This is a genomic window from Streptomyces sp. LBL, from assembly GCF_029893585.1.
Lineage (GTDB): Bacteria > Actinomycetota > Actinomycetes > Streptomycetales > Streptomycetaceae > Streptomyces.
Genome location: NZ_JARXYX010000029.1, coordinates 1 through 56,406 on the forward strand (window position 1 = coordinate 1; position 56,406 = coordinate 56,406).

General features: G+C 71.0%; 53 protein-coding genes, 2 pseudogenes and 1 riboswitch. Of the genes and pseudogenes, 32 read left to right on the top strand and 23 right to left on the bottom strand.

The window, feature by feature from the left end; genetic code table 11:
* Positions 1-88: 88 nt before the first annotated feature.
* Positions 89-424, bottom strand: a pseudogene (locus tag M2271_RS30075) (hypothetical protein); the annotation flags it as partial.
* A gap of 362 nt (positions 425-786) precedes the next feature.
* Positions 787-1,254 carry a hypothetical protein gene (locus tag M2271_RS30080; protein ID WP_280890533.1) on the bottom strand — a complete coding sequence of 156 codons (468 nt, stop codon included), beginning with the start codon at positions 1,252-1,254 and terminating at the stop codon, positions 787-789.
* 175 nt (positions 1,255-1,429) lie between these two features.
* Between M2271_RS30080 and M2271_RS30085 the strand changes: the two genes are divergently transcribed.
* Positions 1,430-2,746 carry a hypothetical protein gene (locus M2271_RS30085; protein WP_280890534.1) on the top strand — a complete coding sequence of 439 codons (1,317 nt, stop codon included), beginning with the start codon at positions 1,430-1,432 and terminating at the stop codon, positions 2,744-2,746.
* A 106-nt stretch (positions 2,747-2,852) separates the two neighbouring features.
* Here the strand turns inward: M2271_RS30085 and M2271_RS30090 are convergent, their stop codons facing one another.
* Positions 2,853-3,041: a hypothetical protein gene (locus tag M2271_RS30090; RefSeq protein ID WP_280890536.1), complete on the bottom strand. Its 189-nt coding sequence runs from the start codon at positions 3,039-3,041 to the stop codon at positions 2,853-2,855.
* A 120-nt stretch (positions 3,042-3,161) separates the two neighbouring features.
* Here M2271_RS30090 and M2271_RS30095 point away from each other — a divergent pair, with 120 nt between their 5' ends.
* Positions 3,162-4,505: a helix-turn-helix domain-containing protein gene (locus tag M2271_RS30095; protein WP_280890537.1), complete on the top strand. Its 1,344-nt coding sequence runs from the start codon at positions 3,162-3,164 to the stop codon at positions 4,503-4,505.
* A 42-nt stretch (positions 4,506-4,547) separates the two neighbouring features.
* Here the strand turns inward: M2271_RS30095 and M2271_RS30100 are convergent, their stop codons facing one another.
* Positions 4,548-5,327: a hypothetical protein gene (locus tag M2271_RS30100; protein ID WP_280890538.1), complete on the bottom strand. Its 780-nt coding sequence runs from the start codon at positions 5,325-5,327 to the stop codon at positions 4,548-4,550.
* Positions 5,328-5,717: 390 nt separating this feature from the next.
* On the opposite strand from M2271_RS30100, the gene M2271_RS30105 reads away from it, so the two are divergent.
* The 3 genes and pseudogenes from M2271_RS30105 (at position 5,718) to M2271_RS30115 (ending at position 8,588) form a co-directional block, all read left to right on the top strand.
* Positions 5,718-6,947 (top strand): GNAT family N-acetyltransferase, encoded by a 1,230-nt coding sequence (locus tag M2271_RS30105; protein WP_280890539.1) that lies wholly within the window; start codon positions 5,718-5,720, stop codon positions 6,945-6,947.
* A gap of 155 nt (positions 6,948-7,102) precedes the next feature.
* A pseudogene (locus tag M2271_RS30110) lies at positions 7,103-7,492 on the top strand (hypothetical protein); the annotation flags it as partial.
* Positions 7,493-7,625: 133 nt separating this feature from the next.
* Positions 7,626-8,588 (top strand): nucleoside hydrolase, encoded by a 963-nt coding sequence (locus tag M2271_RS30115; RefSeq protein ID WP_280890540.1) that lies wholly within the window; start codon positions 7,626-7,628, stop codon positions 8,586-8,588.
* A 29-nt stretch (positions 8,589-8,617) separates the two neighbouring features.
* Here M2271_RS30115 and M2271_RS30120 read toward each other — a convergent pair whose 3' ends face one another.
* Entirely contained in the window at positions 8,618-8,863 is a 246-nt protein-coding gene (locus tag M2271_RS30120) for a hypothetical protein (RefSeq protein ID WP_280890541.1), read from the bottom strand.
* Between the two features lie 58 nt (positions 8,864-8,921).
* Between M2271_RS30120 and M2271_RS30125 the strand changes: the two genes are divergently transcribed.
* On the top strand, positions 8,922-9,131 hold the full coding sequence (locus M2271_RS30125; protein ID WP_280890542.1) for a hypothetical protein: 210 nt from the start codon (positions 8,922-8,924) through the stop codon (positions 9,129-9,131).
* Here the strand turns inward: M2271_RS30125 and M2271_RS30130 are convergent.
* Complete coding sequence (locus M2271_RS30130) at positions 9,128-10,285, bottom strand: HoxN/HupN/NixA family nickel/cobalt transporter (protein ID WP_280890544.1); 1,158 nt, start codon at positions 10,283-10,285, stop codon at positions 9,128-9,130. The genes M2271_RS30125 and M2271_RS30130 overlap by 4 nt on opposite strands.
* 27 nt (positions 10,286-10,312) lie before the next feature.
* A riboswitch (cobalamin riboswitch) is annotated at positions 10,313-10,504 on the bottom strand.
* 80 nt (positions 10,505-10,584) lie between these two features.
* Here M2271_RS30130 and M2271_RS30135 point away from each other — a divergent pair.
* Positions 10,585-10,941: a metalloregulator ArsR/SmtB family transcription factor gene (locus M2271_RS30135; protein ID WP_280890545.1), complete on the top strand. Its 357-nt coding sequence runs from the start codon at positions 10,585-10,587 to the stop codon at positions 10,939-10,941.
* Positions 10,942-11,157: 216 nt separating this feature from the next.
* On the opposite strand, the gene M2271_RS30140 is transcribed toward M2271_RS30135, so the two are convergent.
* Entirely contained in the window at positions 11,158-12,138 is a 981-nt protein-coding gene (locus M2271_RS30140; protein WP_280890546.1) for an LAETG motif-containing sortase-dependent surface protein, read from the bottom strand.
* Between the two features lie 246 nt (positions 12,139-12,384).
* Here M2271_RS30140 and M2271_RS30145 point away from each other — a divergent pair, with 246 nt between their 5' ends.
* Entirely contained in the window at positions 12,385-14,049 is a 1,665-nt protein-coding gene (locus M2271_RS30145; RefSeq protein WP_280890547.1) for an alpha-amylase family glycosyl hydrolase, read from the top strand.
* Positions 14,050-14,065: 16 nt separating this feature from the next.
* Here the strand turns inward: M2271_RS30145 and M2271_RS30150 are convergent, their stop codons facing one another.
* Positions 14,066-14,803 carry a DUF4142 domain-containing protein gene (locus M2271_RS30150; RefSeq protein WP_280890548.1) on the bottom strand — a complete coding sequence of 246 codons (738 nt, stop codon included), beginning with the start codon at positions 14,801-14,803 and terminating at the stop codon, positions 14,066-14,068.
* A 413-nt stretch (positions 14,804-15,216) separates the two neighbouring features.
* Between M2271_RS30150 and M2271_RS30155 the strand changes: the two genes are divergently transcribed.
* Positions 15,217-15,750: a hypothetical protein gene (locus M2271_RS30155; protein WP_280890550.1), complete on the top strand. Its 534-nt coding sequence runs from the start codon at positions 15,217-15,219 to the stop codon at positions 15,748-15,750.
* Positions 15,751-15,925: 175 nt separating this feature from the next.
* On the opposite strand, the gene M2271_RS30160 is transcribed toward M2271_RS30155, so the two are convergent.
* A complete protein-coding gene (locus M2271_RS30160; RefSeq protein WP_280890551.1) occupies positions 15,926-16,297 on the bottom strand; it encodes a DUF6479 family protein in 372 nt (123 codons plus the stop codon).
* A gap of 49 nt (positions 16,298-16,346) precedes the next feature.
* Positions 16,347-16,952 (bottom strand): TetR family transcriptional regulator, encoded by a 606-nt coding sequence (locus M2271_RS30165; protein WP_280890552.1) that lies wholly within the window; start codon positions 16,950-16,952, stop codon positions 16,347-16,349.
* A gap of 131 nt (positions 16,953-17,083) precedes the next feature.
* Between M2271_RS30165 and M2271_RS30170 the strand changes: the two genes are divergently transcribed.
* The 7 genes from M2271_RS30170 (at position 17,084) to M2271_RS30200 (ending at position 22,500) form a co-directional block, all read left to right on the top strand.
* Positions 17,084-17,854 carry a dienelactone hydrolase family protein gene (locus M2271_RS30170; protein ID WP_280890553.1) on the top strand — a complete coding sequence of 257 codons (771 nt, stop codon included), beginning with the start codon at positions 17,084-17,086 and terminating at the stop codon, positions 17,852-17,854.
* Between the two features lie 243 nt (positions 17,855-18,097).
* Positions 18,098-18,748 carry a DUF4328 domain-containing protein gene (locus M2271_RS30175; RefSeq protein WP_280890656.1) on the top strand — a complete coding sequence of 217 codons (651 nt, stop codon included), beginning with the start codon at positions 18,098-18,100 and terminating at the stop codon, positions 18,746-18,748.
* Between the two features lie 566 nt (positions 18,749-19,314).
* Complete coding sequence (locus M2271_RS30180; RefSeq protein ID WP_010986199.1) at positions 19,315-19,518, top strand: cold-shock protein; 204 nt, start codon at positions 19,315-19,317, stop codon at positions 19,516-19,518.
* A gap of 105 nt (positions 19,519-19,623) precedes the next feature.
* Complete coding sequence (locus M2271_RS30185) at positions 19,624-19,797, top strand: hypothetical protein (protein WP_280890554.1); 174 nt, start codon at positions 19,624-19,626, stop codon at positions 19,795-19,797.
* Positions 19,798-19,993: 196 nt separating this feature from the next.
* A complete protein-coding gene (locus M2271_RS30190; protein WP_280890555.1) occupies positions 19,994-20,275 on the top strand; it encodes an SCO5918 family protein in 282 nt (93 codons plus the stop codon).
* A 458-nt stretch (positions 20,276-20,733) separates the two neighbouring features.
* Entirely contained in the window at positions 20,734-21,825 is a 1,092-nt protein-coding gene (locus M2271_RS30195) for a substrate-binding domain-containing protein (protein ID WP_280890556.1), read from the top strand.
* Positions 21,826-21,888: 63 nt separating this feature from the next.
* Positions 21,889-22,500, top strand: coding sequence for a phosphoribosylanthranilate isomerase (locus M2271_RS30200; protein ID WP_280890557.1), 612 nt, complete (start codon positions 21,889-21,891; stop codon positions 22,498-22,500).
* 271 nt (positions 22,501-22,771) lie between these two features.
* On the opposite strand, the gene M2271_RS30205 is transcribed toward M2271_RS30200, so the two are convergent.
* The gene (locus M2271_RS30205; RefSeq protein WP_280890558.1) at positions 22,772-23,128 is read right to left on the bottom strand and encodes a MerR family transcriptional regulator; all 357 of its coding nucleotides are present in this window, start codon (positions 23,126-23,128) and stop codon (positions 22,772-22,774) included.
* Between the two features lie 474 nt (positions 23,129-23,602).
* Between M2271_RS30205 and M2271_RS30210 the strand changes: the two genes are divergently transcribed.
* Positions 23,603-23,977: a hypothetical protein gene (locus M2271_RS30210; RefSeq protein WP_280890559.1), complete on the top strand. Its 375-nt coding sequence runs from the start codon at positions 23,603-23,605 to the stop codon at positions 23,975-23,977.
* 61 nt (positions 23,978-24,038) lie between these two features.
* Here M2271_RS30210 and M2271_RS30215 read toward each other — a convergent pair whose 3' ends face one another.
* The 5 genes from M2271_RS30215 to M2271_RS30235 all read right to left on the bottom strand — a co-directional run bounded on the left by M2271_RS30215 (position 24,039) and on the right by M2271_RS30235 (position 27,397).
* On the bottom strand, positions 24,039-24,356 hold the full coding sequence (locus M2271_RS30215) for an SCO5918 family protein (RefSeq protein WP_280890560.1): 318 nt from the start codon (positions 24,354-24,356) through the stop codon (positions 24,039-24,041).
* 51 nt (positions 24,357-24,407) lie between these two features.
* Positions 24,408-26,066 (bottom strand): DEAD/DEAH box helicase, encoded by a 1,659-nt coding sequence (locus M2271_RS30220; RefSeq protein ID WP_280890561.1) that lies wholly within the window; start codon positions 26,064-26,066, stop codon positions 24,408-24,410.
* Between the two features lie 256 nt (positions 26,067-26,322).
* Positions 26,323-26,526 (bottom strand): cold-shock protein, encoded by a 204-nt coding sequence (locus M2271_RS30225; RefSeq protein ID WP_030680625.1) that lies wholly within the window; start codon positions 26,524-26,526, stop codon positions 26,323-26,325.
* Positions 26,527-26,804: 278 nt separating this feature from the next.
* The gene (locus M2271_RS30230; RefSeq protein ID WP_280890661.1) at positions 26,805-26,978 is read right to left on the bottom strand and encodes a hypothetical protein; all 174 of its coding nucleotides are present in this window, start codon (positions 26,976-26,978) and stop codon (positions 26,805-26,807) included.
* A 62-nt stretch (positions 26,979-27,040) separates the two neighbouring features.
* Positions 27,041-27,397: a PRC-barrel domain-containing protein gene (locus tag M2271_RS30235; protein ID WP_280890562.1), complete on the bottom strand. Its 357-nt coding sequence runs from the start codon at positions 27,395-27,397 to the stop codon at positions 27,041-27,043.
* Between the two features lie 307 nt (positions 27,398-27,704).
* On the opposite strand from M2271_RS30235, the gene M2271_RS30240 reads away from it, so the two are divergent.
* A complete protein-coding gene (locus M2271_RS30240) occupies positions 27,705-30,281 on the top strand; it encodes a SpoIIE family protein phosphatase (protein ID WP_280890563.1) in 2,577 nt (858 codons plus the stop codon).
* A gap of 32 nt (positions 30,282-30,313) precedes the next feature.
* Here M2271_RS30240 and M2271_RS30245 read toward each other — a convergent pair whose 3' ends face one another.
* Together M2271_RS30245 and M2271_RS30250 are read right to left on the bottom strand one after the other, a co-directional pair.
* Positions 30,314-30,973 carry a response regulator transcription factor gene (locus tag M2271_RS30245; protein WP_280890657.1) on the bottom strand — a complete coding sequence of 220 codons (660 nt, stop codon included), beginning with the start codon at positions 30,971-30,973 and terminating at the stop codon, positions 30,314-30,316.
* A 163-nt stretch (positions 30,974-31,136) separates the two neighbouring features.
* Positions 31,137-32,420, bottom strand: coding sequence for a sensor histidine kinase (locus M2271_RS30250; protein ID WP_280890564.1), 1,284 nt, complete (start codon positions 32,418-32,420; stop codon positions 31,137-31,139).
* Between the two features lie 182 nt (positions 32,421-32,602).
* Between M2271_RS30250 and M2271_RS30255 the strand changes: the two genes are divergently transcribed.
* Positions 32,603-32,848: a hypothetical protein gene (locus M2271_RS30255; protein WP_280890565.1), complete on the top strand. Its 246-nt coding sequence runs from the start codon at positions 32,603-32,605 to the stop codon at positions 32,846-32,848.
* Positions 32,849-33,044: 196 nt separating this feature from the next.
* Here M2271_RS30255 and M2271_RS30260 read toward each other — a convergent pair whose 3' ends face one another.
* Positions 33,045-35,588, bottom strand: a complete 2,544-nt coding sequence (locus tag M2271_RS30260; protein ID WP_280890566.1) for a SpoIIE family protein phosphatase — start codon at positions 35,586-35,588, stop codon at positions 33,045-33,047.
* A gap of 468 nt (positions 35,589-36,056) precedes the next feature.
* Here M2271_RS30260 and M2271_RS30265 point away from each other — a divergent pair, with 468 nt between their 5' ends.
* From M2271_RS30265 to M2271_RS30310, 10 genes are all read left to right on the top strand, one after another.
* Entirely contained in the window at positions 36,057-36,995 is a 939-nt protein-coding gene (locus M2271_RS30265) for an ATP-binding cassette domain-containing protein (RefSeq protein ID WP_280890568.1), read from the top strand.
* Complete coding sequence (locus M2271_RS30270; RefSeq protein ID WP_280890570.1) at positions 36,992-37,831, top strand: ABC transporter permease; 840 nt, start codon at positions 36,992-36,994, stop codon at positions 37,829-37,831. The genes M2271_RS30265 and M2271_RS30270 overlap by 4 nt, the downstream gene beginning before the upstream one ends.
* Before the next feature lie 213 nt (positions 37,832-38,044).
* Positions 38,045-38,713 carry a response regulator transcription factor gene (locus M2271_RS30275; RefSeq protein ID WP_280890571.1) on the top strand — a complete coding sequence of 223 codons (669 nt, stop codon included), beginning with the start codon at positions 38,045-38,047 and terminating at the stop codon, positions 38,711-38,713.
* Positions 38,714-39,018: 305 nt separating this feature from the next.
* Positions 39,019-40,419 (top strand): phosphatase PAP2 family protein, encoded by a 1,401-nt coding sequence (locus M2271_RS30280; RefSeq protein ID WP_280890572.1) that lies wholly within the window; start codon positions 39,019-39,021, stop codon positions 40,417-40,419.
* A 956-nt stretch (positions 40,420-41,375) separates the two neighbouring features.
* Positions 41,376-41,963, top strand: coding sequence for a hypothetical protein (locus M2271_RS30285; RefSeq protein ID WP_280890573.1), 588 nt, complete (start codon positions 41,376-41,378; stop codon positions 41,961-41,963).
* Between the two features lie 146 nt (positions 41,964-42,109).
* Entirely contained in the window at positions 42,110-42,790 is a 681-nt protein-coding gene (locus M2271_RS30290; protein WP_280890574.1) for a hypothetical protein, read from the top strand.
* 2 nt (positions 42,791-42,792) lie between these two features.
* Complete coding sequence (locus M2271_RS30295) at positions 42,793-43,341, top strand: YkgJ family cysteine cluster protein (RefSeq protein ID WP_280890575.1); 549 nt, start codon at positions 42,793-42,795, stop codon at positions 43,339-43,341.
* Positions 43,341-43,790, top strand: coding sequence for a sugar-binding domain-containing protein (locus M2271_RS30300; RefSeq protein ID WP_280890576.1), 450 nt, complete (start codon positions 43,341-43,343; stop codon positions 43,788-43,790). The genes M2271_RS30295 and M2271_RS30300 overlap by 1 nt, the downstream gene beginning before the upstream one ends.
* A 156-nt stretch (positions 43,791-43,946) precedes the next feature.
* Positions 43,947-47,369 (top strand): hypothetical protein, encoded by a 3,423-nt coding sequence (locus M2271_RS30305; protein WP_280890577.1) that lies wholly within the window; start codon positions 43,947-43,949, stop codon positions 47,367-47,369.
* 139 nt (positions 47,370-47,508) lie between these two features.
* Positions 47,509-48,813 (top strand): hypothetical protein, encoded by a 1,305-nt coding sequence (locus M2271_RS30310; protein ID WP_280890578.1) that lies wholly within the window; start codon positions 47,509-47,511, stop codon positions 48,811-48,813.
* A gap of 65 nt (positions 48,814-48,878) precedes the next feature.
* On the opposite strand, the gene M2271_RS42605 is transcribed toward M2271_RS30310, so the two are convergent.
* From M2271_RS42605 to M2271_RS30325, 4 genes are all read right to left on the bottom strand, one after another.
* Positions 48,879-49,070: a hypothetical protein gene (locus M2271_RS42605; RefSeq protein WP_348539201.1), complete on the bottom strand. Its 192-nt coding sequence runs from the start codon at positions 49,068-49,070 to the stop codon at positions 48,879-48,881.
* The gene (locus tag M2271_RS30315; RefSeq protein WP_280890579.1) at positions 49,040-51,013 is read right to left on the bottom strand and encodes a zinc ribbon domain-containing protein; all 1,974 of its coding nucleotides are present in this window, start codon (positions 51,011-51,013) and stop codon (positions 49,040-49,042) included. The genes M2271_RS42605 and M2271_RS30315 overlap by 31 nt, the downstream gene beginning before the upstream one ends.
* Before the next feature lie 18 nt (positions 51,014-51,031).
* The gene (locus M2271_RS30320) at positions 51,032-51,241 is read right to left on the bottom strand and encodes a hypothetical protein (protein WP_280890580.1); all 210 of its coding nucleotides are present in this window, start codon (positions 51,239-51,241) and stop codon (positions 51,032-51,034) included.
* A gap of 212 nt (positions 51,242-51,453) precedes the next feature.
* Entirely contained in the window at positions 51,454-51,654 is a 201-nt protein-coding gene (locus M2271_RS30325) for a hypothetical protein (RefSeq protein WP_280890581.1), read from the bottom strand.
* A 46-nt stretch (positions 51,655-51,700) separates the two neighbouring features.
* On the opposite strand from M2271_RS30325, the gene M2271_RS30330 reads away from it, so the two are divergent.
* The 3 genes from M2271_RS30330 to M2271_RS30340 all read left to right on the top strand — a co-directional run bounded on the left by M2271_RS30330 (position 51,701) and on the right by M2271_RS30340 (position 56,400).
* Positions 51,701-52,072: a hypothetical protein gene (locus M2271_RS30330; RefSeq protein ID WP_280890582.1), complete on the top strand. Its 372-nt coding sequence runs from the start codon at positions 51,701-51,703 to the stop codon at positions 52,070-52,072.
* Between the two features lie 336 nt (positions 52,073-52,408).
* Entirely contained in the window at positions 52,409-54,487 is a 2,079-nt protein-coding gene (locus tag M2271_RS30335; protein ID WP_280890583.1) for an FAD-dependent oxidoreductase, read from the top strand.
* On the top strand, positions 54,484-56,400 hold the full coding sequence (locus tag M2271_RS30340) for a thiamine pyrophosphate-binding protein (RefSeq protein WP_280890584.1): 1,917 nt from the start codon (positions 54,484-54,486) through the stop codon (positions 56,398-56,400). Before M2271_RS30335 ends, M2271_RS30340 begins: the two co-directional genes overlap by 4 nt.
* The last annotated feature ends 6 nt before the right edge of the window (positions 56,401-56,406 follow it).

Here is a 56,406-nt window from a genome sequence, read left to right on the forward strand (position 1 = left end):
GGGTGGTTTGGGGGGGGGGGGGGGGGGGGGGGGGGGGGGTCCGGGCCGGCGCGCCCCCCCCCCCCCCCCCCCCCCCCCCCCCCCCGCCCCGCACCGCCCGCAACACCGCGTCGTGGACGGCCCGGTTGCCCGCGTCCCAGGCCGTGCGGAACGCCTCGGTACGGGTGAACGAGCGCACCGCGTCGTACACGAAGGGATGCAGGGTCCGGTCCAGGGGGAGCTTCTGCACGATCCCGGCGCCGACCGTGTCCGCGACCGCGTCCCGCACCGCCGGGTCCTCGGCGAGCGGTGCCATCGTGCTCACGTACCGGCTCGTGTCGGCGAGCCCGTACGCCGCCCAGGCCGCCAACGCGCCGAAGGGCACCAGGAGGCAGGCCGAGGCGATCAGCACGGCCGACAGGGCGTTCCGGAGACGTGGGGACACCCTTCCAGGCAAGCCCGGGGGTGCGGGGCCTGCGAGCGGGGGGACTGCATTTGGGCGTACCGCGCGTACCGCGCGTACCGGACGGGCGGTAGGGCGTACCCGCGCGTGCCGGACGGGCACCGGACCGGGGGCTGGGCCTGGGCCTGGGCCTGGGCCCCTGGATCCTTGGCGGAACGGGGAGTCCGCTCTCCGGTGGAGGGTTCACTCTTTGCCCGAACGGGTGTTCGCCTGTTCGCCTGTTCGGGGAAGGATGAGGCCGAGCCCCGGCGGTGAACGCCCGGGGCCCAGGTGTCGCGATCCGTGGACTCGGTCAGCGGAAGGGGTCAGCGGAAGGGGTCAGCGGAAGGGGTCAGCGGCAGCGGTCAGCGGATGCGGTTGCCCTCCGCGTCCTCCCGCGTGTAGTAGCGGTAGAAGAACACGCCGAAGATGCCCGCCGCGACCACCAGGCCAACGGCGGTGGACCGGATCACACTCTCACCGGTCTGGCTGTAGAGGAAGCCGACGGCCGCGCCGGCGAACGCGGACTTCACGCCCGAGTGCAGTTCCCGGTCGAGCAACGGGGCCAGCGTCGCCACGGCGAGGCACAGCACGACGAACGCGATCGCGGTGACGAAGCCGAACAGGACGTTCCAGCCGGTGACGGGACCGCCGTCGCGCCGGTTGGCCGCCGCCCAGTAGCCGTAGACGAGCCCGAGAACGACCGGGATCGCGTATCTGGCGATCCGGTGGACCCGCTCGTCGAAGATGTCGGGCGTGCGGATCGGCCTGACCTGCCGGGCCCTCCTTCGCGCTGCGCGCATTCCGCCGGACGTGGGTGCCGCGTGAGCCATCAGAGCACTCCTCTCTCTCCCCGCCCCGCTTCCAGAGCACACCTGCGGACAGGCGCTGGCAAGTCGACTGACGAGATCCCCCCTAAAGGGATGTTTGCAGACCTGAGGTCCTTCTTTGCAGCCGCAGCGGTTACGGTGCTGACGTACGTGATCGACGGGGGATGGGGAGGGACCGATGCCCGGAACCGTGCTGCTGCTCGCCGCCTCACCGGTGGGCAAGGGCTGTCTGGTGGACGCCGCGTCCGTGCTTCCCGTCCTGGCGGCGGTGGAGCCCGCGGTGTTGTCGGGGACCGACACGGCGAACGTCGTCGAGCTCGCCGACCCGCTGGAACCGCAGGCCGTCCTCACCCGGCTGCGGGCCGCGGCGACGGCTCCCGGCCCGCTGACCGTGTTCATCACCGGCCAACTCGCGCTGGACCGCCGTCAGCACCTGCCCCACCTCGCACTGGCCCGCACCACCCCGTCCACCGTCCGCTACACCGCCTTCCCCTGGCACTGGATCCGCGAGGAATTCCGGCTGCGCGCACCCGGATCGACGACCCTGCTCCTCGACCTGCACGCGGACGCCGAGACCTGGTCGTGGCTGCGGGCCAACCGGTTGGACTCGGGCCGCGGCCACGCGGTGTACGGCAGGATCGCGCCGCCGCCGTCCTCTCGGCGGGCGGTGGCCGTGCCGGCGTACATGAAAACGGTCGCGACCATACTGCGCAGCGGGCAGCGGCCCGACCTCGGGGAGCTGCATCAGCAGGCGTTGGCGCGGCTGGGGAGTGAGGCGTACGGGGACCTTGTGCTGACGGTGCCGGGTCTGACGGTGCCGGGTCTGACGGTGCCCGGGGCGGGGGTGGGCGTCCCCGGGGGCTCCGCCCCCAGAGCCCCGTATCGGCCTGAACTGCCTCGTCCTCAGACTCCCCCTGGCACTCCTCCTCACACTCCCCCGCGAAACGAAGAGGGCACGGACACTGTCCGGCGTACGGTGAGGCTCGCCGCCCCCGACGACCCGCATGCCCACATCACCGCTGCCCCTGCCCCCGAAGACCCTCACGCCTACATCACCGCCGCCACCGCCCTCGACGACCCTCACGCCTACATCACCGCCGCCGTCCATGACGGTCGGCACCCCGACGCCGACGCTCTCGCCGCCGAGCACGAGCAGGCAGCCGTACGGGCGCACGGGGCCGGGTCCGAGCAGGCGCTGCACTGGGCCGAGGTGCGGGCGGATCTGGCGATGTTCGCGGGGGATCCGGTGCGCAGTTGCCGGACGTGGCTGGCGGTGGCCGGGGCGCGGCTGACCGCCGGGCAGGCGCCGGACGCGCCCCCGGTGGAGGCGGCCGTCGACCGGGCCCATCATCAGTGGGGCCAGATCCGGGACGCGACGGCCGCACGGGAACTCGGTACCGCGCTCGCGGAGTTGCGCGGCCGGGTGCCCGGGCGTCGGCAGGGCGCCCTGGAGAACGTGCACCGGCAGCTGCGCCAGCTGCAGACGCAGAGTTAGGCAGCGCCCGCCGTGTCCGCCGCGCCCGCCGTGTCCGCCGCGCCCGCCGTGTCCGCCTCGCCCGCCTCGCCCGCCGCGCTCGCCGTGCCCGCCGTGCCCTGGCGGCCTACGGCGCCCGGGTACCCGAAGCGGCGGTGCCCTCCGTGATCGGAGTGCCGTGCTGTCCCTGGACCGGTGTGGGCTCCTCCGCTCTCGCCGGACCCACGTTCGCCGCCAGCACCAGGCCGGCGACGGCGATCACGGCGGCGGCCAAGCCACGTGTGTAACGCTCGGTGGTGCTGGGGCGTTCAAGCACGGCGACCTCGCAGCAACGACATCTCAGGGAAACTCGGAAACTAATTAAGCTTGCTTAATACGCCGTTTAACCTAGGGGCTTGCGGAGCCGAACGGCAAGAGGCACAAGGGGAGTTGGGCGATGTCGGAGCGCGACGACCCGGTGACGATCGGGCGCAGGGTGCAGCAGCTGCGCGTCGAACGCGGGCTGACCCAGAAACAGTTGGCGGAGCCCGCCTACACAGCGGCGTACATCTCGACTCTGGAGGCCGGCCGTGTCCGCCCCTCCGACGACGCGCTGCGGCACCTGTCCGGCCGGCTCGACGTCGGCTTCGACGAGCTGGCGACCGGTCGCCCGGCCCACCTCGTCACCGACCTGCGTCTCAGGCTCACCGAGGCCCATCGCACCCTCGCCACCGGAGAGGCGGAGGCCGCGACCGAGCAGTACGCCCGCCTGTTCGCCGAGGCGGAGCTGCTCGACCTCACGGAGGTATGCGCGGCGGCCCTGCTGGGCCTGGGCGAATGCGCCCTGGAGACCGGCGAGCTGGAGGAGGGGCGCCGGTTTTTCGAGCGGGCGGAGGAGGCGTTCGGCGACGTCCCGCTGCCGGTCCGTGTCCCCGCGCTGCGCGGTCGTGCCGTCTCCCACTACCTGGCGGGTGAACTCCGGTACTCCGTCTATCTGCTGGAGTCCACGATCGACGAGCTCAACCGCGGCGGCCTGCACGACCCGGACGCCCTGCTCCTCCTCTACGCCAGCATCATCGGCCCGTACATGGACATGGGCGCCCACGCCCGCGCCGCCCAGGCTGCCGAGTTCGCCCTCGCCCTCGCCCCACAGGCCGGGGACCCCGCCCTGGTCGCCCGGATGCACCGCTCCGTCGCCCGTACGCTCATCGCCGAGGGCCGGGTCGCCGAGGCCGACGCCTCGCTGGCCAAGGCGTCCGAGCTGTACCGGCAGCTGCAGCTGCGCACCGAACTCGCCAACTGCCACTGGATGCGCGGCTACGTGTACGCACAGAACGGCCAACTGGAGCGTGCCGAGGACGAGTTGAGGCAGGCCCTCAGCATGCTCTCCGCCACCCGCGCCGCCCTCTACTCCAGCCAGGCCGCCGTCGAGCTCGCCGACGTGCTCCACCGGCGCGGCAAGTCCGACGAGGCCGCCGCCCTGCTGCACGACGTGCTCAGCGACTTCAGCCCCGAACGCGGCGCCCTGCACTCCGCCGCCGCCCACCGCCTTCTCGGCATCATCGCCGACGACGCCCGGGACACCGAGGCCGCCGAGGAGCACTACGTCCGCGCGCTCAGCCTGCTGGAACGCGCGGGCGCCGCCGGCGACCTGGCCGACCTGTGCCGGCTGCTGGGGGACCTGCTGCGCCGTACCGGCCGGGTGGAGGCCGCGCTGGACGCGTACCGGACCGGGCTGGGACACCGTACGGCCCCCGGCACCACCACCCTGGGGCCCGCGCCCGCCCAGCCTCCTTTGTGACCCGCCTCCCCCGGGGCAGTTCGCTTGAACGACGTGGCCTGCTCAGACCTTCACCCGGCCCTGTTTGCGGACCTGTGCCAGGCGCTGCGCTCCCAGTTCCACGGCCATCTGCGTGACGGGCGACGGCACGTCGCCGAGGCCGCCGTGGGTCAGGCCGATCGCGTCGTCGCCGACACGGACGACGGCGACGTCCAGGGTGAGCAGGACCGGTTCGTCGTCCGGCGTCGCGCCCGCCAGGGTGACCCGCAGGCCCTGCCGGGCGTTCCCCACCGCCGACAGCGCCGCGTCGGTGACCTGGCCATCGAGGACAGTGCCCTGGGCTGTGGTCGCCGTGAACTGCGCGCACTTCTGCGGCAGGGTCCGCAGCCAGGCCAGGGTGCGGTCCACGTCCGCCGGGTTCTGGGTGACGACCTGGTAGCGCAGCTGGGACTCGTCCTGGATGTCGTCGAGGCCGATCACGGCTTGGGGGCGGGCGTTCGCGCCGAACGGTTCCTCGGCGTACAGGGCGTCGAGCAGGCGCCGGCAGTCGGGCAGCTCCGTCGTCGCCTTCAGCAGCCCGTCGTGCCAGACCGCGACGCCCTGCGTCGGCGCCCACGGCTCCCCCAGGTCGGCCTCCGTGACCAGCGCGGCCTGAGCCTGCGCCGCTGTGAGGGCGATCGGCCCGGCCGGGGAGGCGGCGGTCGCCGGCGGGGACGTCGAGGGCGCGAAGTCGGGCTTCTCGGCGGTGGGCGGCGTACTGAGCGCGGAACAGGCGGCCGTGGTGACCAGGACACCCAGGGCGAGAGCGGAGGCACCGACGACACGGGCGGGGGCTGGATTCATCGGCGAGTGCCTCCTTGGGCGACATCCAAGATCGAGTACGCCCTCCTACGGCACCACCGCCCCCGCTCCTTCACCAGCGAGGACGACCGTCCGGGTGACCCGACACTCACGGAGCCGCCGCGTTCCTCGGACCGGGCCGCCCCGGTCCACGGCGTCCGCCGCCCCTACGCCGACCGACACGTTGACCGCGGCGCCGATCTCGCGGATCGACTGGCTTCGGCATGGCGGGGGAGGGTCATTCATCACCTACGGCGTCCACCACAGGGCGGCGGCCGACGATGCGGCCGCGGGCCCGGCCGTAATTCGCTTGCCCTGGCCACGGGTCGGCGCTGGACTGTGGCCAGACATCATGAGTCGTGGTGCCGGTATCCCGAGGAGGCAGCGGCAACAATGGAGATCCGTCCCACGACCGACAAGGATCTCGACGTCTTCGTCGACACAGTCCATGCCGCGTTCGGGCGCTTCCCGGAAACCCCGATCGAGGGCGGCGGGCTCTGGTGGTCGGCGCTCGAACCGGACCGCTGCCTGCTCGCCCTGACGGCGGACGGGCGGCCCGTCGGCACCGCCGCCACGCACTCCTTCGAGCTCACCCTGCCCGGTGAGACCCTCGTCCCGGCCGCCGGGCTGACCGCCGTCGGCGTCCTGCCCTCGCACCGGCGCCAGGGCGTGCTCAGCGCGATGATGCGGCATCAGCTCACCGAGCTGCGGGCCTGCGGGGAGTTCCTTTCCGTGCTGCTGGCCTCCGAGGCCACGATCTACGGCAGGTTCGGCTACGGACCGGCGACCTACACGGCGCGGCTGACGGTGCCGTGCCACGAGGCCGCCCTCGCCGTTCCCCGGGCGCGCGGAGTGGCCGACGCGCCGGCGACCGGCTCGGACAACGACTCGGTCGAGGTGCTGCGTCGTGCCGAGTGCGGCGAGATTCTGGAAGAGGTCTACGACCGGTATCGCCGCGCCCAGCCCGGCGCACTGTCCCGGCCGCACCGCTGGTGGGCCTTGCGCGCGGGGCAGCCCCCGATCTCACCGGCCCCGCGCTACGTCGCTGTCCACCGGGACGCCGTCGGCGTCCCGGACGGGTACGCCAGCTACTCGGTCGAGTCCGGCACCCTGACGGTCGACGAGACCATCGCCACCGACGACGCCGTCTTCACGGCCCTGGCCCGGTTCGTACTCGGACACGACCTGGTCTCTCAGGTCGTGTTCCAGCACGTCCCGCCCGAGCACCCGCTGCGCTGGCAGTTCGCGGACTTCCGCGCCGGCGAGGTGAGCGGCGACATGGACTGGCTCTGGGTGCGGCTGCTGGACGTCCCGCGTGCGCTGACCGCGCGCGGCTGGTTCACGGACGGCGAGCTCGTTCTCGACATCGACGACCCGTTCCTCGGCGAACACGACCGCTACCTGCTGACCGTCCGGGACAGCAAGGCCGACTGCGTCCCGACGGACCGGGAGCCCGACCTGTCCCTGGACATCGGCGACCTGGGCTCCATCTATCTCGGCGGCACTGCTCCGAGCACGCTCGTGCGTGCCGGACACATCCGGGCCCACCGCCCAGGCGCGGCCACCCTCGCTGACGCGCTCTTCCGCGCCGACCGCTCGCCGCACTGCCTGCACTGGTTCTGACCCCGCTCGCAGCCCTGCACAAGTCTCAGTGGTGACGTTCTCCTTGTCCGTGGTGGCGTGGGCGGCGGCGGGCCGCGCGGCGTGTGAACCGGTACCCACGGCCAGGGCTTACGGCATGATCACGACAGATTCGGGGTCACCAGGGGATGACGCACAAGACCCTGTCCCTCGCCGACATCAGCGACCTCCCCGACCTTCCGCACGCCCGCTGGCCCCGCAACGGCACGTACGCGCCCGGCCCGGGCCCCGAAATTCACGACCAGACTCAGCTGGCCCAGTTGATCGCCCTCGGACGCACCATGGCCGTCTTCCCCGAGTCGGCCCGCTCCTGGCTGTGGGCCGAGCACACCGCCGTCCCCCTGACCGACGCACCCCCCGTCGTCACCCACATCGCCTGGCCCCCGCACAGCCGCTCCCTCGCCCTCGCCGGGCTGATCCGCACGGCCGCCCGGCTGTCACCCTTTCTTGCCTTCCACGTGCCCGACGTCCTCACCGAGGACGAGATCAACGACGGTCTCCTGGCCCTCGCCCCTCGGATCGGCTGATTGAGCTGATTGAGCTGATTGGGCTGATTGAACGGGATGCTCGCAGTCTGCCGCCGCCTGACGCCGAACTGCGGGCGCCTGCGTAAGGTCGGTCCCACAACCTGTGGAGTTCGTTGCAGAGGGGGACCCCGCCGTGACTGGTCAGCCCATCCCGGTGATCATCGACTGCGACACCGGTGTAGACGACGCCCTGGCCCTGCTGTTCGCCGTACGGCACCCGGCGCTCGACCTGCGCGCGGTGACCTGCGTGGCCGGGAACACCGACGTGGACGGGGTGGTCCGCAACACCCTGACCGTGCTGGAGCAGGCAGGGGCCGGTGACATCCCGGTCGCCCGGGGTGCCGAACGCCCGCTGATCGAGCCGGTGCGCACGGCCCGGCATGTGCACGGGCAGGACGGTATGGGCGACCTGGGGTTGCCCGCGCCGACCCGGGTACCGGTCGACATGGACGCGGTGACCCTGCTGCGCCGCGAGATCCTCGCCTCCCCGCGCCCGGTCACCCTCATCCCCACCGCGCCTCTGACCAACATCGCCCTGCTCCTGCGCACGTACCCCGAGGTGGTGCGGGGCATCGAGCGGATCGTGTTCATGGGCGGCGCGGTGGCGACCGGGAACGCCACCCCGGTCGCGGAGTTCAACGTCTGGCACGATCCGGAGGCGGCGGCGATCCTTCTGACGGCCGGGGTGCCGATCACCATGTACGGCCTCGACGTCTTCAAGCAGGTCCTCGTCCCGGCCGCCGACGTCCAACGCCTGCGCAGCAGCGCGGAACCCGGTCTCCGGATGGCCGGCGCACTCCTCGCCCACCGCGACCCGGCCACCTCCGGCGACCCCACCCCCACGGGCGGCCTCGGCGACGCGGGCGCGGTCTGTGCGGTCGTCGACCCGGACGGCATCACCACCGAACCCCTCCCGGTCGAGGTGAACCTGGCCCCGGGCCCGGCCCGCGGCCAGACGATCGTCGACCGCCGCCCCGTCCCCGGCGAGTCCGAGATCCACGAGGGAGTCCGCGAACAGCCCCTGGTGGACGTGGCGTTGGGCGTCGACGTGGAGCGCTACGTCAAGCTGTGGCTGACAGCGGTGGAGGGCGTCTAGGTCGCGCCCAGGTCGCGTCTGGGTCCGGCCTATTGGGCGCTCTTGCGGGGCCTGCCTCGTCCTGGAGCGGGAGGACGCCAGGAGTCCACGTCATCGGCCGTCAGCCCGAGGCGGGTGAGACGTCCGCTGTAGGCGCGCTGCAGGAGTTCCCCGTCCGTCGCCGGGTCGGCGTATCCATCGCCCTGCGCCGTGACCCGAGGGAGGAGCTCCGCGAACGCCCTGAGCAACGGCAGTGCCGACTCCGGACTCTGCTCATGGGCTCTCGGTATCGCCATCGGGGGCTTCCTGGCCGGATGACCCCGTCGTCGGCTCATAGGGGTACAGTCCTTAGGGATGTACCCCTACGGACATCTGGAACGTCTTGAGCGGGCCAGGGAAGTCCTTGCCGGGCGGGGGATGGACACGACGCGGTGCGGGCTGGCCTGCTTCAGCGCTGCCGGCTTCAGCGATGCCCTGCGCGTCGAGGCCGGGCGAGGTGGTGTCCTGTTGATCGGCCTCGACGAACTCTACGGCCGCGTGATGCCGACGGCTCTGCTGTCCTAGCCGGCGGAGTCGGCCCCCCGTACCGCCCCCTGCACCGCTCCCCGCACCGCCCATCGCTGTTCCACCTTCGCCAGCCGCCAGTACGCGAGGGCCGCCGCCCACACCACCACGAACAGGCCGACGATGACGTAGCCGACGCTGTCGAGGTTGATGTCGGCGATCCAGGTGGTGAGCGCGTCGGTGAGGTCGAGTTTCTCGTGGAGGACGCCGACGATTTCGATGGTGCCGATGAAGAACGCCACCGCGATGGACAGACCGGTGATCGTGAGGTTGTAGAAGACCTTGCGGACCGGGTTGGAGAACGCCCACTGGTAGGCGAAGTTCATGAACGTGCCGTCGAGGGTGTCGAACAGGCTCATGCCGGCCGCGAAGAGGAGCGGCAGGCAGAGGATCGCGTACCAGGGCAGGCCGGCCGCCGCGCCCGAGCCCGCCATCACCATCAGCGTGACCTCGGTGGCCGTGTCGAAGCCCAGGCCGAAGAGGAAGCCCAGCGGGTACATCTGGCCGGGGCGGCTGATGGACTTGGTGAGACGGCCGAGGATGCGGTTCATGAACCCGCGGGAGTCCAGGTGCTGTTCCAGCTCCGTCTCGTCGTACGACCCCGCCCGCATGGCCCGGAACACCTTCAGGATGCCCACCAGGGCGACCAGGTTGAGGGCGGCGATGAGGTAGAGGAACGTGCCGGAGATCGTCGTACCGAGGAAACCGAGCACCTGGTGGGTGCCGGAGTCCTCGTTCATGACCTTTCCGGCGAGCTGGGTGCCGCCCGCGATCAGCAGGGCGAGGAGCACCACCACACTGGAGTGGCCGAGCGCGAACCAGAACCCCACCGACACCGGGCGTTTGCCGTCGGCCATCAGCTTGCGGGTGGTGTTGTCGATCGCGGCGATGTGGTCGGCGTCGAAGGCGTGCCGCATACCGAGGGTGTAGGCGGTGATGCCGAGTCCGATACCGAAGGCCTTGTTGCCGACCTCGTAGTGGCCGGGGGCGACGAGGAGGAAGAGAATCCCGAAGGCGACGACGTGCAGGGCGGCGATCACCGCCATGAGGCCGGCGGTCCTGAGGGTGTCCTCCCGGCGCCACTTGAAGGACGCCGAGGCGGGGTCGGATGCCCGGGCGGGGCCGGACTTCCGGGCATGGTCGGGCAGGGTCATTCGGTCACGCTCCAGCACCTCGTGGATCACCTCGTGAGATGCCGTGGCCGGTCTCCTGGCTTACGGGTCGTGCGTTCGCGCCCCTGCCTTCCCGGCCCCCTTACGGCGGCCAGTGGCTGTCCCCGGTGGGACGGCGGTGCTCGAACTCCCCGATCACAGTGGCGAGGGCCGCGTCGGTTTCCCACCGACTTCCCGAGCACCACGGCGGGTCCACCGTAGGGGCGTTCGCGGTTCCCTGCATAGCTGCGCATCTGCGCAGGTATCGAAGATCACAGAATCGTGCCTGCAAGGATGGCGGTATGCATCTCGTTCCGGCCGACCGAGCGGATCGCCGCACCATTGACGGGCACCGGGTGTGCGACGCGATCGCCGCGATCGGTGAACCCGGCCATGTGCGTGCCTGGTCCGACCGCTTCTCGCTGCTCGCTGATCCCAAGCGGCTGGCGCTGCTGCTGGCCCTGGACCGCACGGGGCCCCTGGCCGTGTCCGACCTGGCGATCGCCACGGGGATGAACGACCCGGCGGTGTCGCAGGCGCTCAGGCTGCTGCGGGCGGCCGGGGTCGTGGCGGGTGAGAGGGAAGGGCGGATCGTGCGCTACCGGGTGGTGGACGGGGACGTCGCCGCGCTGCTCAAGCACTGCGCGGCGGACGGCTGAGACCCGTCCACCACGCGCGTCGGTGGTCGAGAAGTGACCCTCTCGACCACCGACGGATGGTGACGCCCGCGTGACGACGGCTGTCTGACGGCAACCGCGTGACGACCGCGCGACGGCAACCGCGTGACGACAGTTGCCTGGCAACCGCCTGGCGGCAACCGCCTGGCGGCAACCGCCTGGCGGCAACGCGTGACGACGAGCGCGCGGCCTTCGTGACTACGAGCGCGCGGCCTTCCGGCGTCGCGTCATCACGACCATGCCCGCGCCGCCCGCCAGGAGCACCGCCGCGCCGATCGCGAGCGGGCCCGTGCTGCTGCTGGCGCCGGTCTCCGCGAGGTCGTCGCCGCCGCCGTTCGGCACGGTGGCCGGGGCGGTGGTGGACTCGGAGGCGCCCGGGGTCGGGGCTTCCGCCGAGGTGGACGGGGTCGCGGACGGGGCCTCGGACGGGGCCTCGGACGGAGCTTCGGACGGGCCCTCGGACGCCGGCGGTGTGGTCGCGTCGGCCGGCTTCGACGGCTCGGTGGACTCGGGAGTCGACGCGGTCGGCGTCGGGGTGGACGGCGTCTCGGGCGGAGTCACCGCGCAGTCCTTCGTGCCGCCGTTCCAGCCCGCGATCAGCTTGTCCTTGATGACCGGGCGGTCCGGGCCGATGGGCAGCTCACCGTGGACGAGGCCGTCCTTCGCGTCGAGCTTGCCGTCGAACGTGACCGCGCCCCGGTAGAGGTCGACCTGCGCGAAGCAGCCGGCGTCCGGCACCGCGATGTCGAGGGACTCGGTCTGCCCCGGCTTCACGGTCACCGTGTCGAAGTCGACGAAGATCTGCTCGCCGGAGGTGTTGAAGGTGGAGCCGTGGGCGAGGTACGAGGCGAGGGAGGCGGTGCAGGTGCCGGCGTCACCGGCGGTGCGGACCTTGATGTGGACCTTGCCGTCGTCGGAGGGCTTGAGGGTCTGGTCGTCGACCTTGACCGAGTCGAAGAAGCCGGTACCGTCGAGGGAGAACTGGCAGCGGTCGGTTCCGGTCTCCGTGCCCGGTCCTGTGCCGGGCTTGTAGGCGCCGCCGGACTTCCAGCCGTCGCCGCCGGGGGTGCCGGTCGCCCAGGCGCTGGAAGCGCTGGTGGCGGAGGCGGCACAGAGGACGAGCGCCGCGGCACCCGTCCCCAGCAGGCGGCGCGCGGTGACACGTCTGGCTATGGACATGCGGATCCCATCGGGGTGAGAGAGCTGAGAAACACTGGACTCATAGGTCACGTGAGTCTCGGTGTCCGCACATCGTGGAGCCCCCTGCGGGAGCTGTCAACCTGCAGCAATACAGAGGTACTTCAAGGCTTCATCACCATTCCGCCACACTGGGAATGAAGCGTTCCGGACAGTGTTCGAGTTCCCTTTCCCGGCAATGCGGACAGATTTCTGCATGCTGTTCACCGCCGCCCCGAGGGAGACCGCGTGACCGACTCCGTTCCCCACCGACTCGACCTCTCCTCCAAGGAACCCGACTGGTGGCGGCAGGCCGTCGTCTACCAGGTCTATCCCCGCAGCTTCGCCGACGCCGACGGCGACGGGCTCGGGGACCTGAAGGGCGTCACCCGGCGCCTCACCCACCTCGCCGCCCTCGGCGTCGACGCCCTCTGGCTCAGCCCCTTCTACCCCTCCGAACTCGCCGACGGCGGCTACGACGTCGCCGACCACCGGGACGTCGACCCCCGCCTGGGCACCCTCGACGACTTCGCCGCGATGGCCGCCGAGGCCCACCGCCTCGGACTCAAGGTGATCGTCGACCTGGTCCCCAATCACACCTCCCACCAGCACGTCTGGTTCCAGGAGGCCCTCGCCGCCGGACCCGGCTCCCCCGCCCGGGACCGCTATGTCTTCCGCGACGGCCTCGGCGCGCACGCCGAACTCCCGCCCACCGACTGGCAGTCCGTCTTCGGAGGCAGCGCCTGGCAGCGGGTCCCGGACGGCCAGTGGTACCTGCACCTGTTCGCTCCCCAACAGCCGGATCTGAACTGGGCGAATGCGGAGATCCGCGCAGACTTCCGCACCACCCTGCGCTTCTGGGCCGACCGCGGGGTCGACGGCTTCCGCGTCGATGTGGCCCACGCCCTCGCCAAGGACCTCGACGTACCGCTGCGCGACCTCGGCGCCCTCGCACTCGGCGGCGAGGCCGCCCTGGCCGATTTCCCGCCCGGCACCCACCCCTTCTACGACCGCGACGAGGTCCACGAGATCTACCGCGACTGGCGCAAGATCCTCGACGCCTACCACCCGCCCCGCATGGCCGTCGCCGAGGCCTGGGTCCCCGGCGCCCGCCGCGCGCTGTACGCCCGCCCGGACGAACTCGGCCAGGCCTTCAACTTCGAGTATCTCCAGACCGGTTGGGACGCGGACGCCCTCCGCCAGGTCATCACCGAGTCCCTGGCCACCGCCCGGGCGGCCGGTGCCTCCGCCACCTGGGTGCTCTCCAACCACGACGTCATCCGCCACGCCTCCCGGCTGATGCTTCCGCCCGGCACCGACGACAACGCCTGGCTCCTGTCCGGCGGCCACGCCCCCGCGATCGACGAGGCGGCGGGCCTACGACGGGCCAGGGCGGCCACGCTCCTGATGCTGGCGCTGCCCGGATCCTCGTACGTCTACCAGGGCGAGGAACTCGGCCTGCCCGAGGTGGCCGACCTGCCCTTCGAGGTGCTCCAGGACCCGATCTGGGAACAGACGGGCCGGGTCCGCAAGGGCCGCGACGGATGCCGGGTGCCGCTGCCGTGGACGACGACAGGCCCGTCGTACGGCTTCGGGGCGGGTGGCGCCTGGCTGCCGCAGCCGGAGAGCTTCGCGCGGTACGCCGTCGCGGCACAGGACGGAGCCGACGGCTCGACCCTGGAGTTCTACCGGACGGCCCTGCGTCTGCGCCGCAAGCTTCAGGAGGGGGAGGCGCTGACCTGGGCGGACGGCAGCCCGCCCGGCGTGCTGGAGTTCGCCCGGCACGGCGGCTGGCGGTGTGTCGCCAACCTGACCGGGACGGCCGTACCCCTGCCGCCCGGGGAGGTACTGCTGAGCAGCGCCCCCCTGGACGACAGGCTGCTCGGGCCGGACACCACCGTGTGGCTCGGGTAGGAGCGCCTCAGCCCGACTACTGGCTGGGCGGGAGCGTCACCGGGGTCTCCGTGGTGTCCGGCCGTGGGGTGAGCACGACCATCGGCTCGCCGGCCTGCGGGGCGGGCGGCGTCAGCTGGTCGTCGGGCAGCTTCGGCGGGGTGGTCTGCGTGAAGAGGGCCTGGTCGAAGTTGACCATGCCGGTCTTCTCCATGACCGTGATGTGGTCCAGGACGGTGTTGTTGGCCTGGTCGGCCAGCTGCCGCACCAGGCTGTTCTTCGTCGTGGACCGGATCTTCGCGACCGTGTTGAAGATCGAACCGTGCGTCACCCGCAGGATGTTGGCGAAGTCGGAGTCGAACTGCGTGCCCTTGGCGTCCGCGTTGAGCTGGTTGACGAAGCCGACCTGCTGCGGGCTGGCCACGTTGGGCAGCGTGAGGTTGAGCATCGGGGCGATCTTGCGGCAGGTCGTGTCCAGGTTGGCATGGCCGTCCACCAGGTGCTGGGATGCCGTCAGGACCTCTTTCGACGTCCCCTTCTGCAGCCCCATCTGACCCACCGGGTACTCCCACAGCCCCGCCGCGCGCACCTTGACCACGAAGTCCCGGTCCCCCTCCGTCAGAGGCCCCCAGGGTGTCTGGGTGATGACCCGGTCCTGGGCGCTGGCGACCGTGCTGAGACCGAGCATCGAGGGGTAGGCGAGCGCCCCCAGCGTCAGGGTGAGCGCACCTCCGACGAAGAGAGTTCCGATCGCGTTTCGCGAAAAGCGCACCATGCCTCCTGCCCGGTCGAGGGCCCGCCGGGCGGCGGGCCTGACAGAGAGGAGTACGGAAGCGGGCGGCTTGGAATCCTTTTGATTTGGTAAAATCTTGGGTTCGCGGTCGCCTCCGGTGAACCGGTTCCCCCCGACCGGCGTCGCGACGAACACCCCACCCCCTCACTCCGGTTGACGGCCTGCCCGGACCCGCCGGGTGAAGGGGGCGCTGCGCGGGCAGGCGCACGCCGGGTGCCACCCGAATGGCCCTTCCCCGTGGCGGAGGCGGGTGGCGCGCCCGATGGTCGAAGCGCGGGACACCAACGCGGGACACCAACGCGGGACACCACAACGCGGGACAGCGCAGGCACAGCACACGACAGAGGCGGACGGCGTACCGCGCCCACCTCTCCGGAGAGAAATGGGGTCCGGTCATGACCCAGCAGCCGCACGCTACGCAGCCGCCGAGCGGTGGAGGACAGCAGCCGACGGGCGGGCAGTCGAAGTCCGAATGGGACGACACCCGCCGGGCGGGCGGCAGCCCCTCCGGCCGGGGCGAACATGGCTATGCGCCGACGCCCGGGGAGCCCGGCTGGGTCACGGGCGGAGTTGTCTTCGCCGGTGTCCTGATGCTGGTGAACGGCATCCTGGCGATCTTCCAGGGCATCTCCGCGCTCGCGAAGGACGACGTCTGGGCCTCCCTCGGCGACTACGTCTACAAGGTCAACCTCACCGGCTGGGGCGTGATCCTGCTGGTGCTGGGTGTGCTGTCCGCACTCACCGGCGCGGGGATCCTGAGGGGCGAGCCGTGGGCCCGGATCGTCGGCATCTTCCTGGCGTCGCTGAACATGGTCGCCCAGTTCCTGTTCCTGCCGTACTCGCCGGTCTGGTCGATCATCATGATCGCCGTCAACGTCTTCGTGATCTGGGCGCTCGCGGCGCACCGGCCGGCAGACAAGCAGACCTGACCGCCCCGCCGGAGGGCCCAGCGGTCGGGCGATCCGGCGGTCCGGTGGTCGAGCGGACCGCCGGTCGAGTGGTCGAGCGGACCGGCGGCCTGGTGGCCCAGGACCCAGCGATCCTCGGGTCCTCGGGTCCTCGGGTCTGACCGCCCGAGGGCCCGGCGGTGCTCATGCTCAGCCTTCAGACGTGACCGATGCCGCCGCTGCCGAAGGAGCCGCTGGAGCCCGGCAGCCAGCGCTTTCGGCCCTGGTCCTTTCCTCGTCGGGTTCCGGAGGCGTGGAGCTCGTACGGCGTGAGTCGTTCCCGCCCCTCCACGGGGACCGGAACCTCGTCAGGCTCCCGCATCTCCCGCATCTCCCGGACGGGCCCGGCCTCGGGCAGCCTGGGCTGTTCCTCCGGGCGGGGGTGCGGAAGTTCCTGATCCATGACCTTCATGCCCAGTTGCACGGCCCACACCAGCAGGCCGGCGACGAACAGGCCACCGACGAAGGCGGCGATCACGGGAAGTACGTCGCTCGACGTGGCCGCCAGTTCAAACGTCGCGTTACTCATGCTTCGAGTATGAACCGAAAAGTCGTGTCTTGTACGGTCGCGGTCCGGGTCATGCTCCGGTGAGTGCCGCGAACGCCTCGTCCAGCAGATCCACCAGGTCCAGACGGCCGTCGGAGGCCGTCCAGTGGTCGAGGGCCACGTACAGGCAGTCCAGCGCGGCGGCGGCGCGGACCGTGTGCCGGAGGGTCACCTCCCCGGGGGTACCCGCGCGCTCGGCGAGGGCCTCGGCCAGGGCGGGGCGCCAGCTGTGCTGTTTCTCCAGGTGCCGGGCGTTCAGGGCCGGGGTCTCCCGGACCAGCCGGGTGGTGGCCAGGGAGCCGGCCGGGTCCTGGCGGTAGCGCTCGATGACGGTGTCCAGGGCCCGCCGCAGCGCCGTCCAGTCGTCCTCGTCGGCCGGGCGGGCGCGCAGGGCGTCCGCGGTCCGGCGGTCGTGGCCGTCGAACGCGGCGAGGACGGCGTCCTCCTTGGTGCCGAAGTAGCGCAGGAGCGTGCTGCGCGAGACGCCGGCTGCCGTGGCCAGGTCGTCGAGGGTGACCTTGTCGAAGCCGTCGCGACGGAACAACTCGAAGGCCACCTGGGCCAGTTCGGCCCGCACGGCGGCCCGGGCGATCTCCCTGGTGTGCGAACGTGTGCGGGTACGGCCTGCTCCGGTCACCCCGCGATCGTAGTCCCGTCGGACCCTCGCTTGCGGTGTCGCTACTCGGTCACTAGCGTGACGCTCAGTGTCACAAGCGAAACCAAGGTGCGCCATGTCGTGCCCTTGTCGTGCCGTGCGAGAGGCGCCCCATGACCGACGTGCTCGGAACTTCCGTCGAGATACCCACCCCGGACGGTGTCGCCGACGCCTATCTGGCCCACCCCGACGACGGCTCTCCACACCCCGCCGTGCTGTTCTTCATGGACGCCTTCGGACTGCGGCCGCATCTGAGGTCGATGGCGGACCGGCTCGCCTCGGCCGGGTACACGGTCCTGGTGCCGAACGTCTTCTACCGGCACGGCAGGGCACCCGTGGTGGAACTGCCCGAGTTCATCAACCCGGCCGAACGGCCGGAGATCATCCAGAGCCTGGGCCCGGCCGCGCGCACCCTCACCCCCGAGGGCGCGATGCGGGACGCCGCCGCCTGTCTGGACTGGCTGGCCGCGTCCCCGCTGACCGCGGACGGCCCGGCGGGGGCCGGCCCAGTGGGAGTCACCGGCTACTGCATGGGCGCGGGCCTCGCCCTGCGCACCGCCGGCACGTATCCCGAGCGGGTCGCGGCCGCCGCCGGATTCCACGGTGCGTACCTCGCGACCGACGCGCCGGACAGCCCTCACCTCCTGGCCGACCGGATCACCGCCGAGCTGTACTTCGGGCACGCCGACCACGACTCCACCAACCCCGCCGAACGGATCGACCAGCTCGAGCGGGCCCTCACCGCGGGCGGCGTCCGCCACCGCAGCGAGGTGTACGCCGGCGCCCACCACGGCTTCACCCAGGCGGACACCGCGATGTACGGCGCCGAGGCGACGGACCGCCACTGGGCGGCCCTCCTCGACCTGTTGAACAGAACTCTGTGACCTGCTGAACCGTGCTGAACAGGGCCGCACCATGGCGGTACTGGACGGGGGCCCTGCGGCCGTGTGCTGGACGGGGGCCCCGCGGCCGACTGGTCGGCCGAGTACGGCATGCCAGGGCGCGACGGCCCCGTAGGGCACGTCGTATGGCATGGCTGTGACAAAGCAGGAGCGCTTTCGTGATGGCATCTCTGTGCGACGGTCCCCCAGGATGACCTGGTGAACGATCACCTGGCGCAGTCATCCCTGCCCAACCCCAACCCCACTCCCGCCCCCGTCCTGTGGACGGCCCGTTGTGCCGTCGCGGCCCTCGGTCTCGCCGGGGTCGCCTGGCTGGCCCGCGTGGTCTGGGACATCCGCCTCGCGGCGGCCGGACAGCCCGCGTCCGGACCGCCGGACCAGGGCGAGGGCCGCCACCGGCCGCTGACCTCGCTCGAGGACGGCTACCACGCCGTCAACGCTCTGGCCGGGGGCGCCACCGTGCTCTGCGCGCTCCTGTTCCTGTCCTGGCTGTGGCGCGTACGGGACAACGCCCGCGCTTTCTCCGGCGAACCGCCCCGCCACTCCTGGCTCTGGATGTACCTCGGCTGGGTCCTCCCCCTCGCCAACCTCTGGATCCCCCGGGGCCTCGTCGTCGACATCCACCACAGGAGCGCCCCCGGCAAGCCCCTCCCGAGTTCGGTCAACTGGTGGTGGGGCCTGTGGCTGATAGGCCTGCTCAGTGGTGTGGGCCTCATGCACACCGGCGACACGGACGAACTCATCGCCCGCGCCTACACGGACGTATGGATGCTTCTCGTCTCCGACGTGGCGATCGTGGGCGCGGCGGTGGCGGCGGTCCTCGTCGTACGGGCGGTCACGGCGGCGCAGGGGGAGCGGATGGCGGAGCCGAGGTAGTTCGGGAGCCGGGGATCCGGGATCCGGTCGGTGGGTCCTGTGCGGGCCGCGTACGTACATCGGCTGAATATCTATGGTCGACACGACAGGGTTTCGGGTCGGGGCCACTAGAGTTCTCGTGCGGGGAACCGGCCCTGTGCGGCGGGCCGTGCTCCGGCGGTTCGCGGGAAGGTGCACTTGCTCTCACGAGAGCAGCCGCAGGGCGGCGGCCGGCTCGACGACGACCACTGCCCGGAGTTCGCCATGGGCCGGGCCGCCGAGTTGATCAGTGCGGGAGTGAAAACCTGATGCCGTCGGAGCAGAATTATGGGCGGTGGAGGAAAAGAATTCCTCGATGAATCCGGGTAGGCTTTGTTGCCGGAATGTGCCGACCGGCTGTCGCCCTCATTCCTTCGCGGAGTCACCGTCTCGCTTCCGATTTGTTTCGGGGGGTCTCGTGCTAGGCTCGACGCAGTTGCAGTTGTGGTTGCCATTTTGCTGCCGGTTTTTCCGGGCAGGTGATCATCGCAGCGATGAGGAGGGCCCGCGCAGTGTGGGTCCCCAGCACTGCCTTCAGGAGATATGACATGGCCACCGGTACCGTGAAGTGGTTCAACGCGGAAAAGGGCTTCGGTTTCATCGAGCAGGACGGCGGCGGCGCCGACGTCTTCGCTCACTACTCGAACATCGCTACCCAGGGCTTTCGTGAGCTGCAGGAAGGCCAGAAGGTGACGTTCGACGTCACGCAGGGCCAGAAGGGCCCGCAGGCCGAGAACATCGTGCCTGCCTGATTTTCCGCGATTCGCTCGCGCGCTTCGGCGAAACGGGGCCCGCACCTTGGGTGCGGGCCCCGTTTGTTTACGCGTGTTTCCCCGCAGGGAGACGGAGGAGGATCCATGCCCCCGAAGAGCACCGCCCGTGACGCCCTGAGCTCTCCCGGACCACGGACCGGCGACGCCCCGTTCACGGCCGCCGGCTCCGCGCTCGTCGACGCCGACACCGCCATGTGCGACCGGATGCCGGGCGTGTCCCCCGTGATCGACGCCTCCGGATGCGTGCCGGGCGCCTGAGCGGCGGCGCCCGCTGATCCCACTTCTTCCGCGGACACGGGACCACGGCTCTCGCCGACCCCGCTCCGCCGAGCAGAACCCCGCCGGACCATCGTCCGCGGACCACGGTCACGGCCGGGCCCCGTCCTGGCCGGCACTGACCGACACCAGCCCCGAAGGCACTTCTGCCGTTCCACTAGACCCTTGGTGAGGCACTATGCGCTGCGTGATCGCCCGTTACCCCTTCGACCTGGTCAAGTCCGAGGTGGAGACACAGATGGAAGGCATCCGACCGGAGCCCACCACCGGGGCCTGTGTGGTCATCGGGCGCAAGGTGTTCCCGGTCAAGCAGGTGGGCGAGATCATCACCCGCCAGGACCGCCGCGACTTCACCGCTTTCGAGGTGACCCGCGCCCTCACCCGACTCGGCTTCACCTGCCACGCCACCCCCCCGGAGTCCCCGGCCACCCGCTCGGCGTCCTCCCCGACCCTCGGCTGACGCGACCCGCTACGGGCGCCGCGACGCCTGGTGTTCGAACTTCCAGGTGTTTTCGGCGCAGTGTTTCCGACGTCGTGACGACATCGGGCAACCCTGGGCGCCGTTCATCTCCTTGACCAGGCGGTGGGCTTGAACACGCCGGTCACCGTACGGATGCGGACGGCCGTGCGGACGAGTGTGAGCGGAAACTCCAACAGGCGCGGTGCAACGGCCTGTTGGAGCGTGCCCCGGTGAGCAGCGCGTCACGCCTCATCAGGCGGGCCTCGGCAGGCGCCGGACTCGTGGGCGACGAACTGGGCAGTAGTTGCTGTTGCGATCTCGTAACCGAAGCTTCTTGACGGGCCGTCCCGCGACGCGTTGGCTTTCAGCCACCTGGTCTCCAGGTTGCGCTCTCGCCCCGGAAGGCACCTGCTGTGAACGCTTCACCCACTCATAGTCCCCTCGTTCGACGTTTCGCCGTGGGCCTGACGGCCTCCGCCTCGGCCCTGCTGCTCGCCGCGTGCGGTGTGGTCGACGGCATCGGCGGGAGCAGCAGCTCCTCGACGCCGAAGAAGGGCAACGACATCACGGTGGGCCTGCTGCTGCCCGACACCAAGACGAAACGCTTCGACAAGTTCGACTACCCCCTCATCAAGAAACGGGTCGCCGCCCTCACCGACGGCAAGGGCAAGGTCCGCTACGCCAACGCCGAGGCGAGCGAGTCCAAGCAGAGCGTCCAGATGGACCAGATGATCGACGAGAAGGTGGACGTGATCCTGGTGGACGCGGTGGACGCCAAGGCCTTCGCACCCGCCGTCCGGAAGGCCAAGGACGCCGGTATTCCCGTCATCGCGTACGACAGGCTCGCCGAGGGCCCGATCGACGCCTATGTGTCGCACGACAACGAACTCGTGGGCGAGGTGCAGGGCCGCGCGATCGTGGACGCCCTCGGCGACAAGGCCGCGACCAGCAAGATCGTTATGTTGAACGGCTCGCTGGCCGACCCCAACACCGCCCTCTTCAAGAAGGGCGCGCTCGACGAGCTGAAGGGGCGCGTGGTCATAGCCAAGCAGTACGACACCAGGGAGTGGCTTCCCGAGGTCGCCAAGGCCAACACGGAGCAGGCGATCCGGTCCGTCGGCCTGAACAACATCGCCGCCGTGTACTCGGCCAACGACGGCATGGCCGGCGCGGCCATCGACGCGCTGAAGGAGGCCGGCGCGGCCAAGATCCCGCCGGTGACCGGGCAGGACGCGGATCTCGCGGCGGTGCAGCGGATCGTCTCGGGCGAGCAGTACATGACCGTATACAAGTCCTTCCTGCTGGAGGCCAACAACGCCGCGGAGATGGCAGTGGCCAAGATCCAGGGCCGCTCGCTCCAGTTCGAGGCGCTGACCCCCGACGCGGTCGACAGCCCGACGCAGAAGGCCATCCCGTCCCAGCTGGTGCAGGTCGTCGCGCTCACCCGGGCCAACATCAAGGCGACCGTGATCCAGGACGGCGTCTACACCGTCAAGGACATCTGCACCCCGAAGTACGCGTCGGACTGCGCGGCGATCGGCCTCAAGTAGCCGTCGGCTCAGGCCGGTTGGCGGGCAGGATACGGACAGACCGAGCCCCGGTACGGTGGCCCCGTGAGTACTTCCCTGTTCGTCAAGATCTGTGGCCTGTCGACCGAGCGGGACGTCGACACGGCCGTGGAGGCGGGCGCCGACGCCATCGGGTTCGTCTTCTCGAAGAGCCCGCGCCGGATCGACGCCGCGACGGCCGCCCGGCTGTGCCGCCGGATCCCGGAGCACGTCCTGACCGTCGGCGTCTTCCGCGCGGAGCCCCTGCACGATGTGCGGTCCCTGGCCACCGAAGCGGGCATCCGGGCCGTCCAGGTGCACGGGCCGGAGGACCGCGACTATTACGACGGCCTCGCCACGGGCGGCTGGACCCTGATCCGCGCCACGGCCTTCGGGGAGCCGGTCCCGCGCTGCGGAGACCTGGGCGAGGACCTGCTTCTCCTCGACGCGCCCGTCCCCGGCTCCGGCATCGCCTGGGACTGGACCGGCATGCCGTCGGCCGCACCCGGAGAGAAGTGGCTGCTCGCCGGCGGCCTCACCCCGGACAACGTCGCCGACGCCGTGGCCGCCACCCGCCCCTGGGGCGTCGACGTGTCCAGCGGGGTGGAGCGGAGCCGGGGCGTCAAGGACCCGGCCCTGATCACGGCGTTCGTACGGGCGGCTCGGGGACGGCATTGAGGCGAGCGTTCGTACGGGCGGCTCCGGGGACGGCCCTGATCACGGCGCGCGGCGCCGGCGGGCAGGCCCCAGTCCGCGGCGCCGGCGGACAGGCGGCCCCTGAGCCGACCGGAGGTGGCGTACAGGCGGGCCCTGGGTCGGTGCTGACGCCCGCGGGACAGCCCGCGGGACATTCCCCCACCAGGACAGCTCTCAGAGCAGCCCCTGGGACAACCCACGGGGCAGCCCCCGGGACAGCCCGCAGTGGTGGTGGCGGACAGGAGGGCACGGGTCAGCCGGTGGCGGCGCCGGCGTTGGCTGGTCCGGAGGGCTTCTGGGCGGCCCGGCGGTACTCGGCGTTGATGCGCTGGGCCTCCTCCAGCTGGTCCTCGAGGATGACGATGCGGCAGGCCGCCTCGATCGGGGTGCCCTTGTCGACAAGTTCGCGGGCGCGCGCGGCGATCCGCAGCTGGTAGCGGGAGTAGCGGCGGTGGCCGCCCTCCGAACGCAGCGGCGTGATCAGTCGGGCCTCCCCGATGGCCCGGAGGAACCCGGGGGTGGTGCCGAGCATCTCGGCGGCCCGGCCCATCGTGAAGGCGGGGTAGTCGTCGTCGTCCAGACGACCGCTGAGCGGAGTATCTGCTGTCATGTCACCTCGTTGAGCCACGCGTCGAGGGGCCCTGGTGCCGTACGGCACCAGGGCCCCGAGGAAATTGAACACCATCTGTCGGCCCTACTGCTGTGCCGACCTTCTGTTTCCGCTGCCTGGCCCGGGGGGTGGGCCGACGAGCGGGGATCGCGGCTGCGTGACCGGGGACCACCTTCCCATCCGGGGTCTTGCGGTACCCGGGCCGAACACGTCGGTCCGGGCGATCCTGATGGCGTCTACTCCTCCTTTCTTACGTGCTGACCTGCGAACTTCTTCTTCTGCTACCCGGCAGTTCGTGTCTGCCGGGCCTCGCTGGACCATGTCTACGAGAGAAACGCTACCCGTCGCGTCGGCCAATGTCTACTCCGGCAAAGATAGATTTGAGCGTGCGTGGGGGCAAGGAATTCTGCGGGCCGCAGGACCGGGGTGGGATCTCTATGGGTCGGGCGGGGCCGCCGAATAGAATCGGTTCCCATGCCGAACCCTGACGAGCTGCTGGTCGCCATCTCCACCATGGTGGAGTCAGTGCACAGCAATCAGATGTCGCTGACCGTGGTGGTCGGCGGTACCGTGATCACCGGACGACTCGCTCCCGAAGCCGTGTGGCGGGAGCGCGTGTCGGAGGTCCTGAAAGCCTCGGACCGTCTCGGCCCGTTCTCCGACGTCTTCACCACGGAGGCGGGCGAGCGGCGGCCCGACACCGGCGAGCCGCCGACGCATCTGCACTTCCATCTCGCCCGCATCCTGCAGGGCACGACGGCGATCCCCGAGACGGGCGGCATGTACCGCGTCGCGCTCGCGGACGTCAGTGCCTGGACCGTGGGCGACTTCAGCTACTCCGAGAGGTGAAACGCCGTGAGGGCCCTGCCGACGCGCGTCGGCAGGGCCCTCACGGAAGGTGGCGTGTCGGCTACAGGGCCTCGGCGGCGGCCGGGCTGCCGAGCATCGCCGACGCCTCCTGAAGCGGAGTCAGCACGGGCACCGGAGCGGCCACCTGGGCCTCGTGGCAGGTGAAGCCGAGACGGGTCATGGCGCGGACGACCTCGCCGCTGGTGAAGTCACGGGGGTCCTGCCGGGTGAGGACCCGGCCCACCTGCTTCACGGGGTAGCGGCGGCGGCCGATGGTCACGGAGTCACCCGTGATGAGTTCGGGCGTGACGCCCTTCATCGAGGCCAGCACTCCGATCTTGGTGAAATCGAACGGGTACCGGGCGATGACGCAACGCATAGTGCCTCACAGAGGGAGAGAGGGGAGCGGGCTGACGGGGGCGTCGCCCTCTCAGGCGGCCGAGTCGAAGCTGGACCTGCGTCCTGTCGTGCCCCGACGCCCGGCCTCGCCGGAGGTGCCGTTTCGACGGCCGCCCTCGCCGCCCGCGGAGCCACCGCGACGGCCGCCCTCGCTGCCCGCCGAGCCACCGCGGCGTCCGGCCTCGCCCGTGCCGCCGCCCTGAGTGCGTCGGCGCCCCCGGGAGGAGGAAGAAGAGGAGGAGGAACGCGTGCTGCGGCGCGGGCGTTCGCTCGCGGCCGCCGGTGCCGAGATGACGACCGGCACGCCGGACGGTGCCTGGGCGCCCGTGATGCGGGTCAACTCCTCTTCACCCGAACGGACCTGGGTGGTCACCGCGGTGACGCCGGCGGAGGTCATCAGCCGGCTCATGTCGCGGCGCTGCTCGGGCGTCACCAGGGTGACCACGGTGCCGGACTCACCGGCACGGGCCGTACGGCCGCCACGGTGCAGATAGTCCTTGGGGTCGGTCGGCGGGTCCACGTTGACCACCATGTCGAGGTTGTCCACGTGGATACCGCGGGCGGCGACGTTGGTCGCCACCAGCACGGTCACATGGCCGTCCTTGAACTGGGCCAGGGTGCGGGTGCGCTGCGGCTGGGACTTGCCCCCGTGCAGGCCGGCCGCGCGAACGCCGTTGCTCAGCAGGTGCTTGGTCAGCTTGTCCACCGCGTGCTTGGTGTCCAGGAACATGATCACCCGGCCGTCGCGGGCGGCGATCTCGGTGGTCGTGCGCTGCTTGTCCGTGCCGTGCACGTGGAGCACGTGGTGCTCCATCGTGGTGACCGCGCCCGCGGAGGGGTCGACGGAGTGCACCACCGGGTCGGTCAGGTAGCGGCGGACCAGCAGGTCCACGTTGCGGTCCAGGGTGGCCGAGAAGAGCATCCGCTGGCCGCCGGTGCGCACCTGGTCGAGCAGGGCGGTCACCTGGGGCATGAAGCCCATGTCGGCCATCTGGTCGGCCTCGTCGAGGACGGTGATGGTGACCTCGTCCAGGCGGCAGTCGCCGCGGTCGATGAGGTCCTTGAGCCGTCCCGGCGTCGCGACGACGACCTCCGCGCCGGCGCGCAGCGCCCCGGCCTGCCGGCCGATCGACATACCGCCGACGACGGTGGCCATGCGCAGGCCCACGGAACGGGCGTACGGAGTCAGCGCGTCGGTGACCTGCTGGGCCAACTCGCGGGTGGGGACGAGGATGAGAGCCAGCGGCTGTCGCGGCTCGGCACGCCGGCCCACGGTGCGGGCCAGCAGCGCGAGGCCGAAGGCGAGGGTCTTGCCGGAGCCGGTGCGGCCGCGGCCGAGTACGTCCCGCCCGGCCAGGGAGTTCGGCAGGGTCGCCGCCTGGATCGGGAACGGCACGGTCACGCCCTCGTGGCCGAGCGCGGCCAACAGCCGCTCCGGCATGTCGAGTTCGGCGAACGCCTCCACAGCGGGCAGGGCGGGCGTGATGGTCTTCGGCGGGGCGAACTCCCCCTGCATCGCGGCCGGGCGGCTGCCCTGGCTCCTGGAGCGGCGCGGGGCGCCGGAGTAGCCGCCGCCCTTTCCGGAGCCGCCGCTCTTTCCGAAGCCGGAGCCGAAGCCGGAGCCGGAGCCCGAGCCCTGGGCGCCGGTGCGCTTACGGGCGTATCGGTCGTTCGTGCGTACGCGGTTCATGCGGAACCTTCCTTGATATGGCACGTATCAAGGAATTCCCGCGGTGAACGAGCGGCGCAGAGAATCGCAAGAACGAGCCGTGACTCTGGCGTTTCAAACGCCGAGAACAGTGAATATGGGGTGGAGAATTCTACGGAGATGCTCGGAGATTCGCGTGGATCCGCGGAGTTTCTCCGGTTTTTTCTGAAATGCAGCGAGCTGGGGCCCGCACCCCAAGGTGCGGGCCCCAGCTGCGAACCAGGCGTCAGTGGCCGGATCAGGCGGGAACGATGTTCTCGGCCGTCGGGCCCTTCTGGCCCTGCGCGATGTCGAAGCTCACCTTCTGGCCTTCCAGCAGCTCGCGGAAGCCAGAGGCGGAGATGTTCGAGTAGTGGGCGAAGACGTCGGCGCCGCCGCCGTCCTGCTCGATGAAGCCGAAGCCCTTTTCAGCGTTGAACCACTTCACGGTTCCAGTAGCCATGTCAATCTCCTTCGGTACGGGTTCGGAGTTCGCCGTATGCGCACTCCGGTCGCCGCGATGATCAGCCCGTCGGAAAAAACCTTCTGGCCACCACACTGCAACTGAGATCGACAGTAGCACGGCGTGATCGGCCGCGTCGGTTCGGCAATTCCGGATCCGGCGGCCGGTCGGGGAATACTCATCGCGCGTCGCGTCGATTTCTCATGTCATGGCCACAGATATTGCGTCGCCCGGATCGCAGCGTCCGTGGGTACGGGGGCTGATGCCCTGGTCAGCGGTCATCGGATGGGCCGTCGGTGATCACCCCGGGCCCCTCGTACGGTGATGAAGACCACATCGGCGATGAACAGCACGACGCCGACGGCCAGGAGAAAGCCCAGCCCGTGCGCCGCCACCCCGACGATGCCCAGGGCGACCGCGACAAGGACGATCAGCAGGAAGGCCACCATCATGGCGAACCACCTCCTGGTGGTGCGGTGTTGTGGTGCGGTGTTGTGGTGCGGTGTTGCCGGGGTCAGCGGCGGGCGAGCCGGCGTTCGCCGTTGACGCCCGGCCGGTACTCCATGTCGTAGTGCTGGAAGATCGGCTCCTCCCGCTCGGCGGGCAGGACGTCGTCCGTGCCGATCGAAGGGGCCTTCCGTACCTTTGTCCTGGCGTGCGAGACCCGCACGTAGCCGGGGCCGAGGACGGCCTCGTCGAGCGGGACGAAGACCAGCCGCTGTCGGGTGGGCAGTCCGGTGCGGATCGTGGCCATGGCGGGTCGGTCCGTCGCCGTGTCGACGTAGATCGCCTCGAGCATGCCGATCTTGCGGCCCTGGGGGTCGACCACTTCATGGTTGCGCCACTCGCGGATGTCGGCCGGACGAATCATGGCTGCTCCCTGTCATACGGCCCACTTGTCATCGTAGGACCGCGGCACGATTCCGGCACGATTCCGGCACGGGGCGGACGCGGAGGACGCGGAGGGGGCGGAAGGTGTGGAGGGGCGGGAGGCGAGGGCCGGAACGGGTCCGGCCCCACCGCGTGGGCGCATGTGGTCGGCCGTCTTTCGCCTCGGCTTTCCCGACGTTCGGTGCGGGATCGCTGCCTCCTGCGGAATACTGGGAAAATCGGGATGAAAAGCCATGGCATACGAAGCGAACACGGGAGAGAACCCGGCGAGAGCGAGATGAGCGACCATGGAAAGACGGGTCGGCGAGATCGACGGTGACCAGGGAGCGAGTCCCGTCGAGGACGTCGTCCGTGAGGTGCTCACCGCGCGGGCCACCGTCGACGAGCACGGCACGGTGACCGCGTGGAACGACGGTGCGCGACGGCTGCTCGGATACACGGCGGCGCAGATCCTGGGCCGCCCGGTCGCCACCCTGCTCGCCGAGGAGCCCGCGGCGGCGGACCTCCCGCCCTTCGCCCAGCTGCCGAGATGGCACGGAACGCTCGCTCTGCGGCACCGGGACGGCCACATCGTGGACGCCGGCGTGCTGGCCCACCATCACCCGGCGCCGCATGGAGACGGAGACAGAGCTGGAAACGGAGACAGAGGGGGAAACGGAGAGGGAGGCGGCCTCCCCGGTGGCGGAGGCGGCGGTTCTTGGCTGGTGCTGTCTCCCCTGGCCGGTCAGGAGTCCAGGCCGGTCGACGAGGACCTGGTCAGCTGGAGTTTCACGCAGTCCCCGTGCTGTGCGCTGGCCCTGTACGACACCACGCTCCGGCTGCGGCGGGCCAACGCGGAGATGGAGCGGTCCGTGGGCCTCGCTGAGGGCGAGATGCGCGGACTGCGCATCCCGGAGATCGTGGACAACGACACGGGCGAGATCTCCGAGCAGGACATGCTGCGGGTGCTGGAGACCGGTGAGACGTACTACCGCGAGAGGTACCTGCGCGCTCCGGGCGAGAAGCGCGAGCACGCCTGGTCGATCTTCGTGTCCCCGCTGCGGGACGCGGCGGGCCGCACCCACGGTGTCTTTCTGTCCGCGCACGACATCACCGAGCAGCACTGGGCCCGCAAACGCCTCCAGCTGATCGCCGAGGCCGGCCGCACCATCGGCAGCACCCTTGACGTGGCCCGGACCGCGCAGGAACTCGCGGACGTCGCGGTCCCGGAACTCGCCGACTTCATCAGCATCGACCTGCTGACCTCCCTGGACGACGAGAGCACCGACCACGCCGTCGACGCGGACGAGCAGGACCCTCAGGCGCGGTCGGCGGGCCGCCCCCTGGCCCTGCGGCGTGTCGCCCACCAGTCGGTGCTCCCGGGCGTCCCCGAGGCGGTCGTCGCGCCGGGCGAGGTGGACGCGTACCCGGGAGGGTCGCCGCAGGTGCGGAGCCTGCGGTCGGGGCGTGCCGTGCTGCACCGGATGACCGAGCCCGTGCTGGCCGAGTGGGCGGTACGGGATCCGCTGCGGTCCGCCCGGCTCCGTGAGGCCGGCGTCCACTCGATGATGACCGTTCCCCTGACGGCCCGCGGCACCACCCTGGGAGTCGCCGTCCTCATCCGCCACCGGCACCCCGAGGAGTTCCAGGAGGACGATCTGCTGCTGGCCGAGGAACTGGCGTCCAGGGCGGCCGTCTGCATCGACAACGCCCTCCGCTACACCCGTGAGCGCGGCACGGCGGTCACCCTGCAACGCAGCCTGCTGCCGCAGCGGCTGCCCGAGCAGGCGGCCGTGGAGGTCGCCTCCCGTTACCTGCCGGCCGGTGCGCGGGCCGGGGTGGGCGGCGACTGGTTCGACGTGATCCCGCTGTCCGGGGCCAGGGTGGCGCTGGTCGTGGGCGACGTGGTGGGTCACGGCATCCACGCCTCCGCCGCCATGGGACGGTTGCGCACCGCCGTACGCACCCTCGCCGACATCGACCTGCCCCCCGACGAACTGCTCACGCACCTCGACGACCTGGTGGGCCGGCTGGCCGCCGAGGCGGCGGACCCGGACGCCGCCCTGACGGGGAACGGGGAGGTCGCGGGAGACGTCGGCGCGACCTGCCTGTACGCCGTGTACGACCCGGTGTCCCGCCGGTGCGTGCTCGCCCGGGCGGGGCATCCGCTGCCGATGGTGGTGAGCCCGGACGGCACCGTGGAACTGCTCGACCTGCCCGCGGGGCCCCCGCTGGGACTCGGGGGACTGCCCTTCGAGTCGGTCGAGACGGAACTCCCGGAGGGCACTCTGCTCGCTCTCTACACGAACGGCCTGACCGAGTCCCGTAACCCCGCCGTCGACGACGGCGTCTCCCGCCTGCGCCAGGCCCTCACCCGGCCCGCCGCCTCACTGGAGCACCTGTGCGACGCGGTTCTCGCGGCCACGCTGCCCGGGCGGCGCGTGGACGACGTGGCGCTGCTCCTCGCCCGCACCCGGGCCCTCGACGCCGACCGGGTCGCCACCTGGACCATTCCCCCCGACCCCGCCGCCGTCGCCGAGACCCGCAGGAACGCCCTCGGCCAACTGGACTCCTGGAACCTGTCCGACGTCGCGTTCGTCACCGAACTGATCGTCAGCGAACTGGTCACCAACGCCATCCGGCACGCCGAGCCGCCCATCCAACTGCGCCTCATCTACGACCGGACCCTCATCTGCGAGGTCTCCGACGCCAGCAGCACGGTTCCCCACCTGCGCCGCGCCCGCGTCTACGACGAGGGCGGCCGCGGCCTCCTTCTGGTCGCCCACCTCACCCAACGCTGGGGCACCCGCCCCACCGCCAAGGGCAAGACGATCTGGGCGGAACAGACCATCGACGCGCCGGGCGACGCCGGGAAGTCCGACTGACGGACGGCACGCCGCGCCAGGTGACTCATGACTCATGCCAGGCGGCGTACGTCCTCCAGGTACCGCAGGACCGCGGCCACCCGTCGGTCCACATGGTCCGCGGGGGACAGGTCGAGCTTGGCGAAGATGCTGCGGATGTGCTTGTGGACGGCGCCCTCGGTGACGACGAGCCGGTCGGCGATGGCGGAGTTGCCCAACCCCTCGGCCATCAGGGCCAGTACGTCCCGCTCGCGGGGGCTGAGCCGCTCCAGGCGGGGGTCCTGACGGGAGCGGGTGAACAACTGGGCCACGACCTCGGGGTCGATGGCGGTGCCGCCGTCCGCCACCCGGTGCAGAGCCTCCAGGAACTCCTCGACCCGGCCGACGCGTTCCTTGAGCAGATAGCCGAGGCCGCCCACGCCGCCGCCGAGCAGCTCGGTGGCGAAGCTCTGCTCGACGTAGGCGGACAGGACGAGGACAGCGAGGCCGGGCCGTCGGCGCCGGGCCTCGACCGCCGCGACGATCCCCTCGTCGGTGTGGGTCGGCGGCATCCGTACGTCGAGGATGGCGACGTCCGGTTCGTGGGTGTCGATGGCGTCCAGCACCCCGTCGGCGGTGCCCGCGGTGGCGACCACGTCGAGACCCTCGGCGCGCAACAGCAGGGCGAGGCCCTCGCGCAGCAACGCGTCGTCCTCGGCTATCACGATCCGCAGGGAACCGTCCGTGCGCGCGGCGTGGTCCGCCCGTGGGGCGTGGTCCGTTTGCGGGGCACGGCCCGTCCCGGGGGCGTGGTCCGTCCGGTGGGTACGGTCCGTTTGCGGGGCATCATCTGTCCGCGGGGCGCGGGCCGTCCGCGGGGAGCGGTCCGTCTTGAAGTCACGATCCACAGGGGAGATCCACCTCGAGGGTTGTCGGGCCGCCGGGTGGGCTGGCCAGGGTGAGGTTGCCGTCGAGCGCCGCGATCCGGCGGCGGATGCCGGTGAGGCCGGAGCCGCCGTCCTCGTCGGCGCCGCCCCGGCCGTCGTCCTCGATGCGCAGCCGCAGCCGGCCGCCCCGGCTGCGGGCCGTGACGGTGGCGTTCCGGGCTCCGCTGTGTTTGGCGACGTTGGTCAGCGCCTCGGCCACGACGAAGTAGGCGGTCGCCTCCACGGCGGCGGCGCACCGTTCGGGTACGTCGACGTCGATCCGGCAGGGCATCGCGCTCTGAGCCGCCAGCCCCGAGAGCGCCCCGGCCAGCCCCCGGTCGTCCAGGACCGGGGGGAGGATGCTCCGGGAGACCGTACGCAGCTCGGCGAGGGCCTGTTCGGCGGCGGACTGGGCGCGTTCGAGGAGTTCGTCGGCGCCGGCCGGGTCGCGGGCGACCATCCGGCGGGCCGCGCCCAGCAGGACGGTGACGCTGACGATGCGGTTCTGGGTGCCGTCGTGCAACGACCGCTCGATGCGGCGCAGTTCGACGGCGTGGGCGTCCAGGGCGGCGGCGCGGGTGGCGGTCAGCTCGGCGACGCGCCGGGACAGATCGACGTCGGGACCGGCCGCGAGGAGCTGCTGTCCGGGCCGGGCCTGGAGGCGGGCCATGCCGGGGGAGAGCCCGAGGATGATGATGATCCAGCCCAGGCCCAGGAGAGACACGGCGAGGGCGCCGGGCCAGGACTGCGCGGAGCCCATCCCCAGGGACGTGGCGGTCGTGTTCTTCGGCAGGAGCTTCCAGTACAGGGGAAAGGCGCTGTCCCGCACGGCGAGGACCGGCAGGACGACACCGAGCAGCCCGAGGAGGAGTCCCAGGGTCGCGTGCCGGACCAGCCAGCGCAGTTCCCCTCGGGTGGTGGGGTCGACCAGGGCGAGCCGCAGCCGGGTCGGCGGGGGCTCCGGGGCGACGACCTCCGGGCCGCAGAGGGCCAGCCGGGCACGTTCCTTTCCGGCGAGGGCGTGCAGCGCGCGCAGCACGACCGGCGCGATGAGCAGCCCCACCCCGACCAGGCTCGTCACGGCGGCGACGGCCGTCCAGAGCAGCGTCATCAGCGCGAGCAGGGCCGTGTTGAGTCCGGACCCCAGTTGTCTGATCGCGGCGCCGGCGGCACTCAGGGTGCTGACGACGGTGTCCTTGAGGCCCACGCCCACGCCCACGCCCTCGGCGGCAGCGGTGTCCTGGTGGGTTGTCATCCATCCCCCGTCCCTCGGTCGCGAACGACCTTATGCCGAAAAGCGGTTCGCGCGAGGTACCGGGTCCGGGAGGTACAGCCTGCTGTACCTCGGCCGGCCCGGCTGCGGGATCGGCCCGCGGGGTGCTGATCCATAGCGTCGGTGACGACAGCGAGGACGGCACCGGACCACGGGAGAAGCCCATGAACACGAACACAACCGCGCACATGAACACGACCGCGAGCACGAGCACCGACCTCGACCCCGACCGTCTCACCCGAGGGGAGGTCGCCCGCACTCTGCTGTGGTCCGTCGTGGTGATCAGCGCGGTCGCCAACATGGCGGCCTCCTTCAGCGGCGCCGACACCTGGGTGCACCTGGTCTGCGGCATGGTCACCGCGCTGTGCGGCGGAACCCTCGCGGTGCGCGCTCTGCGAGGCCGTCGATGACCGCCGCTCTGCCGCTGCGCCTGGCCGGCCGCGCCCCGGACCACGACTGGCTGCGCACCCTGGTCCAGCGGGTCGGGCTCGGCGACCGGCTCACCCACAGCGAACGCTCCGGTTCCGGTACGCCGCGCCGCAGGGCGGGCGGCGTGCAGGCGGTCGTACGCCGTTCGAAACCACCACCGCTCGACGTCACCACACGTCAGAGTGAGTGGGCGAGCGTCTCCGCGGGCAGTGGCAGTTCCGCCCAGATGGTCTTGCCGGCGGGAGTCTGGCGGGTGCCCCAGCGTTCGGCGATCTGGGCGACGAGCATCAGCCCGCGCCCGCCCTCGTCGAAAACGCGGGCCCGCCGCAGGTGCGGGGCGGTGCTGCTGCCGTCGGAGACCTCGCAGATGAGCGCCGAGTCGCGGATGAGCCGTAGCACGATGGGGTCCTCGCCGTACCGGACGGCGTTCGTGACCAGCTCGCTGACGACCAGTTCGGTGGTGAACGCCGCCTCCGTCAGCCCCCAGGCGGCCAGCTGCTCACCCGCCATCTTGCGGGCCCCGGCCACGGCCGCGGGGTCCCGCGGCAGCTCCCAGGTGCGTACCTTTCCGGCGTCGAGCGCGGCCGTGCGCGCCAGCATCAGCACGATGTCGTCGCCGGGACTTTCGCTCAGCACGGTGCGCAGCACGTGGTCGCAGGTCTCCTCCAGCGACGCACCCGGGTCGCCCAACGCCTGGCGCAGCAGGGTGAGACCGACGTCGATGTCGCGGTCGGCTGTCTCGACCAGGCCGTCGGTGTAGAGGGCGAGCACGCTGCCCTCCGCCAGCTCCACCTCGACCGCCTCGAACGGCAGGCCGCCGAGGCCGAGCGGCGGACCGGCCGGCAGATCCAGGAGCCGTACGCCGCGGTCGGGGGTCACCAGGGCGGGCGGCGGATGTCCGGCGCGGGCCATGGTGCAGCGCCGGGACACGGGGTCGTAGACGGCGTACACGCAGGTGGCCCCGACCTCGCCCGACGCGTCCTGCGCCTGCCCGCGGGCCTCCGGCCCCTCCTCCCGGTCGAGCCTGATGACGAGGTCGTCCAGCTGGGTGAGCAACTCGTCGGGGGCGAGGTCGACGTCCGCGAGAGTGCGTACGGCGGTCCGCAGGCGGCCCATGGTGGCCGACGCGTGGATGCCGTGACCGACGACGTCGCCCACGACGAGGGCGACCCGGGCGCCGGACAGCGGAATCACGTCGAACCAGTCGCCGCCCACCTCGGCACCGGAACCGGCCGGCAGGTAGCGGTAGGCCACCTCCATCGCCGCCAGGTCCCGAGGCCGGTCGGGAAGGAGGCTGCGCTGGAGTGCCAGCGCTGTCCGGCGTTCATGGGTGTAGCGGCGGGCGTTGTCCACACTCACCGCCGCTCTGGCGACGATCTCCTCCGCGAGCAGCAGGTCGTCCTCGCTGAAGGGCTGAGCCGTCCGGTGCCGCAGGAAGTGCACCAGGCCCAGGGTCACGCCGCGGGCGCGCAGCGGCACCAGCAGCACCGAGTGGATCATGAACTTGGTCACCGCCTCGGCGCGGGCCTGGGAGGACCTGATCCACTCCTGCATCCCCGGCTCACCGGCCGTGTGGCGGGTGCCCCAGCCGGCGATCAGCGTCCGCATGGGCGGTGTCCCCACCGGGTAGACGACCGCGCCGCCGGCCGCGACCACCGACTCGGGACAGTCCTCCAGTACCGACCGCTGAGCTGTGCGGCGCACGGTGACGGGCTCGTCCGGCGGTACCGTCGCCGGCTCTTCGCCGAGGGCGACGGACTCCAGCAGGTCCACCGTGACGAAGTCCGCGAACCCGGTCACGGCCACATCGGCCAGTTCCTCGGCCGTCCTGATCACGTCCAGGGTGCTGCCGATGCGGAGGCCGGCGTCGTTGAGGACCACGAGGCGGCGGCGGGCCCAGTACTGCTCCGTGGTGTCGAAGACCGCCGCGGACAGCCCCTGGACGGTGCCGCTCTCGTCCTTCAGCGGTGAGATGAACATCGACCAGGCATGCTCCCGGGTCTCACCGGGAGCCTGGCCGTGGTCCTCGTAGAACACCATCTCCCCGGTGCGCAGGACCTGCCGCTGGAGGCGGTCGTACACGTCGAACGGCGGAGTGGGTTCGATCTCCCACAGGGTCCGGCCCCGCATCTCCGCCACGGTCTGGCCCATCACCTCGGACATGACCGCGTTGGCGGACACCAGCCGGGCCTGAAGGTCGTACACCGCCACCGGCACGGGGAGCTGCGCGAGCGTGAGGTCCCACAGGGCCTCCGTCCCCGGCTCGGCCCGCCCGGCGAAGCTCGCCGGTGCCGCTCCCGTCACGAGCCAGGGCCGGCGGGCTCCACCATTGCTGCCGTTGCCGTTGCCGTTGCCGTTGCCGTTGCCGCTGCCGCTGCCGCTGCCGCTGTCGCTGTCGCCGCGGTCGTGGTCGCGGTCCGTGTCCGCCAACGGCGTTCCCCGCAGCCGCACCACGACACGGTCTCCGCCCCGGTGCCGAAGCGCCACCTCACTGGCCACCTGGCGGCCGTCGGCCATATGGCGCCGCGCGGACTCGGGCAGGTCGGCGGCGAGCAGGCCGGCGGCCGGCCGGCCCACGATCTCGGCGGCTTCGTATCCGAGCAGCCGCTGAGCTCCGGCGCTCCACACCATGACCGCCCCGCGCCCGTCGATGACGACCGCGAAGTCCTCCGGCACACGTCCCTCCGCGGCGCCTCCGGAGGTGACGCCCCTGTCGTCCATGGGCCTCATTCCCTTCGCTCTCGCGAAGCGGGTCACGGCGGTCGGGTGCCGAACTGTTCCTTACTGGTACTTACCGATCCTTACAGGTCTTTACCGGTCCTACCGTTCCTACCGGTCCTTACCGACCAGTCTGGCAGCGGGACAGTAACTCTGCGGCGAGACGGAACGCCCGCATGTACTGATCTGGTCTCGGGCGGGACGCTGCCCACAGCGCGGTCGACGATGGACGTGAACAGCTCGGCCCCGACTCCTGTCCGCCGGGCAGGAGTCGGGGCCGACGCCCCCTGCGCCAGGCCGGCGGAGCCGACGAACACGGCAATCACCGCAGGTGGTCGCGTAGTACCGCGGTACCACCCGACCGGCGTAGTTCAGCCTCCCGGTACCACCGGATCGGGGTGATTCGGCACTTAGCGTTGCCTGTGCGGCGTCGGAAGTGACAGGCGCCGGACCCCGACAGGGAGAACGCGAATGATCGACGCACGGCAGGTGACCAAGAGGTACGGCGAGAAGACGGCCGTCGACGGGTTGGACTTCGTCGTGAAGCCGGGCACGGTGACGGGCTTTCTGGGGCCCAACGGTGCGGGGAAGTCCACGACCATGCGCATGATCGTCGGCCTTGATGCCCCGACGAGCGGCTCCGTCACCGTGAACGGCCACCACTACGCCCGTCACCGGGCGCCGCTGCAGGAGGTCGGCGCGCTCCTGGAGGCGAAGTCGATCCACCCGGGCCGTTCGGCGTACAACCACCTCAGGGCTCTCGCGCTCACCCATGGCATTCCGGGCCGCCGGGTCGACGAGGTCATCGATCTCGCCGGGCTGGGCAGTGTGGCGAAGAAGCGGGCCGGTGCCTTCTCCCTCGGGATGGGGCAGCGGCTGGGCATCGCGGCGGCGCTGCTGGGTGATCCGCAGACGGTGATGCTGGACGAGCCGGTCAACGGGCTGGACCCGGAGGGGGTGCTCTGGATCCGCAATCTGCTGAAGGGGCTCGCCGGCGAGGGCCGGACGGTGTTCGTGTCCTCGCACCTGATGAGCGAGATGGCTCTGGTGTCGGACCATCTGATCATTGTGGGACGCGGGCGGCTGCTGGCCGACACGACCGTGGCGGACCTGATCCGCGAGGCGGGCGGCGACACGGTGAAGGTGGTGACGCAGGACCCGGCCCGGCTGCGGGACGTCCTGGCCGGGCCCGGTGTCGATGTCACCGGCCGGATCGGCTCCGAGGAACTGCGGGTGACCGGGGTGAGCGCCCGCGAGATCGGGCTGAAGGCCGCGGAGCACGGGATCGCGCTGTTCGAGCTGAGCGCGCGGACCGTGTCGCTGGAGGAGGCGTTCATGGACCTGACCAGGGATGCCGTGGAGTACCACGGCACCACGACCGGGATCGAGACCCTGGGGAGGTCCGCATGAGCACCCTCACCGCAACCGCCGAGGAACCCCGCACCACCCCCGCCCGCCCCGTCTACCGGGTGACCGGACGGCGTGTGCTCGCCTCCGAGTGGGCCAAGCTGTGGTCCCTGCGCTCGACCTGGATCACCCTGGGCCTCGGCCTGCTGTTCCTGGTGGCCTTCGGCCTGATCGCAGCGAGCCGCTACAAGTCCGGGATCGACTCCGGCAACCTGGACAAGGACTTCGCCGCCTCGACGGCCGTCCGCCTGTCCCTCTTCGGTACGAACTTCGCGCAGCTGGCTCTCGGCGTGCTCGGCGTGCTGGTCACGGCGGGGGAGTACTCGACCGGCATGATCCGCTCGACGCTGGCGGCGGTGCCCCGCCGGCTGCCCGTGCTGTGGTCCAAGGCGGCCGTGTTCGGGCTGGTCGCGCTGGTGGTGGGGACGCTCGGCGCGTTCGTCACCTTCCTGGTCGGGAGCGGGATCGTCTCGGGCACGCCCGCGGCGATGGGCCTTTCCCACGCGGGTGTCGTACGGAGTCTGCTGGGCGCGGGGCTCTACCTCGGCCTGGTCGGGGTGATCGGCGCCGCCCTGGGCGCGCTGCTGCGGTCGGTGGCCGGCGGGATCTCGGTTTTGGTGGCCACCCTGATGCTGATCCCGGGGCTGATCTCGCTGCTGCCGAGCTCCTGGCAGGACAACATCAGCCCTTACCTGCCGTCCAACGCGGGTGAATCGATGTTCGCGCTGACCCACGACTCCACGTCCCTGTCACCGGGCGCCGGGCTGCTGGTGTTCCTCTGCTGGACGGCGCTGGCGCTGGGCGGCGCGGCGTACCGGCTCGCGCGCAGTGACGTCTGACGCCCGCATCATGGACAGGTGACGTCCGTGACCACCGATGACCTCAGCGGAATGGGACCGCTGGTCGCCCGTCTGTCCGGGGGCGGCCAGCGGTTGCGGCATGCGGGAACGAGCGGCTCTGTACGGAGGCACGGTCAGCGCGGGCCCGACGGGCGGCGGAGGATGGAACGTCGAGGCCGTCCTCGACCTCACACCCCAAAGCGGTGGTGACCGATGACCACCGTGCTCATCGTGGACGACCAGCCGCTGCAACGGTACGGCTTCCACCTGCTCCTGGACTCCGTCGCCGAGACCGACGTCGTAGGTGAGGCCGCCCACGGTGCCGAGGCCGTCCGCCAGGCCGCCGAACTGCGCCCGGACGTCGTCCTGATGGACGTCCGCATGCCCGGCATGGACGGCATCGAGGCCACCCGCCGCATCGTCGCCGCCGGTGGCCGCTCGCGCGTCCTCGTGCTGACCACCTTCGACCTCGACGAATACGTGTACGCCGCCCTCCGCGCCGGCGCCAGCGGCTTCCTCCTCAAGGACGCGCGCCCCGAAGAGCTCTTCTCCGGCATCCGGGCCGTCGCCGTCGGCGACTCCGTCATCGCGCCCGCCCTCACCCGTCGTCTCCTGGACGAGTTCGCCCGCTACGTCCCCGCCCACCGCGCAGACGCCGCCGAGGACCCGGGTCTCACCTCCCTGACCGACCGTGAGCGCGAGATCCTCGTCGCCGTCGGCAAGGGCTGGACCAACGGGGAGATCGCCACCCGGTGGGTCCTGTCCGAGTCCACTGTCAAGACGCATGTGGGTCGCGTCCTGGCCAAGATCGGAGCCCGCGACCGCATCCAGGCCGTGATCTTCGCCTACGACCACGGCCTCGCCCGACCTCAGGTGGACTGAACCGAAGAGCGGCGGCAGCTTGGAGCAGGGCTGCTGCTCTTCGCGTGGGCGGGCAGGGTCCGGCCATTACCCGGGATGACCTGGGATGGCCCGGTCATGGCCCGGTCATGGTCGGCCCGTGGAACAGCGCGGAAATTTTCGTATCCGAACATTTTTAGCGAAACCCGCGCACCGCTCCGATAACATGCTCGAACTTGCGGCGAACGCCCCCCATTGCCTGTCCTTCACTGGGAAGCCATGCCATTCACCGCGATAAGTAATCTATTCCAACAAAATACAACAAACTGGCCAAATCGTTGAAATCTATGTCATCACGCATTTTTTTGCGAATAAAGAGCGGGATCGCGTCCTCCGCGTGGCGTCAGCCACGGGCGATACTGGTGGCCACGGCATGCGTGGTGGCCCTCGGATTCCTCGTCGTGCTGGAGATCACCGCGCGTCACTACGGTGAAGCGGGTCCGATCACCAACCAGGTGCGAGAGGTCATATTCCCCCCCAAATCGGCCTTCCTCCTGTACGCCGGTATGTCGTTGATGTTGGTGGTGCTCACCTGGCGGCAACGGTTCGTCGCGGTGGGTGTCGCGGTCGGCATCGACGTCGTCTTCCTGCTGGTCCGGTGGGCGGTCGGCGACGAGATGACCGACGGCCATGCCTTCGGCAACGGGGCGTTGTGGGTGATTCTGGGCTATGCGGTCATCGCCCTCACGCGTCGCACCGGCCCCGAGCGGGTTCTGCTGCTGAAGGGCGTCGGGCTGGCCCTGCTGCTGGTGGCCGGCCGCAAGACCGGAGACACCTGGCTGCTCATCACCGCGAAATCCCGCCCGACGGTGCTCGACCCGTATGTGGCGATCGCCGATCACGCGCTGGGCAACCCGTCGTGGCTGGTGGGCCGGATGGTCACGGCCTCCGGCACGATCGGCTTCAACATCCTCGACATCATCTACGGTCAGCTCGCGGTGGCCGCGGTCGTCGTCGCGCTGTACCAACTGCGCAACGTGGCGGTCGAGCGCCGCTTCCCGCGCCATCACCTGGTGCGCACCTTCTTGGCGATCGGCCTGGTCGGCCCGGCCTTCTACATGATCTTCCCGGTGGTCGGACCGGTCTTCGCCTACGGCACCGGCACCGAGCACTGGGCCGCGGTCAGCCTGTGGTCGGAACCGCCGCCCCCCACCGCGCAATGGGCGGTGGCCGATCTGTGGCCGGTGACGCCGCTGCCGATCAACATCCCGCATTCGATTCCATTCGACGGGATCACCCCACGTAACTGCATGCCCAGCCTGCACACGGCGTGGGCCACCACGATCTTCATTCATTCCCGGAAGGGCCCGAGGTTCCTGCGATGGGCAGGCGCCTTCTGGCTGATCGCCACGCTCGTCGCCACGCTGGGATTCGGCTACCACTACGGCGTGGATCTCATTGCCGGCGTGGTGTTCACGCTCACGATCGAGGCAGCTCTGCGCGCGTACGACCGCGGCTGGGACCGATCAGGAATCCAGCTGGTCGCTTACGGCGCGACAGTCTTCACCGCCCTCTTGGTGTCCTACCGCTACCTGCCGCTGGAGATGGCCCGACACTCGTGGGTCTACGGACCACTTCTCCTCCTGGCGATGGCCTCCGTGATCTACGCCTACCTACGGACCACCACCGTCTGGGAACCGAGGCCGGCACCAGCCCGGCAACCGGAAGCACAACCCGAACCAGTTTGAATCCTCCCCTCCCTGAAGGGGAGGGGGCTCCTGGATCTGCGACATGAACATCCCGATCTTCCGTGAGGTGTCGGATCAGCCACCGGCCCGCTGCGGATACGTGTTCCCCGCCACCGTTTCGGCCTCGCGCTCGCCTGACGGCCCGTGGGCTGGGCCTTGACCCGGCGGGCGGCCGCCACCCTCCGTCGCCGGCCGGATCCGCTCGGCTGACGTTGTTCATCAGGGCGCGCACCCCAGGCGAACGGCGTCCGGTGTGGCGGTCCACAAAGGGTGGGCGACCGTTCGGCCAGGTCATGACCTGCCCGAAGGCGGGTTTGGACGAGGGGTTTGCGGCGACTGTTGGCTCTCAGTCGGACGACCGTCGAGAAAAGGGAACGGCTGTGCGGGACTTGTGAGGACCGCCCGGTAGCCCTGCTTCCCTTGTTTCTGACTGCCTCCTGTTCATACAAAAGTTGGCAACCTGATACCTCACACCGGCTCCTCATGATCCCTCTTGTTGTGTCATTGTCATTTACTGACCACCTGGCATTCGTGAACTGCTCGGAGCGGCCAGGAATGACGGCCGGCCGGGGCTGCCACCCCGGGGCTGTGCGGGATGTGAGGGGCCTGGTTCGATGGGATCGATGGGAGTTTCCGAAGTGCATGGGGCTGCGGACGAGCTGTCCTTCCACGTACTGGGGACGCCTGAATTGAACCTCCCCAGGGGTTCGATTCCTCCCCGGCCTGAAAGCCGGGGCATCCTCGAAGGAGGCCCGGTGACTGACGCCGGTGGCCCCGTCGATCCGGGGCCACCGCAGCGTCGTGTCCTGCCGCGAGTCCCTGTGGCCGCCGTCGAAGTCCTGTCCCTGTTCCAGGCGTTACGGTTCAGGACAGGTCAACCGGGCGCCCCTGGACCCGTCGTCGGGCCGGGACCAGGGCAACGGCCCGGAGACGGACCGCTGAACGACCGACCTACGGTGACGCGCATCCCTCTCGCCGCCCTGGACGCCGACAGCCGCCGGGCGTTGGAGGTGGCCGCCGTCATCGGCGACCGTATCGAGGTGCCGCAGCCGGCCCGTGTCTGCGGAGAGCCGCCCTACGAGGTCCTCCGGGCCCTCGACGTCGCGGCGGAAGCGGAACGTGGCGAAGGGGCACCCGGCACCGCCGCGCGCTCCGCGCCCGTCGAGTTCGTCTTCTCGGGTGGACTGATCCGCGCGGCTCTGCTCGCCACGCGTACTCCCTCCCGGCAGCACGCGCTGCGTGCGGCGGTGGAACGTGCGCTCACCGCCCAGGAGGGCCGGCCCGCCCACGCCGTCAGCGCCGGAACATGGTCCTTCGAGGCGTATAAGGCCAGTACACCCCGCACTTCGAGCGATTCGGCGCCCGGAGTGTTCGCTGAACCACCGGACCGGGACCTGGGCAGTCGGCCTCCCGTGCCGCCGACCAGTCGACGACAAGGTTCGGCCAAGGTCCGTTCCGTCGAGTGGGAATCGGCGTACGCGCATGCGCGGGAGTACGCCCCGGCGCGCTCTTCCGTGGCGCGGGGCGAACCGGAACCTCCCTAGCTCCCGAGGCGTCTTATCTGATGCACTAGATTCGAACTGCTGTTGGTGAAACGGGAGATGCTAGTGGGGCGGAACCGGCACAGTCTTGACCTGGCCTGCCGGAACCGGGTGGTACCCCTGATGTGCAACTCCGTGGAAGGACTGATGTGCTGAAAGCGGACAGTGCGCCGGGTGCGCGTGCCGAGTGGCACGCTTCTCGGACGGAGAAACTCTGTACCCGTGGGTCGCGCTTCGTCACAGGCGCGGACATCGTCCGTATCTCCCGCACGCTCGCCCTGGAGCCCTGGCATCTGACGCAGACCGCACCCGCGGCCGCCGACGATCCGACCGGGATCGTCACCGAGGGCAGTCGGCGTCGGGTGAACCTGCGGCTGGCGAACGGCCGGTACGGCTGTCTCTTCCTGCTGCGCACCGCAGGCGGCCTCGGCCGCTGCGGGCTCGGGGACCTCGCACCTGCCTCCTGCCGCGCGTTTCCCGCGAAGCTGGGAGAGCGCGCGCCCGCGGCGCCGAGCGGGCCGGAGGACAAGTCGGAGGGCACAGCAGAAGGCAAGTCGGAGGGCACAGCAGCAGAAGGCAAGTCGGAGGGCACAGCGGAGGGCAAGTCCGAGCAGTTGACCATGGACGGTCTGGACGTGGAGATGCTCGCGGAGGTGGAGCGCGGCTGGATCGAGGACCGTGATCACTGGTTCGAGGTCGTCAAACGCTGGAACGCCCAGTCCGACGAGTACCCGTCCGGCGACGAGGCCGATATCCACGTCTTCCAGCGGTATCTCCTGGAGGCGCATGCCGCTCGCGAGGCCGGTACATCCTGGCCCGGGGAGGTGTAGCCGTGAACGGAAGCGGAGCCAACGTCGCCGGTTGCGCGGGCTGCACGGGCCAGTGCTGCCGGGACTACAAGGTCGGAATCACCGTCGCGGACGTCCGCAGGCTCGCGGCCGGGACCGCTCTGCACCCCGAGGAGTTCCTCACTCTCCTTGAGGACGACGAGGGTTTCCGGTTGCGGCCCGGCGGGCCGACCCTCGACCTGTACCTCCTCCGCGAGAAGAAGCGCGGCTGTGTGTTCCTGATGGAACTCGCTCCCGGCAAGGCCCGTTGTGGGGTGTACGCCCATCGCCCGCTGGTGTGCAGCAACTTCCCGACGAAGCTCGAACGCGGCGCGGTGGCGATCCGTCAGGACACCCTCTGCGGACCGGACTCCTGGAATCTCGCCGCGATGGAACTCACCACCTACCGGCGCGACCTGGAGCGCAACCGGGTGGCGTGGGCCGAGCACCTGAGCCTGGTGGAGGAATGGAACGCGGCCGTCGACGCCGGCAAACGGGCGAGGACACCGCGTGAGCTCCATGACTTCGTGCTCGGTCCGGCCTGGACCGGCTGATGCGACCGCAGTGGAACGACACGGGGGAACACCGTGAGGAGGATGTTCCCCCCGCGCCGATCGACGGACTCCTCGCGGCCTCGGTCGCCCGACGCTTCTACCTCGAAAACCAGTCGAAGGTCGACATCGCCAAGGAATTCGACATCAGCCGCTTCAAGGTGGCCCGCCTCCTCGACGCCGCGGTCGCCCACAACATCGTGCGGATCGACATCACGGTCCCGGCGGAGATCGACGCGCCGAGCGTCGCCGAACTCCGGGACGTTCCGGAGCTGATCGGTATCTCGGGTGGCGCAGGGAAAGCCGAGGCGGTCCGCGCCGTCCTGAACTCCGGCCTTCTCACCGGCATCGTCACGGACACGGCGACCGCGCGCCGCCTGCTGTGGTCCGAAGGCCGGGAGATCACCCCCCGGACGGCGGACACTCCGTGCGCGACGGAAACGTCCGTGTGAGGTCCCCGTGCGGCACGCCCCGGTTCTTCCGCCCGGCCGCTTTCGAGCCGGCGCCCCGATGTATCGAGTAAGGACAGCAATGACCCAGCACAGCACCGAGAAGGCCGCCGCACCGGCGACCAGGCCGGACGGCCGGCGGTCAGTTGGGAAGAACGCGTGAGCCGCGTGAGATCCGCCCTGTTCCGCAGGGGCGGCAGGCGCGGTCCGCGGCCCGACGCGCGCAGGCCGGCCGTCGACGCGGGCAACGCCGGACACCCGGGAGCCGGTGGCGCGTTGCCGGTCGAGGACATCGACGGCGTCCTGCTGGTGCGCTCGGTCGAGGACGACTCCTTCCCGCTGGGGACGCTCGCCGAAGTGGCCCACGCCCTCAGCGTGGACGAGGACATCGTCACGGTGATGGTCGGCTCCGCGGCCGGGGGCGGCGGAGCCGACGGCGACCACTGGCCCCGCCTGGGCGCTCTCCTCGACTCCCTCCGCTCGAAGGGCACCCGCCGGGTCCGGCTCGTCATGTCCGGTGCCGGTGACGACCGGCCGGGCCGGCCCTGCGTGGCCCGCAGGATCGCCGACGCCTGGGAGCTCGAAGTGATCGCTCCGGACGCGGCCGTGCTGATCACCCCCGGAGGCGCGCTCTTCGTCCACGGGGACTCCCGGCCCGGATGCGGATGGTGGCGCTTCGCGCCCGGTGAGGCACCCCGAAAGCTGGGCCCGCGTGCTCCCGCACCCGCCTGGCAGGAGGCGCTGGGCCGAGTGCCCTCGCGTACGACGGGTGGCTGTGTGGTGGAGCAGATACCGGCGGGCGTGCTGATGCGTCCGGCCGAGGCGCCCGAGCCGCACCCCGACGACCTGTGCTTCGCGGTGCCCGTCGACCTGGAGCGCCCCACCGTGGTGGTCGGCGCTCCCCAGGCGGAGGACGTCGCGGCCGACGAGGTGGCCGCCGTGCTCGCGGCGCTGCCCGCGGCGCAGCGGTCCCGCGTCCGTCTCGCTCCCGGGGGCCGCCGCGATCTGCTGCGGCTCGGCCAGTCGGTGGCCGACATGCTGGGCGGCGAGGTGGAGGTACTCACGGGACTGCCGCTGCTCGACGACCACGCGCCGCCCGGCGCCGTCCCCCGGCCGACCCTGGTGAGCACCGACCGGAAATCGAGCTGGCAGCCGTTCGTGTCGTCCGTGGCCTGCCTGCCCGTCGACGCGGAGGGGAGGATTCCCGCCCCCCGGATCATCGCCGGCCACCCGCCCGACTGGATACCCCGCGGTGCCGAACCGGGCAGCCTGCGGCTGACGGACCGTTGGCAGGCCACGGTGACCCGGGCCGGACTCGCCCTGTGGGAACGGGGCGGGCCCCGCCCTCCGCTGGCGGGACTGGCCGTGGACCCGGACGTCTGCGCCATCGAACTGGGCGCGCCGGGGCAGTTGTTGGACGAGTCGCTGCTGCCCGCGCTGTCCCGGCTGCTGACCGGCCTCGGAGCCGATACGCGGTCCAGGGCGACACTGCTGGTCCGCGGCAGGCTCATCACGGGGGAGGGCGAACTGCGTCGCCTGGCCGCCGAACACGGCGTGGCGGCCATCCGCTACGTCACCTCCGGGTACGCGCCCCGTCCCGGGTCCGCGGCCCCCCGCCCCGGTACCGCGCAGGTCCCGGCGCAGGCCCCGGGCGCGGCTCCGGGCGCCCCTTTGGCGGTGCGGAACACCGGTACGGCCGTCGCCGGACCGTCACGTGCCGCGTCACCGGTGGGAACGGCACCCGGCATCGCGGCGCCGCGGGTGCCCCTTCGCGAGGGGCCGCCCGGTGAGGAGCGAGCGGCCCCCCGGTCGGTCAGCGCGTCGGGGGAGCACAGTCCCGTTGCGGGACCGTCCGCGCCTTCCGTGCGGCTCGCCTCCTCCTCCGGGCCGACAGCCCGGGAGGCCGACCCGCACGAGGCGGTGGCCCAGGCCGCCGCCGGGGATTCCGGCGTACGTACGTCCGCCGGAATCCGTACTGCCGCACCGGAGGCGGCGGGGCCGGCCGGTGAGGTTGCCGGCCACCGGGCTTCGGAAGCTGAATCCCGTACCGGTGCCGGTGCCGGTGCCGGTGCGGGTGCGGGTGCCCGTTCCGGTGGCGGATCGGGCACGGGTCCGCTGAGCCATGCGTCTGGTGGTACGTCGATCGGCCGCCCCACGCCCGGGGTCTCCACGCCTCGGGCCTCCACACCCGGGGCTTCCACGCCGGGCGCCTCCACCCCCGGCCGCACCACGCCCGGTGGCGCGGGAGACGGCGCGCAAGCCACACCCGCGCCGACGACGGGTTCGGTCACGGGTTCGGTCACGGGCGCGGCGACGGAGGGCGGGCTCGGCCAGGGCGGCGGGACGGCGCACGCCTCCGGCGATACGTCGTCCGGTGCTGCGCGGGCCGGTGAAGGGGCCGGTGAGGGTGCCGGCCGCGAGGCTGATGAGGCGTCGGAGAATCCCGGCGGGGAGCGTCTCGCTCCCAAGGCAGCCTCCGTCGCTCGCGTCGAGCCGGAGGGAGACTCCGGCGGTGGAACGGTTGTCGGTGGGTCGCGGCACACGCCCGGTCGCGCGGAGACCGGTGCTGCTGGCGACCGGCCGGAGCGCGGTGACGTAGACGGGCATGAGGGGCTTGGCCCGCAGGAGCGGGTCCCGGGGCGGTCTGCTGGTGGTGGCGGTGCCGGGGTGAAGGAGCCTGGTCCGCAGGAGCGGGTCCCGGTGGGATCCGACCGTGGCCAGGGTGGTGCGCCGAAGCAGCCGGGGCCGAAAGCGCACGCCGCCCCGGAGCGGTCTGCGCGGCCGGACTCGGTGTCTGCTCCCGCGCCGTCGGCCGCGCGTCTTCCGATCGTGCCGGGCCATGTCAGTAGTACCGCCGAACGCGAGGCGTTCCGTGACCTCGCCGCGCAGGTCTGGGAGGGGCATTCCGGCGCCGTCTCCAGGGTGCTCACGCGGATGCCCGCGCTGCGCGGCCGCGAACTGGAGGAGGCGAGGAGCGATCTCATCGCCGCGCACGCCTACCTCACCACCGAGGAAGGGCCGTTGCACCATCGCGAGCTGATCCGGGACCTGCGTACCGGTGAGGACCGCCTGCTGTCCTACGCCGGATGCCTGGCATCCGCTCTGCGGCGGCTGCCCTCCTACCGCGGTGTGGCCCTGCGCGGCGGGGACGCCGCGGAGCCCGAGCCCGCGGTGGGGGCCCTGGTGCAGGAGCCCGCGCCGGTCAGCGCTCTGGCCGACTCCTCGGAACTTCCCGCCGGGTCCCCCGTCCGCTATGCGATCTGGTCCGTCACCGGGCGCAAGGTCCGGCAGTTGCTCGGCCAGCCGTCCGGAGCCACGCAGACGCACGAAGAGGTCGTCTTCGTTCCGGGGACGGGCTTCCGCGTGCTGGGGGTACGGACCGGTCCCGACGATTCTCCCGTGGTGCTGCTGCGTGAGCTCCCGGGAATCGCGAGCGTCTACATGGACGGAACGGAGGAGCTGAACGGGCTTGACCGCAAGGCCCTCGTGCACCTTGAAGCGGCGCTCGCAAAGGGCTTCGCGGTGGGCGGGAGCCGGGACTGGCCCGAGCGCTGCACCGGGCCCTTGGGCCTGGGCGGGTAGCGGGCGGGCCGTCGAAGAGACCACTCGGGACACTCGGCGGCCCAGCCAGCAGGCACGAAAGCCGGACAACGCACAACCACAACGCACAACCACAACGCACAACCACAACGCACAGAGTCATCCAAAGCGAAGGAGAACAATGGCAAGGCAACAGAACGTGCCCTCGCGCGACGGGTCGTCGCCGGGGTCCTCAGCCGACGGGAGTAACGCTCCGTCCGCCGGCCCGGTGCGGTCGTCCTTCCGCAGGGCGGTCGCGCTGGGGTCCGTGGGAGCGGACCCGGGCCCGACGCTCTCCCCGGCCGTGCCGGAGTCCACCGGCGCGAAGCGGGGCGAGAGCGAGGCCACGGCACGACTGCGGCCCGACACCTCGGCGGAGGGTGCCGCGTCCGCGCGGCCCAGCGTGACCAGCGGTGCGGCCGCGGAAGGCGCGGCGGCCTCGGAGCAGCGGCTGTCCGAGCCGGCAGCCGCGTCCGCGAGCGAGGGGACCCAGGCGGCGTCGGCCGCCGCCGCGGCGACCCCGGAAGCCAGGGCCGCCGCCATGGGCGCGGGGGCTGCCACTGACGGAGCCGGCCGCAGTGACGGCGAACCGCCCTCCGGTAACCCGAAGAAGTCCCTGCTCGCCGCCGCGGGCATCGCCGGCGTCGTCCTCCTCGCGGTGCCGCTGCTGATATTCGCCACGGACGACTCCAAGCCCAAGAAGGACAAGGTGTCGGTGGCCGCGAAGTCCGACACCGTCCTTCAGGACGACGTCGAGTACGCGCCGCGGGGCAACTACGCCCCGGCGAAGCCCACTCCGAAGCCGTCGAGCGCCAAGCCCACCCCCAAGGCTCAGAAGCCGGCGCCGCCGATTTCTGTTCCGGCTCCGCCGTTCAAGGCTTCAGTCAAGAGCGCCCCGCCGGTGAAGCCGAAGCCGAAGCCGAAGCCGAAGACGCAGGCGCCGGTGGTGGAGCCGGCGCCTCCCAAGCCTGCCCCGAACACCGCGGCGCTGGCTGTCTCGAAGCTGGCCGCGTCGAGCGGGGGCCGGCACATCTGCTACCGGGCCTACATGGCGGACACCGGCTGGCAGGCTCCGGTGTGTGACGGTGCCACGGCGGGCGTGGAAGGGCAGAACCGTGCCATCAAGGCTCTCAACATCGCCGTGTCCGACACGAACGGCACCGCTGCCAGCCCGTTCATCCAGGGAGCCGGATGGACGGTGCCGTGGAAGGGCGTGGGTAACGGCGGCGACCTCGTCATCGGAGATCCGAGGCAGTCGGCACCGAACATGGGCGGCTTCGCCATCAACGTCGACAACGGCGCCAGCGGCGTCTGCCAGAACGCCCACGTCAGCGAATCAGGGTGGCTGGGTCTTGGTTGTGACACCCGCGAGAGCCCCAACAATTACATCTTCGGCGGGGATGTGAGCACGGAGCGTGCGCTCGAAGCCGTGAGGTTCACCGTGTGACGCTGTGAGCCCGGTCGACAGCAGAGAAAGCGCCCGCCGGACCGACGTCCGGCGGGCGTTCTCCCTCACAGAGCGGCTTGTTGCCGCCCTGCCGGCAGGTCCTCGGGGAGCAGGGTGGCGAGGTCGGCGAGACTGGGGGACTGGATCCCGCCCAGCCGCCGGGCCTGGCTCGTCATCATCGTCTCCAGCAACTGGCGGGCCGGCCGGACGATCCCGCTGAGCGTCTCTAGAACTCTGTGTGTGCCTGTGGTTTCCAGGCTTTTCGGGCGCGGCGTGGCCGTGTGCGGTCGCTGTCCGGTGGTCCGAACCTCGGGGTGAGGGGGTGGACTGCGGTGGCGTGCAGGTGGTGGAAGCCGGTCCGCTCGGCGGCGCGGGTGCGCCGCCGACAGGTTCTGTGTGAGAGCCGCACCCGGCTGGATCGAAGAAGGTCTTCTTCGGGCCGGTGGGGTGCGGGTACTCCATGACCTGACGCCGGCCCGGGTACGGCGGCTGGTGTCGTGGTGTCATGCCCCGCCGGACGCTGGACCGCCCCCGGGATGGGGGTGGTGGCGGGGACCGTACGCACATCGGGCATACGGCGGGAAGTCTTCTGTCCGGGGGCCTGTTCGGCGGCGCGCCGGGTACCGCGGCCACGAGGGGCGGCGGGCCTGGTGGGGGTGGGGTGTCCCTTGCCCGGGGTGGTCTTGGGTCCGCGCGGCCGGGGCGGGGCCTGCTCGGCGTGATGCTGTCGGCGCAGGCGGCGGGTGGTCTTCTTCGGACGCCTCACCAACCGCACGGTGCCTTCGATGGTGGTGTGGATGGTGCGGGCGCCGGTGGCGCGGTCGGTGGTGGTGTGGGTTTGTGCGAGCAGGCCGCGGGAGACGATCCGGCGGGCGGCGGCATGATCGCGGTCCATCGACAGCCCGCAGCCCGTGCAGTGTGCCCACTTCCAGCCGCGCTCGGACAGCCGGTCGGGGGCCGGATGGTGGGTGAGCGTTGCGAGGCAGCCGGGGCACAGTCTGGAGGTGCCCCGGGCCGGGACGGTGACCACCGCGACCTGGGCCTTCGTAGCCAGGTGGCGGATCGCTTCGGCGACGGTGCCGCGGACCTGCCCGGACAGGCGGGCGTTGCCTCGTCGGTGACCGCGGGCTTCCAGGGCGGCGAGGTCTTCGAGGTAGATGACGCTCGCGCCGAGTGCTACCGCCTGGTCGACGGCCCAGCGGGCCGCAGCCCACGCCAGCGCGGTATTCAGGTGCCGGATCCGCGCACACACCCGTGCGTGCTCGTCTTCCAGCACCCGGGCCCGGTCGAGGTGTTCGCCCCAGGCCAGGTGCGGGGAGCCGAGTCCGTCCGCGAGGGCCCGGTAGTGGTCGCGTTTGGCGGCAAGGGTTTCGCGTACGCCGCGCAGCCGGTGCAGGGCGGCGCTCACCGGGGTGGCGTCGAAGACGAGGGGACGCCCGTCGGTGACCACCCGCTTGGTCTGGCCTTTTCCGGTCAGGCGGCCGAGTGTGCCGGTGAGCAGGGTGTTGACGCCCCAGTCGAAGCCGAGTGCCAGAGTATGACCAGTCGCGTTGGTGGCGGGGGCGGGCCGGGAGTGGGGCAGGTCGACGGCGATCCGGCCCGTGCGGGTGGGGCGCAGGGTGGGGGTGTGCAGCACCGCATCCGGTGTGACGGTGGCGGGCAGGCGGATGTCGATCACGTGCCAGGCCCAGTCGCGGCCCGTGGCCGGGGCCGCCCGCAGGGGGAGTTTCACCCGCAGCCGGGCGGTGACCTCATCCACCCGGGCCAGGGTGACCTGCTGGCGGTCCATCGCCGCCAGCAACACCAGCGGGGCCACCTGCGGCGGTCCCTCCAGAACGCACAGGCCGGCGGGCAGCTGCCCGTGCCCGGCCGCATACCCGCCAATCTGCCGGGTGCGGTTGCGGATCTCCGCACCACTCACCCCGGCGGGCAGCAGGCGTCGCAGCAACGTCCACTCCGCATCGGTGCGGCGGCTCGGATCTTCCGGCCAGGTGGCGAGGACCGCGGCCACTATATTGCGGCGGTGCAGGGCCAGGCGCAGGGTGCGGGCCGCGTACTCCTCCACACCCCGGCGCACCCGGTCCGGCACATACACCCCGGCCGGGGGCGGGACAGTCTTCGGCCAGTTCAGGCGGCGCAGTGCCATCCACCCCTTGGACGGCAGGACTTCACCGCGCTCGTCCACCCCGGCGGCCAGCACGTCGAAGGAGTTCTCGTCTCACCGGGCGGCCACCAGAGCACCGGTCAGTGTCCGGCTCAACTCGGCGAGGAAACCCACCCGTTCCAGCAAGCCCCGCTGCCCGATCCGCTCACCGGTTGCCTCCAGCACACCGGCGAAGGCGGTGCACCTGGCCGTCGCCATCAGCTTGGCCATGCCCACCACCTCACTCTCCCGCACGTGTCCGGCCACCTTCAGCAGCGGCCGCATCCCCGCCTCCGATCGGCCTAACGACTGACCATCACACAAGGACACGGCCTTCCCGCACCCTGCGGGTGCGGGAAGGCAGGGGCAGAGCGGGACGACCACGATCGTCGGCGTCGGCGTCGGCGTGCAACGCTTCCGGTCTCGGAGGTCACTCGGGGCCCGGAGGCCACCCTGAGCCTCGTCCAGCGCTTCCAGGTGCTGATGAGCGACCCCTCCTACGCGGGTGGGGCGTGGGCATGCCGATGGAAGCGCTCGTGGCGACGGCCGTTCGCGCGCTCGGCGTGGAGGTGGCCGTGGTGGGTCCGGACGGGGAGGTGACGTTCCATGGCGGCACCTCGGACGGCGACACCGCCGCGGAGGCACCGCCTGCCCTCCTCGTCCGCGACGGCGACCGCCACTTCTTCATCGGTAGTCATCCGTCCACAACCTCCGGGGATAACGGCGACCGGGCAAGATGGCCTCATGGCAAAGCTGTCCGTACGGTCGGTCGGTCGTGGCTCCTCTGGTTCGGTGCTGTCGTTGTGGTCTCAGGACTCCGTGTTGTCGATCGGCTCGGTGGGGTCGGTGCTGTCCGTGGGGTCCGTCGGTTCGGCCCTGTCGGTCGGGTCGATCGGAAGTGCCCTGTCGGTGGGCTCGATCGGCTCCTCGCTGTCGCTGATCTCCACCGGGTCGTGGCTCAGTACGGGCTCGTTGTTCTCCGCGCAGTCACGGTGGTCCGTGCTGTCCTGGCGTTCCACCGGCGGATTCCTGGCGGCGGGAGCGGTGGGGGCAGTGGCAGGAGCCGCCCTGCTGTTGACCCGGGTGCCGCACAAGGCCGGAACCGGCACCGACTGACCCGACCGAGATCCGGTGGCGGTCCCTCTCGGTCTTGGTGATGAAATAGCCCTGGTTATTCGCCGGGTGAACGCTTTTCCCCCAGGTCGGCATCCGCGACGGCTGGCGAGACCGTCACCATGGAGATTCACAGGATTTCCGCATTCCGCAGGGAAATCTTGATCAAGGTTCCATTCTCCTTTCCCTTCCGTCCCCTCCATCCCCGGCGTAACTTCGGTCCTTGTGAGGGGTAATCGAGCAAGTCGAAATTCCGTCAAGCGGTGCGATCGGTTGTTTTAGGACTTTACCCTCCGGAAAAACCGCGAAATCGTTTCTCCATATCTACGATCGCTAGCTATGACCGACATCCCACGGGACAACTCCGCCACCCGTGCGCGCTGGCAGACATGTCTCAGGCTCGCCCGCGAACTCCTTCTCGTCGGGCCGGACGACGAAGACCTCAAGCTCAGCTATCTGCACACCCTGATAGAAACGGGCCGCCTCGGTCCCACCCACCACCCGCGCAAGAAGATCCTCGTCATCGGCGCCGGCATCACCGGCCTCGTCGCCGGCCGACTGCTCAAGGACGCCGGGCACGACGTCACCATCCTGGAGGCCAACGCCAGCCGTGTCGGTGGACGCATCAAGACCTTCCGCGCCACCAAGCACCACCAGCCCTTCGACGACCCCGCCCAGTACGCCGAGGCCGGCGCCATGCGGCTGCCCGACTTCCATCCGCTCGTCCTCGCCCTCGTGGACAAGCTCGGGCTCGGCCGCCGCCAGTTCTACAACGTGGACGTGGACCCCTCCACCGGCAGTGGCCCCGATGTCCCCGTCCCCCCGGTGACGTACACCTCCTTCACCGGCCGGACCTGGACCTACGGCGACGACAGCCCCGACTTCCGCGAACCCGACAAGCGTGGCAACGCCTGGATCCGCACCAACCGCGTCCAGGTGCGGCGGGCCGACTACAACACCCGGCCCGAACGGATCAACGAGGGCTTCCACCTCACCGACGACGAGGTCCGATCCCCCGTCGTGAAGATGGTCGACGACGCGCTGGAGGCCGTACGCGACTACTACTCGGACCTCGTCGACGGGAAGCGCGTCAACAAACCGTTCGACGAGTGGGTCGAGGGCTGGGCCCGGGTGATCCGCGACTTCGACGGCTACTCGATGGGCGGTTTCCTGCGCGACCACGCCGGGCTCAGCGACGAGGCGATCGAGGCCGTCGGAACCCTCGAGAACATGTCCTCACGGCTGTACCTCTCCTTCTTCCACAGCTTCCTGAGCCGCGGTGACATCAATTCCACCGTCCGCTACTGGGAGGTACCGGGCGGCAGTTGGCGCCTGCCGGACGCCCTCCACCGGGGCCTGCGCGACGAGGTACGGCTCGGTCACCGCATGATCCGCCTGGAATACCACGACCCCAGCCGCGATGCCGACCCCGAGGGCACCGGCGCCGTCGGGCCCGACGGATGGGGCGTGGCCGTGCAGACCGTCGCCGAGAACGACCCACTGGCCCCACCGCGCCTGTGGACCGCGGACCTGGCGATCGTCACCGTCCCGTTCTCCGCCCTGCGCTTCGTGGAGATCGTCCCCTCGATGTCGTACAAGAAGCGCCGCGCCATCATCGAGACCCACTACGACCAGGCCACCAAGGTGCTGCTGGAGTTCAGCCACCGGTGGTGGGAGTTCACCGAGGACGACTGGCGGAGCGAGCTGGAGAGCATCTCGCCCGGCCTCTACGAGTACTACCGGCTGGGCGGGAAGGAAGGTACCGGTATGACTCTCTCGGTCGCCACCGCGGGGGCCGGCCCGACGGGTTCCGGCCTGCTCGGTGCCGCCGTCAAGGACAGCGCCGTCACCGACGAGATGCGGCAGCTCGACAGCACCATGCCGCTGCGCGGCCCCGCCGTCCGCCCCGCCACCCACGCCTTCGGAGGGGGTTCGGCCACCGACAATCCCAACCGGTTCATGTACTACCCCTCGCACCGGGTCGAGGGCAGCACCGGCGGCGTGGTGCTCGCCTCGTACTGCTGGTCCGACGACGCCGCGCGCTGGGACTCCATGCGGAACGCGGAGCGCTACGTCTACGCCCTGCGCAACCTCCAGGCCCTGCACGGCCGCCGCGTCGAGGTGTTCTTCACCGGACGGGGCGCCACCAAGAGCTGGGCCCGCGACCCGTACGCCTTCGGTGAGGCCGCCATCTACACCGCGCACCAGATGACCAGCTTCCACCTGGACGTCTCCCGGCCCGAAGGCCCCGTGCACTTCGCCGGAGAGCACACCTCCCTCAAGCACGCCTGGATCGAGGGCGCCCTGGAGAGCGCCGTACGCGCTGCCGTCGCCGTCCACCAGGCGCCGCCGGTCACCACCCCGCGTCCGCACCAGGGTCCCCACCAGGGCCCCCACCATGGGGAGGAAGGCTCGTGATCGCGATCATCCCCGAGTGCACGGTCGCCCGCTACCTCGCCCTCCGCCTGGCCGAGTTGGGCATCACCCACCTGTTCGGCGTCCCCGGCAACCACCTCGGCCCGTTCCTGACCACCCTGCGGGCCGAGGGCGACGTCGAGTGGGTCGGCACCCCCACCGAAGGCGGCGCGGGCCAGGCAGCCGACGCCTACGCCCGCATCCACGGCGTCGGCGCGGCCGCGGTCACCTACAGCGTCGGCGCGTTCAATCTGCTGGGCGCCTGCGGCGGCGCCTACGTCGAGCAGGTCCCGCTCGTCGCCATCAACGCCTCCCCGCCCTACGAGCAGTGGCAGAACTACCGCGCCCTCGGCCTGTTCACCTCTCACATGAGCCCCCGCCCGGAGAGCAACCTGGACGTCTACCGGCAGGTCACCGTGGACGCGCAGGTCATCTCCAACCCCGGGCTCGCCCCCGGCCAGATCGACGCCGCGCTCACCGCGTGCCTCTCCGAGCGCAGGCCGGTCTACCTGGAGGTCATGGAGGACCTGTGGGACGAGCCCTGCGCCGAACCCGAGGAGCCGATCCTCCGCCGCGAGCGGCCGTTCAGCACACGCAACCAGGCCATGCTCGACAACGCCGTGCACGCGATCCTCACCCTCATCGAGGAGCACCCCGGCCCGGACGGCAGGCCCCGCCCGATCGTGTGGGCCGGCGAGGAGACCGACCGGTTCGACCTCGGCGGGCAGCTCACCGACCTGGTGGAGGCGACCGGAGTGCCGTACTGCACCACCGTCGGCGCCAAGGCCGTCATCGACGAGGACCAGCCGCAGTTCCACGGCGTCTACAACGGCCACGCCAGCCACCCGGACGTGCACTGGATCTTCAAGGACTGGGCCACCTGCCGGATCGGTCTCGGCGCCTGGTCCACCTCGAAGAACCTCGGCGGCGAGCAGTGCGTCGGCACCGACTGGGTGATGGCCGCGAAGGGCGGTGTCAGCGTCGGCACCTCCTACTTCCCCGACGTCCAGCTCGAACAGCTGCTGCCCGCCCTCCAGGACGCGCTGGTGAAGGGCTACGGCCCCGGGGGGCTGGCCGCCGACTACTACGCCGAGGCCCACGCCCACCACGGCGCGCCAGACCACCGCCCCGCCGGCCTGGAGCACCACCGGGCCTCACTCCGTGTCTCGGGTGGTTCGGGTGTCTCGGGCATCTCGCGCGTCTCGGGTTCGACCCGGCACGCCGAACGGCTCACCTACGACGGCGTGTTCGACCGGATCAACCACTTCCTGGGCCACGAGACCCGGCAGGACTGGACGGTGGTCTCCGACGCCGCGTTCTCCCTCATCGGCTCGATGAACCTGTCCCTGCCCGCGGGCGGGTTCCTGTCGCAGGTCAGCTGGCTGTCCATCGGCTGGTCGGTCGGCGCGGCCACCGGCGCGGCGCTCGCCCCCGAGCGCGGAGCCGCCCGCCCGATGGTGTTCGTCGGCGACGGCGCCTTCCAGGAGACCTGTCAGGAGATCTCCACCCACACCAGGCTCGGGCTGCGGTCGGTGGTGTTCGTCATGGACAACGGACACTTCTACGGCGTCGAGCAGATGCTGGTGCACCCGTCCTACTACGCCGAGAGGGACACCGCCGGGTCTGCCGCTTCTGATGCTTCCGCCGGTTCCGCCGACTCGGACCGCGCGGACTTCTACAACGTCCTCCACCCGTGGCACTACGACCGCCTCGCGGCCGTCTTCGCCGGCAAGAAGACCCCGGCGAACGGGGTCGCCATCGCGAGCACCTCCGAACTGGACGCGCTGCTGGCCCGCCTCACCGACCCGACCGACCCGGTCAACGCCGGACCGCTGCTGGTCCGCGTCCACCTGCACCGGCACGACTACCCGCGAGCGATGGCGTACAAGGTGCCGAAGCCTTCCGCGACGGCCTGACGGCCT

Bases quoted from the DNA above. Each gene is read 5' to 3' on its own strand.
- M2271_RS30170 (WP_280890553.1), top strand. From the start codon at position 17,084: ATGACCGACGTGCTCGGAACTTCCGTCGAGATACCCACCCCGGACGGT.
- M2271_RS30325 (WP_280890581.1), bottom strand. From the start codon at position 51,654: ATGACTACCGATGAAGAAGTGGCGGTCGCCGTCGCGGACGAGGAGGGC.
- M2271_RS30270 (WP_280890570.1), top strand. From the start codon at position 36,992: ATGAGCACCCTCACCGCAACCGCCGAGGAACCCCGCACCACCCCCGCC.
- M2271_RS30215 (WP_280890560.1), bottom strand. From the start codon at position 24,356: ATGCGTTGCGTCATCGCCCGGTACCCGTTCGATTTCACCAAGATCGGA.
- M2271_RS30120 (WP_280890541.1), bottom strand. From the start codon at position 8,863: ATGGCGATACCGAGAGCCCATGAGCAGAGTCCGGAGTCGGCACTGCCG.
- M2271_RS30250 (WP_280890564.1), bottom strand. From the start codon at position 32,420: ATGACAACCCACCAGGACACCGCTGCCGCCGAGGGCGTGGGCGTGGGC.
- M2271_RS30150 (WP_280890548.1), bottom strand. From the start codon at position 14,803: ATGGTGCGCTTTTCGCGAAACGCGATCGGAACTCTCTTCGTCGGAGGT.
- M2271_RS30220 (WP_280890561.1), bottom strand. From the start codon at position 26,066: ATGAACCGCGTACGCACGAACGACCGATACGCCCGTAAGCGCACCGGC.
- M2271_RS30330 (WP_280890582.1), top strand. From the start codon at position 51,701: ATGGCAAAGCTGTCCGTACGGTCGGTCGGTCGTGGCTCCTCTGGTTCG.
- M2271_RS30080 (WP_280890533.1), bottom strand. From the start codon at position 1,254: ATGGCTCACGCGGCACCCACGTCCGGCGGAATGCGCGCAGCGCGAAGG.
- M2271_RS30320 (WP_280890580.1), bottom strand. From the start codon at position 51,241: ATGCGGCCGCTGCTGAAGGTGGCCGGACACGTGCGGGAGAGTGAGGTG.
- M2271_RS30255 (WP_280890565.1), top strand. From the start codon at position 32,603: ATGAACACGAACACAACCGCGCACATGAACACGACCGCGAGCACGAGC.
- M2271_RS30130 (WP_280890544.1), bottom strand. From the start codon at position 10,285: ATGACCCTGCCCGACCATGCCCGGAAGTCCGGCCCCGCCCGGGCATCC.
- M2271_RS30105 (WP_280890539.1), top strand. From the start codon at position 5,718: ATGGAGATCCGTCCCACGACCGACAAGGATCTCGACGTCTTCGTCGAC.
- M2271_RS30095 (WP_280890537.1), top strand. From the start codon at position 3,162: ATGTCGGAGCGCGACGACCCGGTGACGATCGGGCGCAGGGTGCAGCAG.
- M2271_RS30140 (WP_280890546.1), bottom strand. From the start codon at position 12,138: ATGTCCATAGCCAGACGTGTCACCGCGCGCCGCCTGCTGGGGACGGGT.
- M2271_RS30230 (WP_280890661.1), bottom strand. From the start codon at position 26,978: ATGATGGTGGCCTTCCTGCTGATCGTCCTTGTCGCGGTCGCCCTGGGC.
- M2271_RS30300 (WP_280890576.1), top strand. From the start codon at position 43,341: ATGCGACCGCAGTGGAACGACACGGGGGAACACCGTGAGGAGGATGTT.
- M2271_RS30310 (WP_280890578.1), top strand. From the start codon at position 47,509: ATGGCAAGGCAACAGAACGTGCCCTCGCGCGACGGGTCGTCGCCGGGG.
- M2271_RS30260 (WP_280890566.1), bottom strand. From the start codon at position 35,588: ATGGACGACAGGGGCGTCACCTCCGGAGGCGCCGCGGAGGGACGTGTG.
- M2271_RS30125 (WP_280890542.1), top strand. From the start codon at position 8,922: ATGTACCCCTACGGACATCTGGAACGTCTTGAGCGGGCCAGGGAAGTC.
- M2271_RS30225 (WP_030680625.1), bottom strand. From the start codon at position 26,526: ATGGCTACTGGAACCGTGAAGTGGTTCAACGCTGAAAAGGGCTTCGGC.
- M2271_RS30135 (WP_280890545.1), top strand. From the start codon at position 10,585: ATGCATCTCGTTCCGGCCGACCGAGCGGATCGCCGCACCATTGACGGG.
- M2271_RS30265 (WP_280890568.1), top strand. From the start codon at position 36,057: ATGATCGACGCACGGCAGGTGACCAAGAGGTACGGCGAGAAGACGGCC.
- M2271_RS30085 (WP_280890534.1), top strand. From the start codon at position 1,430: ATGCCCGGAACCGTGCTGCTGCTCGCCGCCTCACCGGTGGGCAAGGGC.
- M2271_RS30210 (WP_280890559.1), top strand. From the start codon at position 23,603: ATGCCGAACCCTGACGAGCTGCTGGTCGCCATCTCCACCATGGTGGAG.
- M2271_RS30235 (WP_280890562.1), bottom strand. From the start codon at position 27,397: ATGATTCGTCCGGCCGACATCCGCGAGTGGCGCAACCATGAAGTGGTC.
- M2271_RS30180 (WP_010986199.1), top strand. From the start codon at position 19,315: ATGGCCACCGGTACCGTGAAGTGGTTCAACGCGGAAAAGGGCTTCGGT.
- M2271_RS30185 (WP_280890554.1), top strand. From the start codon at position 19,624: ATGCCCCCGAAGAGCACCGCCCGTGACGCCCTGAGCTCTCCCGGACCA.
- M2271_RS30155 (WP_280890550.1), top strand. From the start codon at position 15,217: ATGACCCAGCAGCCGCACGCTACGCAGCCGCCGAGCGGTGGAGGACAG.
- M2271_RS30335 (WP_280890583.1), top strand. From the start codon at position 52,409: ATGACCGACATCCCACGGGACAACTCCGCCACCCGTGCGCGCTGGCAG.
- M2271_RS30160 (WP_280890551.1), bottom strand. From the start codon at position 16,297: ATGAGTAACGCGACGTTTGAACTGGCGGCCACGTCGAGCGACGTACTT.
- M2271_RS30190 (WP_280890555.1), top strand. From the start codon at position 19,994: ATGCGCTGCGTGATCGCCCGTTACCCCTTCGACCTGGTCAAGTCCGAG.
- M2271_RS30100 (WP_280890538.1), bottom strand. From the start codon at position 5,327: ATGAATCCAGCCCCCGCCCGTGTCGTCGGTGCCTCCGCTCTCGCCCTG.
- M2271_RS30275 (WP_280890571.1), top strand. From the start codon at position 38,045: ATGACCACCGTGCTCATCGTGGACGACCAGCCGCTGCAACGGTACGGC.
- M2271_RS30240 (WP_280890563.1), top strand. From the start codon at position 27,705: ATGGAAAGACGGGTCGGCGAGATCGACGGTGACCAGGGAGCGAGTCCC.
- M2271_RS30280 (WP_280890572.1), top strand. From the start codon at position 39,019: ATGTCATCACGCATTTTTTTGCGAATAAAGAGCGGGATCGCGTCCTCC.
- M2271_RS30205 (WP_280890558.1), bottom strand. From the start codon at position 23,128: ATGACAGCAGATACTCCGCTCAGCGGTCGTCTGGACGACGACGACTAC.